The 56764-nt window shown below is 74.7% G+C and carries 49 protein-coding genes and 1 riboswitch (1 of these 50 only partly in view); of the genes, 30 read left to right on the plus strand and 19 right to left on the minus strand.

Going from position 1 to position 56764, the window contains the following annotated elements; all coding sequences use genetic code 11:
• A protein-coding gene (locus tag RVR_RS38140; protein ID WP_237405096.1) for a PucR family transcriptional regulator crosses the window boundary here: on the plus strand, nt 1–746 show its final stretch. 808 nt of this gene lie to the left of the window's left edge; only the last 746 of its 1554 coding nucleotides appear in the window; its start codon lies off the left edge, out of view; it ends in the stop codon at nt 744–746.
• Nucleotides 747–755: 9 nt separating this feature from the next.
• Here RVR_RS38140 and RVR_RS32465 read toward each other — a convergent pair whose 3' ends face one another.
• The 3 genes from RVR_RS32465 to RVR_RS32475 are packed head-to-tail and all read right to left on the minus strand — an operon-like array spanning nt 756 to nt 4035.
• Complete coding sequence (locus tag RVR_RS32465; protein ID WP_202237496.1) at nt 756–1676, minus strand: carbohydrate ABC transporter permease; 921 nt, start codon at nt 1674–1676, stop codon at nt 756–758.
• Entirely contained in the window at nt 1673–2692 is a 1020-nt protein-coding gene (locus RVR_RS32470) for a carbohydrate ABC transporter permease (protein ID WP_237405097.1), read from the minus strand. The genes RVR_RS32465 and RVR_RS32470 overlap by 4 nt, the downstream gene beginning before the upstream one ends.
• A complete protein-coding gene (locus tag RVR_RS32475) occupies nt 2692–4035 on the minus strand; it encodes an ABC transporter substrate-binding protein (RefSeq protein WP_202237497.1) in 1344 nt (447 codons plus the stop codon). The genes RVR_RS32470 and RVR_RS32475 overlap by 1 nt, the downstream gene beginning before the upstream one ends.
• A gap of 419 nt (nt 4036–4454) precedes the next feature.
• On the opposite strand from RVR_RS32475, the gene RVR_RS38145 reads away from it, so the two are divergent.
• Together RVR_RS38145 and RVR_RS32485 are read left to right on the plus strand one after the other, a co-directional pair.
• Nucleotides 4455–6611, plus strand: a complete 2157-nt coding sequence (locus tag RVR_RS38145) for an ATP-binding protein (protein ID WP_237405098.1) — start codon at nt 4455–4457, stop codon at nt 6609–6611.
• Nucleotides 6612–6773: 162 nt separating this feature from the next.
• Entirely contained in the window at nt 6774–7775 is a 1002-nt protein-coding gene (locus RVR_RS32485; protein ID WP_202237498.1) for a beta-ketoacyl-ACP synthase III, read from the plus strand.
• A 240-nt stretch (nt 7776–8015) separates the two neighbouring features.
• On the opposite strand, the gene RVR_RS32490 is transcribed toward RVR_RS32485, so the two are convergent.
• The gene (locus tag RVR_RS32490; protein ID WP_202237499.1) at nt 8016–9008 is read right to left on the minus strand and encodes a phosphotransferase family protein; all 993 of its coding nucleotides are present in this window, start codon (nt 9006–9008) and stop codon (nt 8016–8018) included.
• A 172-nt stretch (nt 9009–9180) separates the two neighbouring features.
• Between RVR_RS32490 and RVR_RS32495 the strand changes: the two genes are divergently transcribed.
• Together RVR_RS32495 and RVR_RS32500 are read left to right on the plus strand one after the other, a co-directional pair.
• Nucleotides 9181–10455, plus strand: a complete 1275-nt coding sequence (locus tag RVR_RS32495; protein ID WP_202237500.1) for a phosphodiester glycosidase family protein — start codon at nt 9181–9183, stop codon at nt 10453–10455.
• Nucleotides 10456–10578: 123 nt separating this feature from the next.
• The gene (locus RVR_RS32500; protein WP_202237501.1) at nt 10579–10974 is read left to right on the plus strand and encodes an RNA-binding S4 domain-containing protein; all 396 of its coding nucleotides are present in this window, start codon (nt 10579–10581) and stop codon (nt 10972–10974) included.
• A gap of 69 nt (nt 10975–11043) precedes the next feature.
• Here the strand turns inward: RVR_RS32500 and RVR_RS32505 are convergent, their stop codons facing one another.
• Nucleotides 11044–11451 (minus strand): VOC family protein, encoded by a 408-nt coding sequence (locus RVR_RS32505; RefSeq protein WP_202237502.1) that lies wholly within the window; start codon nt 11449–11451, stop codon nt 11044–11046.
• A 207-nt stretch (nt 11452–11658) separates the two neighbouring features.
• Between RVR_RS32505 and RVR_RS32510 the strand changes: the two genes are divergently transcribed.
• The 4 genes from RVR_RS32510 (at nt 11659) to RVR_RS32525 (ending at nt 15022) form a co-directional block, all read left to right on the plus strand.
• Complete coding sequence (locus tag RVR_RS32510) at nt 11659–12102, plus strand: MarR family winged helix-turn-helix transcriptional regulator (RefSeq protein WP_202237503.1); 444 nt, start codon at nt 11659–11661, stop codon at nt 12100–12102.
• A gap of 37 nt (nt 12103–12139) precedes the next feature.
• Nucleotides 12140–13327, plus strand: a complete 1188-nt coding sequence (locus RVR_RS32515; RefSeq protein ID WP_202237504.1) for a thiolase family protein — start codon at nt 12140–12142, stop codon at nt 13325–13327.
• Between the two features lie 109 nt (nt 13328–13436).
• Nucleotides 13437–14318 (plus strand): metallophosphoesterase family protein, encoded by an 882-nt coding sequence (locus RVR_RS32520; RefSeq protein ID WP_202237505.1) that lies wholly within the window; start codon nt 13437–13439, stop codon nt 14316–14318.
• Nucleotides 14315–15022 carry a 4'-phosphopantetheinyl transferase family protein gene (locus RVR_RS32525; protein ID WP_202237506.1) on the plus strand — a complete coding sequence of 236 codons (708 nt, stop codon included), beginning with the start codon at nt 14315–14317 and terminating at the stop codon, nt 15020–15022. The genes RVR_RS32520 and RVR_RS32525 overlap by 4 nt, the downstream gene beginning before the upstream one ends.
• 101 nt (nt 15023–15123) lie before the next feature.
• Here the strand turns inward: RVR_RS32525 and RVR_RS32530 are convergent, their stop codons facing one another.
• On the minus strand, nt 15124–16173 hold the full coding sequence (locus tag RVR_RS32530; protein WP_202237507.1) for a LacI family DNA-binding transcriptional regulator: 1050 nt from the start codon (nt 16171–16173) through the stop codon (nt 15124–15126).
• A gap of 178 nt (nt 16174–16351) precedes the next feature.
• On the opposite strand from RVR_RS32530, the gene RVR_RS32535 reads away from it, so the two are divergent.
• From RVR_RS32535 to RVR_RS32545, 3 genes are all read left to right on the plus strand, one after another.
• On the plus strand, nt 16352–17644 hold the full coding sequence (locus RVR_RS32535) for an alpha-L-fucosidase (protein ID WP_272933123.1): 1293 nt from the start codon (nt 16352–16354) through the stop codon (nt 17642–17644).
• A gap of 177 nt (nt 17645–17821) precedes the next feature.
• Nucleotides 17822–18346, plus strand: a complete 525-nt coding sequence (locus RVR_RS32540; protein WP_202237509.1) for a MarR family winged helix-turn-helix transcriptional regulator — start codon at nt 17822–17824, stop codon at nt 18344–18346.
• Nucleotides 18347–18493: 147 nt separating this feature from the next.
• The gene (locus tag RVR_RS32545; RefSeq protein WP_202237510.1) at nt 18494–19264 is read left to right on the plus strand and encodes a hypothetical protein; all 771 of its coding nucleotides are present in this window, start codon (nt 18494–18496) and stop codon (nt 19262–19264) included.
• A 29-nt stretch (nt 19265–19293) separates the two neighbouring features.
• Here RVR_RS32545 and RVR_RS32550 read toward each other — a convergent pair whose 3' ends face one another.
• The 5 genes from RVR_RS32550 to RVR_RS32570 all read right to left on the minus strand — a co-directional run bounded on the left by RVR_RS32550 (nt 19294) and on the right by RVR_RS32570 (nt 23720).
• Nucleotides 19294–20151 carry a DUF6227 family protein gene (locus RVR_RS32550; protein WP_202237511.1) on the minus strand — a complete coding sequence of 286 codons (858 nt, stop codon included), beginning with the start codon at nt 20149–20151 and terminating at the stop codon, nt 19294–19296.
• Nucleotides 20152–20295: 144 nt separating this feature from the next.
• Nucleotides 20296–20964: a ThuA domain-containing protein gene (locus tag RVR_RS32555; RefSeq protein WP_202237512.1), complete on the minus strand. Its 669-nt coding sequence runs from the start codon at nt 20962–20964 to the stop codon at nt 20296–20298.
• Entirely contained in the window at nt 20961–21224 is a 264-nt protein-coding gene (locus RVR_RS32560) for a hypothetical protein (protein WP_202237513.1), read from the minus strand. The genes RVR_RS32555 and RVR_RS32560 overlap by 4 nt, the downstream gene beginning before the upstream one ends.
• Nucleotides 21221–22597 (minus strand): AraC family transcriptional regulator, encoded by a 1377-nt coding sequence (locus tag RVR_RS32565; protein WP_202237514.1) that lies wholly within the window; start codon nt 22595–22597, stop codon nt 21221–21223. The genes RVR_RS32560 and RVR_RS32565 overlap by 4 nt, the downstream gene beginning before the upstream one ends.
• A gap of 376 nt (nt 22598–22973) precedes the next feature.
• Nucleotides 22974–23720 (minus strand): TetR family transcriptional regulator, encoded by a 747-nt coding sequence (locus RVR_RS32570; RefSeq protein ID WP_202237515.1) that lies wholly within the window; start codon nt 23718–23720, stop codon nt 22974–22976.
• Between the two features lie 103 nt (nt 23721–23823).
• On the opposite strand from RVR_RS32570, the gene RVR_RS32575 reads away from it, so the two are divergent.
• Together RVR_RS32575 and RVR_RS39235 are read left to right on the plus strand one after the other, a co-directional pair.
• Entirely contained in the window at nt 23824–23976 is a 153-nt protein-coding gene (locus RVR_RS32575; protein ID WP_202237516.1) for a hypothetical protein, read from the plus strand.
• A 197-nt stretch (nt 23977–24173) separates the two neighbouring features.
• Nucleotides 24174–24389: a DUF4190 domain-containing protein gene (locus tag RVR_RS39235; protein ID WP_202239510.1), complete on the plus strand. Its 216-nt coding sequence runs from the start codon at nt 24174–24176 to the stop codon at nt 24387–24389.
• Between the two features lie 207 nt (nt 24390–24596).
• On the opposite strand, the gene RVR_RS32585 is transcribed toward RVR_RS39235, so the two are convergent.
• Nucleotides 24597–26069, minus strand: coding sequence for a glycine hydroxymethyltransferase (locus RVR_RS32585; RefSeq protein WP_202237517.1), 1473 nt, complete (start codon nt 26067–26069; stop codon nt 24597–24599).
• 26 nt (nt 26070–26095) lie between these two features.
• Nucleotides 26096–26186: riboswitch (ZMP/ZTP riboswitch) on the minus strand.
• 123 nt (nt 26187–26309) lie between these two features.
• On the opposite strand from RVR_RS32585, the gene RVR_RS32590 reads away from it, so the two are divergent.
• The 5 genes from RVR_RS32590 to RVR_RS32610 all read left to right on the plus strand — a co-directional run bounded on the left by RVR_RS32590 (nt 26310) and on the right by RVR_RS32610 (nt 33291).
• Nucleotides 26310–27338 carry an enoyl-CoA hydratase/isomerase family protein gene (locus tag RVR_RS32590; protein WP_202237518.1) on the plus strand — a complete coding sequence of 343 codons (1029 nt, stop codon included), beginning with the start codon at nt 26310–26312 and terminating at the stop codon, nt 27336–27338.
• Nucleotides 27339–27443: 105 nt separating this feature from the next.
• A complete protein-coding gene (locus tag RVR_RS32595) occupies nt 27444–28184 on the plus strand; it encodes a class I SAM-dependent methyltransferase (protein ID WP_202237519.1) in 741 nt (246 codons plus the stop codon).
• 276 nt (nt 28185–28460) lie between these two features.
• The gene (locus RVR_RS32600; protein ID WP_202237520.1) at nt 28461–29510 is read left to right on the plus strand and encodes a LacI family DNA-binding transcriptional regulator; all 1050 of its coding nucleotides are present in this window, start codon (nt 28461–28463) and stop codon (nt 29508–29510) included.
• Nucleotides 29511–30039: 529 nt separating this feature from the next.
• Nucleotides 30040–31950 (plus strand): ricin-type beta-trefoil lectin domain protein, encoded by a 1911-nt coding sequence (locus RVR_RS32605; RefSeq protein ID WP_346731489.1) that lies wholly within the window; start codon nt 30040–30042, stop codon nt 31948–31950.
• 363 nt (nt 31951–32313) lie between these two features.
• Nucleotides 32314–33291, plus strand: coding sequence for a lysylphosphatidylglycerol synthase domain-containing protein (locus RVR_RS32610; protein WP_237405101.1), 978 nt, complete (start codon nt 32314–32316; stop codon nt 33289–33291).
• 257 nt (nt 33292–33548) lie between these two features.
• On the opposite strand, the gene RVR_RS32615 is transcribed toward RVR_RS32610, so the two are convergent.
• Nucleotides 33549–35249 (minus strand): bifunctional 3'-5' exonuclease/DNA polymerase, encoded by a 1701-nt coding sequence (locus RVR_RS32615; protein WP_202237521.1) that lies wholly within the window; start codon nt 35247–35249, stop codon nt 33549–33551.
• Nucleotides 35250–35412: 163 nt separating this feature from the next.
• On the minus strand, nt 35413–35811 hold the full coding sequence (trxA, locus tag RVR_RS32620) for a thioredoxin (protein ID WP_202237522.1): 399 nt from the start codon (nt 35809–35811) through the stop codon (nt 35413–35415).
• Nucleotides 35812–35931: 120 nt separating this feature from the next.
• On the opposite strand from trxA, the gene RVR_RS32625 reads away from it, so the two are divergent.
• Nucleotides 35932–36186: a hypothetical protein gene (locus tag RVR_RS32625; protein ID WP_202237523.1), complete on the plus strand. Its 255-nt coding sequence runs from the start codon at nt 35932–35934 to the stop codon at nt 36184–36186.
• An 87-nt stretch (nt 36187–36273) separates the two neighbouring features.
• Here RVR_RS32625 and RVR_RS32630 read toward each other — a convergent pair whose 3' ends face one another.
• Nucleotides 36274–37650 carry a citrate/2-methylcitrate synthase gene (locus RVR_RS32630; RefSeq protein WP_237405102.1) on the minus strand — a complete coding sequence of 459 codons (1377 nt, stop codon included), beginning with the start codon at nt 37648–37650 and terminating at the stop codon, nt 36274–36276.
• 180 nt (nt 37651–37830) lie between these two features.
• Here RVR_RS32630 and RVR_RS32635 point away from each other — a divergent pair, with 180 nt between their 5' ends.
• The 4 genes from RVR_RS32635 (at nt 37831) to pspAB (ending at nt 41873) form a co-directional block, all read left to right on the plus strand.
• On the plus strand, nt 37831–38991 hold the full coding sequence (locus RVR_RS32635) for a citrate synthase/methylcitrate synthase (RefSeq protein ID WP_202237525.1): 1161 nt from the start codon (nt 37831–37833) through the stop codon (nt 38989–38991).
• 261 nt (nt 38992–39252) lie between these two features.
• Nucleotides 39253–40206 (plus strand): quinone oxidoreductase family protein, encoded by a 954-nt coding sequence (locus RVR_RS32640; protein WP_202237526.1) that lies wholly within the window; start codon nt 39253–39255, stop codon nt 40204–40206.
• Nucleotides 40207–40413: 207 nt separating this feature from the next.
• Nucleotides 40414–41313 (plus strand): zinc metalloprotease HtpX, encoded by a 900-nt coding sequence (htpX, locus tag RVR_RS32645; RefSeq protein WP_202237527.1) that lies wholly within the window; start codon nt 40414–40416, stop codon nt 41311–41313.
• Entirely contained in the window at nt 41313–41873 is a 561-nt protein-coding gene (gene pspAB / locus RVR_RS32650) for a PspA-associated protein PspAB (protein WP_202237528.1), read from the plus strand. Before htpX ends, pspAB begins: the two co-directional genes overlap by 1 nt.
• Nucleotides 41874–41911: 38 nt before the next feature.
• On the opposite strand, the gene RVR_RS32655 is transcribed toward pspAB, so the two are convergent.
• The gene (locus RVR_RS32655) at nt 41912–43453 is read right to left on the minus strand and encodes an APC family permease (protein ID WP_202237529.1); all 1542 of its coding nucleotides are present in this window, start codon (nt 43451–43453) and stop codon (nt 41912–41914) included.
• Nucleotides 43454–43543: 90 nt separating this feature from the next.
• Nucleotides 43544–44500 carry a hypothetical protein gene (locus RVR_RS32660; protein ID WP_202237530.1) on the minus strand — a complete coding sequence of 319 codons (957 nt, stop codon included), beginning with the start codon at nt 44498–44500 and terminating at the stop codon, nt 43544–43546.
• 265 nt (nt 44501–44765) lie between these two features.
• On the opposite strand from RVR_RS32660, the gene RVR_RS32665 reads away from it, so the two are divergent.
• Together RVR_RS32665 and RVR_RS32670 are read left to right on the plus strand one after the other, a co-directional pair.
• Complete coding sequence (locus RVR_RS32665; RefSeq protein ID WP_202237531.1) at nt 44766–46400, plus strand: NsdA family TPR-like regulatory protein; 1635 nt, start codon at nt 44766–44768, stop codon at nt 46398–46400.
• A gap of 394 nt (nt 46401–46794) precedes the next feature.
• On the plus strand, nt 46795–48252 hold the full coding sequence (locus RVR_RS32670) for an MFS transporter (RefSeq protein WP_202237532.1): 1458 nt from the start codon (nt 46795–46797) through the stop codon (nt 48250–48252).
• A gap of 130 nt (nt 48253–48382) precedes the next feature.
• Here the strand turns inward: RVR_RS32670 and RVR_RS32675 are convergent, their stop codons facing one another.
• The gene (locus RVR_RS32675) at nt 48383–48826 is read right to left on the minus strand and encodes a nitroreductase family deazaflavin-dependent oxidoreductase (protein WP_202237533.1); all 444 of its coding nucleotides are present in this window, start codon (nt 48824–48826) and stop codon (nt 48383–48385) included.
• Between the two features lie 303 nt (nt 48827–49129).
• Between RVR_RS32675 and RVR_RS32680 the strand changes: the two genes are divergently transcribed.
• The 4 genes from RVR_RS32680 (at nt 49130) to RVR_RS32695 (ending at nt 55546) form a co-directional block, all read left to right on the plus strand.
• Nucleotides 49130–50293, plus strand: a complete 1164-nt coding sequence (locus RVR_RS32680; protein WP_202237534.1) for a CaiB/BaiF CoA transferase family protein — start codon at nt 49130–49132, stop codon at nt 50291–50293.
• A gap of 87 nt (nt 50294–50380) precedes the next feature.
• Nucleotides 50381–51595, plus strand: coding sequence for an acetyl-CoA C-acetyltransferase (locus RVR_RS32685; protein ID WP_202237535.1), 1215 nt, complete (start codon nt 50381–50383; stop codon nt 51593–51595).
• A 142-nt stretch (nt 51596–51737) separates the two neighbouring features.
• The gene (locus tag RVR_RS32690; protein ID WP_202237536.1) at nt 51738–53924 is read left to right on the plus strand and encodes a 3-hydroxyacyl-CoA dehydrogenase NAD-binding domain-containing protein; all 2187 of its coding nucleotides are present in this window, start codon (nt 51738–51740) and stop codon (nt 53922–53924) included.
• Between the two features lie 194 nt (nt 53925–54118).
• On the plus strand, nt 54119–55546 hold the full coding sequence (locus RVR_RS32695; RefSeq protein WP_237405103.1) for a M1 family metallopeptidase: 1428 nt from the start codon (nt 54119–54121) through the stop codon (nt 55544–55546).
• A gap of 59 nt (nt 55547–55605) precedes the next feature.
• Here RVR_RS32695 and RVR_RS32700 read toward each other — a convergent pair whose 3' ends face one another.
• On the minus strand, nt 55606–56721 hold the full coding sequence (locus tag RVR_RS32700; RefSeq protein ID WP_202237537.1) for a fatty acid desaturase family protein: 1116 nt from the start codon (nt 56719–56721) through the stop codon (nt 55606–55608).
• Between the last annotated feature and the right edge of the window lie 43 nt (nt 56722–56764).

Genomic DNA, 56764 nt, shown 5'->3' on the forward strand with positions numbered 1-56764 from the left:
CGCACGGCGAGGCGCTGTCGGCCCTGTCGCCCGACGGCGGCGTGGCACTGGTGCCCGCCGCGGCCGCGCTCCGGTCCGGGGGCACCCCCGCGGGAGTGGACCCGCGCACGGGAATCGACCGCCTCGCCGGGACCGACGACGCCGGTGCGGGCGCCGGCTCCCCGGTGGGCCAGGGACCCCGCGCCGGCTCCTCCAGCGGTCAGGGCCTCCGCGCCGGCTCCTCCGCCGGTCCCCAGGACCCCGGCGCCGCCGCCGGCGCCTACCCCGGCCAGGACCCCCGTGCCGACGCCGACTTCGACCGGCTGGCCGGGCTGCTGCGGGACATGGCACGGGCCTGCGGCGCCGAGCTGACCGCGGCCGCGGTCGCCGCGCCGCCGCAGGACGTCGCCGGGGCGGCCCGGCTGGCCGCCCGGGTCCGGCAGGTCGCCGAGAGCTGCGGGCGAGGCCCGGGCCTGTACCGGCTGGACGACGTGCTGCTGGAGTACCAGCTCACGCTGCCGAGCCCGGCCCGTGACCGGCTCGCCGCGCTGCTGCGCCCGCTGGAGGGCCGGGAGGACCTGCTGGAGACCCTGCGCACCTTCCTGGCCTGCGGGTTGGACCGGCGGCGCACCGCGGAACGGCTGCACGTCCATCCGAACACGGTGGACTACCGGCTGCGCCGCACCAGCGCGTTGACCGGGCTGAACGCCGCGCACGGCCCGGACCTGCCCAGGCTCCAAGCCGCGCTGGCGGCGTACGGCGCGTGACGCGCGGGCTCAGCCCTTGCTCGACCCCAGTGACAGGCCCGCGATGAACTGCCGCTGGAGGCAGAGGTAGACCACCAGCGTCGGGATCGCGGCGATCATCGCGGCCGCCGCGATGAGGTTCTGGTTGCTCACGAACTGCCCCTGGAGGTTGGCCAGCGCCGAGGTCACCGGGCGCTTGTCGCCCGAGGACATCAGCGTGATCGCCCAGAAGAAGTCGTTGTAGATCCAGGTGGTCAGCAGCGTCGCGAGCGCGGCCAGCGCGGGGCGGCACAGCGGCACGGTCAGCCGCCAGAACCGGGTCCACAGGCCGGCCCCGTCCACGAGCGCCGCCTCGTACATCTCGCCCGGGATCGACCGCATGTAGTTGCTCAGCACGAAGACGCAGAAGCCGAGCTGGAAGGAGACGTTGACGACGATCAGACCGAAGATCGAGTTGTACATCAGGCCGCTGTCCGCGAGGAAGTGCGGCAGCGGGATCTTCAGGTAGATCCGGTAGAGCGGGGTGATGATGACCTGCTGCGGCAGCAGGTTCCCGGCGGTGAACAGGATCAGCAGCGCCACGTTCACCTTGACGTTGACCCGCACCAGGACGAAGGCGACGCCCGAGGCCAGCGCGAGCACGATCACCACCGCCGGCACCGTGATCAGCACCGAGTTCCAGAAGAAGTGCGCCATGTCCGACTGCGACCAGGCGTCACGGAAGTTCTGGAAGGTCAGGTGGTGCGGCATCGACACGTAGCCGTACTTGCGGGTGTCGGAGTAGGGGCGCACCGCCACGTAGAGCGCGAAGAGGATCGGCAGGATCCACAGCACCGAGGCGATGATCAGGAACGCCTGCGAGGCGATCTGCCCGCGCAGCCTCGGCTTGGCGCCGGGGCCGCCGACCCGCGGCGCCTCGGCCCGCGGGCGGGTAAGGGTCTCGGAGCTCACGGGGTGTCCTCCCGGCGGAACGCTTGGTAGAGGAAGATGGTGATCGGAACCAGGGAGATCACCAGGAGCACCACGCCGAGCGCGGAGCCGAAGCCGACCCGCTGGGTCTCGCCCACGATGTTCGAGGTCACCAGCACCGACAGCAGTTCCAGGCCGTTGATGCCCTTGTTGGTGATGTAGACGAGGTCGAAGGCGCGCAGGCTCTCGATGACGGTGACCACCATGATGACGATGTTGATCGGCTTCATCACGGGGAAGATCACCCGCCAGAAGGTCTGCCACGGGTTCGCGCCGTCCATCATCGCGGCCTCCCGCAGCGTCGGGTCGACGGCCTTGAGCCCGGCCAGGTAGAGGATCATGACGTAGCCCGCCTGACGCCACGTCGCCTCCAGCAGCACCGCCCACAGGTTGAGGTGGGGGTTGCCGAGCCAGTCGATCGCGTTGCTGTTCCCGTTCCTGCCGATCACCGTGTTGATCAGGCCGTAGTTCTGGGAGTAGACGAACTCCCAGATGATGCCGATCAGCGCCAGCGACAGCATCACGGGCAGGAAGAGCAGGCTCTGGTAGACGCGGGTGCCGCGCAGTCCGCGGTCGAGCAGCACCGCGAAGAGCATGCCCAGCGGGGTGGCGATCACCACGAAGACCGCCAGCCACAGCAGGTTGTGGCGGACCGCGGGCCAGAACTCGGGGTAGATGGTGGCGGCCTGGTGGTAGTTCTGCACGCCGTACCAGCAGCCGTTGTTGAGGATCGACGGCATGTTGGGCTGGCAGGTCTTCTCGTGCAGGCTGCCCACGCCGTTCCACTTGGTGAACGACAGCAGGACCGTGCCGATCGCCGGGAACCAGACGAAGGCCAGGTCGAGCAGGAGGGGTATGCCGAGCAGCACCGCGACCACGATGCGGTCGCGGACGGTCATCGTGCGCAACCGCCGGCGGCGGCGCCGGGCCGGGGACGTGGAGTCCTCGGGCTTGTCCGACACCGCCGCCGGGGTACGCCCCTGGGACGTGGCGCTCATCAGGAGTAGATCGCCTTCGCCTGCTTCTCCGCGCTCTGCTGGAGCTTGGTGATGTTGGAGCTGCTCGGGTCGTCGATGAACTTCTGGCAGATCGCGATCATCGCGTTGGCCATCGCCGGGTCCGAGTCGCGGTCCATGAACTGGGCGACCGCCTTGCACTTGGCGATCTCCTGCACGGACTTCTTCTGGATCGCGTCGTAGGTCGGCACCTGGAGGCCGTTGACCAGGCCGACGTCCCACTGGTCGGTCTTGAGGTACGTGGACTCGGCGGGGCCGGTGCCGATGTACTCCAGGATCGCCTTGGCGGCGTCGGTGTTCTTCGCCTTCTTGCTGAGCATGAACCCGTCGGTGGGCGCGTCCATGTAGTCCTGGCCCCACTGCGGGTTGATCGCCGGGAAGGTGAAGAAGTCCAGGTCGGCCAGGTCGGCCTTGTCCGTCACGTACTGCGCGGCGACCTGGTTGGTGCCCTGGAACATCATGCCGGCCTGCTTGGCCTCCAGCGCCTTCGCGGCGTCCTGCCACAGCCGCCCGTTGGCACCGGTCTGCGTGTAGGGCAGGATCTCGGCCCAGTGCTGGAAGACGGTGTGCACGCCCTGGTCGGTCCACGGGATCTTGTGGGTCATCAACTTGGTGTGGTAGTCGTACCCGTTGATCCGCATGTTGAGGATGTCGAAGGTGCCGAGCGCGGGCCAGCCGTCCTTGTCGGCGAAGGCGATCGGGATGATGCCGTCCTTCTTCATCTGCTTCGCCAGCGCGACGTACTCGTCCCACGTGGTGGGGATGGTGTAGTGGCGCTTGGCGAACTCGCTCTTGTTGTAGAAGACCACCCACGGGTAGTTGTAGATCGGCACCAGGTACTGGTGCCCGTCGAGCCCGGTGGACAGCTTCTTCGCCGCGGCGCTGAAGTTGCCGCCTATCTTCTCCCACACGTCGTCGAGCGGCTCGGCCAGTCCCTGCGCCGCGAAGTACTGCATGCGGTATCCGGCGAACCAGGTGAAAAGGTCGTCCGGGGTGCCCTGCAGGTAACTGGTGATGTTCGTCTGGAAGGTGTCGTGGTCGACCGTGTTGATTTTGACCTTCACCTTGGTCGCCGCGGTGGCGGCCGCCGTGAGGGACGCGAACGCGGTCTTGACGGCCGGGTCGGAGTAGTTCGACCCGAATGTCACCGTGCTGCCCGCAACGGGCTGCTTGCTCTCCGACTTCTTCTTGTCGGAACCCCCGCACGCCGCGAGCAGGCCGCCGCCCGCGGCGGTGAGGCCCGCGGCCCCGACGCCCTTGAGCAGGTTCCTGCGGGTCGCGGACAGCGGGCTGCCCGTGCTGCCCGACGACTCGACCTCCGACATGGTGCCTCCATGTGTGTGTGGGCGTATCCGGTGGACGGCTGGCGAGAACCGGCGGGTTGTGGATGCCTCGGCGTCTCTTCCCGCCGATCCGTTTCCAACAGAAGTCACCAAGATGAAACGCCATCGCAATCGCAGGGTAGTTCTACGCCACATGGAGAAGTGCGTCAACGTCTCCCTGTCGAGGCGTTGCCGGACCGTGATCCGCACATCCTGTTTAATCGTGTTCGCTTCCGTGAACTCGATCAACTCGACAGCGCGGAAGGGTGAAATGGGCTGGTCCGCCGGTATGCGGAGGAGCGGTTGACGGTATGTCGGGGCGGGGTCGGGCGCGCCCGCGCGATCGTTTTCGGACACGGCGGCGGGAACACCGTTCCTGGAAGGCCGCGCGAAACACTTCCGCGCGATGCGAGGCTGTGACCATGAAGGGCTTCATTCCGCAGGAGACGACGGGTTTCGTGGGACGCGGACCCGAACTGGCCAGGCTGGGCGGTCTGCTGGCGTCGCGCCGGCTGCTCACACTCACCGGCGTCGGCGGGGTCGGCAAGACCCGGCTGGCGCAGCGCGCGGCCGCGCGGCTGGCCGAACTGTCGCCGGGGACCTTTCCCGACGGTGTCTGGTGGGCGGACCTGGCCACCCTCGACGGCGACGACCTCCTGCTCGCCACCGTCAGCGACGCCGTCGACCTGTCCGACCACTCCCCGCGGATGCCGGTGGACGCGCTGTGCGAGTGGCTGGCCGGAAAACGGCTGCTGCTGGTGCTCGACTCCTGCGAGCACCTGGTCGAGCCGGTCGCCCGGCTGGTCGACGAAGTCCTCGGCGCCGTACCGGGGTTGAGCATGCTCGCCACCAGCCGGCGCCCGCTGGGGTGCATGGCCGAGCAGGTCGTCGAGGTCGATCCGCTGCCCGTCGCCGAGGACGCGCGGGAACTGTTCGCCCAGCGCGTCCGCGCCCAGGACCCGGACGCCCTGTCCGCCGAAGGCGCCACCGAGGCGGCCTCGTTGATCTGCCGGAAGCTCGAAGGCATACCGCTGGCGGTCGAGTTGGCGGCCGCCCAGGTCGGCCCGGACACCTCCGTCGCCGACGTCGCCGCCCGCCTGGACTCCCGTTTCGACGTGCTGGTCCGCCGCTCCGGGTTCGTCTGGCCGCGCCGCCACCTGACGCTGCGCGCCGCCATCGGCTGGAGCCACGAGCTGTGCGCACCGCTGGACCGCCTGCTGTGGGCCCGCCTCACGGTCTTCCGCGGCTCCTTCGACCTCGCCTCCGCCCGCGCGGTCACCGCCGGCGGCCCGCTGGACCCGGACGCCGTCGCGGCCGGCGTCGAGCGCCTGGTCGCGCAGAGCGTGGTGCGCCGCGACGGCCCCCGCTACCGGATGCTCGACACCATCCGCGAGTACGGCCGCGAGTGGCTGCGCGGACTGGGCGAGGAGGAGGCACTGGCGGCCCGCCACGCCGACCACGTCCTGGCGCTGGTCCGCCGGGCCGAGCGGAACTGGAGCAGCGGCGAGCAGGGCCGCTGCTACCGGACGGTGGAGGAGGCCCACACCGACGTGTGCACCGCGCTGGAGCACCTGGCGGACGCCGACCCGGAGCGCGGCGCCGAACTCGCCGGGCTGCTGGTGTTCTTCTGGACCTGCTGCGGCCGGCTGAAGGAGGCCCGCGCCGCGCTGGAACGCGCGCTGGCCGTACCGGACCCGCGCGCCTCCGCCGCACCGCCGTCCGCCGACCGGCCGCCCGCCGCGCCGCCCTCCGACCCGCCGCCCGCCGCACCGCCCTCCGACCCGACGCCCGTGGTGCCGCGCGATCCGGTACCGCCCGCCGCGCGCCGCCCGGTGCGGCCCGGCCCGGCCCGCACCCGCGCGCTGGCCGCCCTCGGCGTGGTCCTGACCCTCCAGGGCGCCTACGACCAGGCGTTACGCGTCAGCGAGGAGGCGACGCGCGCCGCCGACGACGACGGCGACAAGGAGGGTCAGCTCGGCGCCGCCTACCTCGCCGGGCTGCTGGCGCTGCTCACCGGCCGCGCCGAGGACGCCCGCCGTGTCGTGCGCGCCGCGCTCGACGCCGCGCCCGGCCTCGCCTTCGACTCCCCGGCGCGGCTGCGCTGCCACCTGGTGGCCGTCTTCGCCAGCACCGGCCTCGGCGACCTGGACCGGGCCCGGGGCGACGCGGTCGAACTGCGGGCCCACTGCGAGCAGATCGGCGAGTGGTGGACCCGTTCCTACCTCGACTACCAGCTCTCCCTGATCGCGCTGTTCCAGGGCCGCCCGGACGAGGCGGCCACCCGCGCCCGCGCCATGCTCGACGCCAAACGGCAACTGGGTGACGCCTTCGGCACCGCGCTCGGCCTCGACCTGCTGGCCGCCGCGCTCGCCGCCGCCGGCCGGGCCGAGCACGCCGTCCGCGTCTACGGCCACGGCGAGACGTTCTGGCGCAGCGTCGGCCACCCGCAGCGCGGCACGCCCGAACTGCGCGCCGTCCGGGAGGAGTACGAGCGCACCGCGCGCACCGCCCTGGGCGACACCCGCTACGCGCGTGCCTACGCCGACGGTGCCGCCTCCCCGTCCGTGCCCGCCCGGTAGGAATGCCCGGCGCACGTCGCCCGACCGGCCAGGACTGGCCGGGTGACGGGGTGGCTGTGCGCCGGGCCGCATCAGGAGCGGGAGAATCATCGGGGCACCCCGTGGGGGGTGCCGCGGCCGGGGCGTGGACCTCCCGGCCGTTCGATGGCCTGAAAGGCTCCCATGAAAGCTGAGATCGCCGTGCCCATGGGGGCACCGCACAGCCGCATTCTCGGAGTGGGCGCGTACCGCCCCCGGCGGATCGTGGACAACGCCGAGGCGTGCCGCCACATCGACTCCTCCGACGAGTGGATCCGCGCGCGCACCGGCATCGTGACCCGCCGCTGGGCCGAGCCGGACGAGACGCTGGGCGTGATGGCCGAGGCGGCCGCCCTGAAGGCGATCGCCGCCGCGGGGATCACCCCGCACGACGTCACCTGCGTGATCGCCGCCACCTTCACCCACCTGATGCAGACCCCGGCGATCGCCACCGAGATCGCCCACCGGATCGGCGCCGAACAGGCGGCCGGCTTCGACGTCTCCGCGGGCTGCGCCGGGTTCGTGCACGGCGTGGTGCTCGCCTCCGACGCGGTGCGCGCCCGCGGCGGGCACGTGCTGGTGGTCGGGGTCGAACGGATGTCGGACATCATAGACCTGACGGACCGTTCGACCGCCTTCATCTTCGGCGACGGCGCGGGCGCGGTCGTGGTCGGGCCCTCGCAGACCCCCGGCATCGGCCCCGCCGTGTGGGGCGCCGACGGCTCGCAGGCGGACGCCATCCGGCAGAGCGTGCCGTGGAACACGCTCCGGGACGACCCCGGCCACCCCTTCCCCGCGCTGCGCCAGGACGGCCAGCGGGTCTTCCGTTGGGCGGTGTACGAGATGGCGAAGGTGGCCACGCGGGCGGTCGAGGCGGCCGGACTACGGGCGGAGGACCTCGACGCCTTCATCCCGCACCAGGCCAACGAGCGGATCATCGACAGCATGACGAAGTCGATGGGCCTGCCGTCCCGGGTCGCCGTCGCGAAGGACATCGTGACCAGCGGCAACACCTCGGGAGCGTCGATCCCGCTGGCGATGGACGCGGTACTCGCCGCCGGCGACGCCTCCTCGGGCGACACCGCGCTGCTGCTCGGCTACGGGGCCGGCCTGTCGTACGCGGCGGTGGTCGCGACCCTGCCGTAGCCGCGTCAAGAGGGCCGTACCGGCCAGCGGGCGGCCCGGCACGGCAGCACGAGGAGGCGGTGATCCGCAGATCACCGCCTCCTCGTGGGGCACCCCGCCTGGGCGAAATGCGCTGCCTACGGCCGTGTCAGGGCGGCCGCGAGCCGCAGGGGCATCCTCTCAGAGCACACCGGTCCTCCGAAAGGATTCGGCCACTTCCGTCACTGCCGACCCCGGCCCCGCGCCCGGTTCACCCCCGTTTCATCCGGTAGCCGCCGCCAGCTCGGCGGGCAGCCGGGACCCGGCGAACTCCCGTGTCCACGCCAGGTGCTCCCCGGTGTAGCCGCGCGGCACCACCTCGACGAGCATGATCAGGTGCAGGTACGCGCGGTACAGCGCGATCCGCCGCCGGGCCTCGGCGTCCCACTCCGGACGCCCGCCTCCCGCCGCGTACCCGGCGCGGAAGGCCGGGTCGTCCTCCGGCGGGCCGCCCACCAGCTCCAGCGACGCGAAGTCCGCCAGCGGGTCGCCCCAGAACATCCGCTCCCCGTCGATCAGCGCGCCGATGGTACGGGCCCCGCCCTCCCCGACCAGCAGCACGTTCCCCGGCCACAGGTCGAAGTGCACCAGCGCGGGAGTTGCCACCCGCGCCAGCAGCGGGCCCGCCGCCGCGAACGCCGCGCGCGCCTCGGCCACCGGGACCGGCAGCCACGCGCCGTACCGCTCGGCGTCGTCCAGGATCGCCCCGGCCATCGCGGTGAAGGCGGGCGCCCACCGGTCGGTGAGCGGCCCGGTGCTGCCCGACGGGTAGCCGAAGCGCCGGCCGCGCACCGCGTGCAGCCGCGCCACCAGGGCGCCCAACTCGCCGCGCAGCCGGGCGCCCTCGCCCTCGCCGACGCCCTCCTCGGCCGCCACGGTGTGCCAGGGCCGACCCGGGCGGTGCGTCATCAACAGGTAGGGCGTCCGCGCGGCGCCCTCGTCCGGCTCGGCCCGCACCACCCGGGGCGCCGGCACGTCCGCCGCCGCGGCGCCGCGGTAGAAGCACTCCTCGCCGTGCAGCAGCCCGGCCTCGTAGCGCAGCCGCGGCAGGTGCGCGGGCGGCGGGACCTTGAGGACCCACCGGGTGCCGTCGGTGAGGTCCACGGCGTGCAGCGCGTTGTACGTGCCCCCGGCCAGCGGGGTGACGGCGGCGATCCGGTCCCCGGGCACCCCGGCCCGCGCCATCGCGGCCGCCACCTCGTCGTGTCCCGCCATTGCCGCCGCCCCTCCTCGACGCCGCCCCGGCCCCCGGAGCCCGGCCACCATACGGCGCCGACGCGTGCGGCGGCCGGGTGTTTCCCGGCGCTCGGGCGGTACGGCCGCACCCACCTGGGTCATTACGTAGGAAAAGCGGATGATGTGCGCGCGAGCACGCGGGAGGAGCGGCATGACGATCGCCGAACAGCAGCCGGACGGTGACACCGTCGACCCGCCGGGCGGCGGTCGCGGGCGCGGACGAGGACCGCGCAGGCGGCTGCTGCCCTGGAAGCACCGCCGAAACCTGACCCCCGAGCAGCTACGTCGCCGCCGCATCGCCACGCGCAGTGCGCTCGGCGTCTGCCTGGTGTGCGCCGGCACCGTCGGCTGGTCGGTCGGCAAGGCGCTCACCTACCCGGGCAGCGACAGCACCGAGGCCCGCCTCGCGGAGTGGGCACGCGACCACGAACTCGGCTTCGTGGTGAACAGGTTGGAGAACGTCCAGTACCGGATGAACCCGCCGCGGGTGGGCGGCACGCTGTCCGCCGACGCGCTGGCCCGGATGAAGGCCACCTCGGGCGCCACCGCCGCGGCCGGCGCCGCGCCCGGAGACCACGCGGCCGCCCCGGGCCGGCCCCTCGTCCCGATGCGCTCCCCCCTGCGGCCGCCGGTCAGCCCGGCCCTGCCCGGCGAGGGCGTCTACCGCACCCTCAGCAGCGCCCGCGGCGAGCCCCTCGTGCAGGGCACCTACGTCCGCCCCGACGAGGACCACACCTCCTACGAGGCCGCCGTCGCCTGGATCAGCGGCAAGTACGCCCGCTTCCAGCTCCACCCCGGCTTCATGGAGCCCGGCGGCACCTTCGACGTGCCGCCCACCATCCCCAAGGGCCAGCGCACCGGCCTCGTCGCCACCTGGAACGGCGGTTTCCGCATCACCGACGGCGGCTCCCGCGGCGGCTTCTACCTCGACGGGAAGACCGACGGGGAACTGCGCGACGGCGCCGCCTCCGAGGTCTTCTCCAAGGACGGCTCCATCAAGGTCGGGGTCTGGGGCCGCGACGTGCGCATGACCCCCGACGTGGTCGGTGTCCGCCAGTGCCTGGAGCTGATGGTCGACGGCGGCAAGGTCGTCCCCGACATCGACGACGGCTCCAAGTGGGGCGTCGCCGACCAGGGCGGCATGTTCGTGCCCCGCTCCGGTGTCGGCGTCACCGCCCAGGGCGACGTCATCATGGTCGTCGGCCAGGCGCTGTCCGCGCAGAGCCTCGCCGACCTGATGCAGCGGGCCGGCGCCGTGCGCGCCATGCCGCTGGACATGAACCGCGCGTGGCCGTCCTTCATGTCGTACGACGGCAGCCACGACCCGTCCGATCCCGTGCCGACCAACATCCTCGACTTCGAGGACCCGCCGAACCGCTACTACGTCCAGGCCACCCGCGACTTCGTGGCGGTGTACGCCCGGTAGCCGGGGCGGCCTCCCCGGGGGCGCGTCCCGCCGGCCTCGGGGGCGCGTCCGCCGGGCGCGGCGCGCTCACCCGTCCGGCCGATGCGCTGAAAACCGCTGGACGCCCGCCGTAGGCTTCCTTCCATGGCGGCAGAACACGAGCACACCGGCGGCACCGTCCGCGTCGACTCCTGGATCTGGTGCGTACGGCTCACGAAGAGCAGGTCGCAGGCGGCGACCGCCTGCCGGGCCGGCCACGTCAAGGTCAACGGCGAGCGGGTCAAGCCCGCGCAGGCCGTCAAGGTCGGCGACGAGGTGCGGCTGCTGCACGCCGGGCGCGAGCGCGTGGTGGTCGTCTCCCGCCTGCTCGCCAAGCGCGTGGGCGCCCCGGTCGCCGTCGAGGCGTACGTCGACAACAGCCCGCCCCCGCCGCCGCGCACCGACGTCCTCGCCATGGGGCTGCGCGACCGCGGTACAGGCCGCCCCACCAAGCGCGACCGCCGCGAGCTGGAGCGCCTGCACGGACGCTCCCGCGGCTGACCGCGGCGCCGGCCCTCCCGGTGGGAGGCTGTGCCGGGTCCGCACCGCGGCCGGGGAGCGGCCGGGCGGTCAGTAGGACTGGAACTCCAGCAGGTTGCCCTCCGGGTCGCGCAGGTGGGCGGTGCGCATGGTCGGCCCCCACTGCGGGCGGCCGGTCGGGGGAGCGACCGCGGTGCCGCCGTGGCGCAGCGCCAGGTCGTAGGCGGCCGCCACGTCGGACACGCGGCTGACCAGCATCGACCGGTCCGGTCCGGCCGGAGGCGGGTCGGGCACGGGGGAGGCGCCGGTGACCTCGGCCATCGCCGCGCGGTCGAGGAGCATCAGCAGCCCCTCGTCGCCGACGTCCCAGCTCGCGTACGGCCCGTCCGGGCCGCCGTTGGTCAGGACGGCGCCGAGCAGGTCGGGCAGCACGCGGTCGTAGAAGCGGAAGGCGGCGCCGAAGTCGCCGACGAGCAGGCGTGGATGGAGGGCGTCCATGCGGGGCTCCGAAGTGAGAGGTGCGGCGGGTCGGGGGAGGCGGTCGGGGCTGGGCAGGGGAGACCGCCCATTGATGGGTGCGAACCCACGATGGGGGTGAGCCTAACGTAGGTACGGGGGCGTGGCCCATCATGGGGGTCGGCCTTTCATAGGAATGAACCCATCGATGGCCACGCCCCATCATGGGTGACCGCCTACACTGCCGTCATGGAACAGCGGACGCCCCCCAGCCTCACGGCGCTCACCCCCTATCTCCTGTCGAAGACCGGCAAGGAGGCCCGCTCGCGCCTCGCGGCGAGCCTCGCCGAGGAGGGGCTGCGGCTGTGGCACATGGCGGTCCTCGCCGCCCTCGCCGACTTCGGCCCCCACGCGCAGCGCGACCTCGCCGCGCGCGTGTCCGTCGACGCCAGCGACATCGTCAAGGTGGTCGACGACCTCGCCGCCGCCGGCTACGCCGGGCGCGCCCGCGACGCGGCCGACCGGCGCCGGGTGAACGTCGCCATCACCCCCGAGGGCCGCGCCGCGCTGGAACGGCTCCGGCGCAAGGCCGCCGTCGTGCAGGAAGAGGTCCTCGCCCCGCTGGACGCCGCCGAGTGTGAGCAGCTCCACGCGCTGCTCAGCAGGGTGTACGCCGCCCTGGAGACGGCATAAACTCGCACTGCTAGTTTTCCGGCACCGAGGAGCCACGATGCGCCCAGTCCACTTCGCCGCCGCCCGCCGCACCCCGATCGGACGCCTGCGCGGTGCGCTGTCCACCGTCCGGCCGGACGACCTCGCGGCCGCGGTGATCCGCGGGCTCCTCGACGGGGTCCCGGCACTCGACCCGGCCCGGATCGACGACGTCTACTGGGGCGCCGCGAACCAGTCCGGTGAGGACAACCGCAACGTCGCCAGGATGGCCGGCCTCCTCGCCGGGCTGCCCGACACCGTGCCCGGCGCGACCGTCAACCGGCTGTGCGCCTCCGGCATGGAGGCCGTCACCTCCGCCGCCCGCATGATCGCCGCCGGCGAGGCCGACGTGGTGCTGGCCGGCGGCTCGGAGTCGATGAGCCGGGCCCCGTTCGTGCTGCCCCGCCCCGACGAGGCCCTGCCGCGGACGATCCAGACCCACGACACCCGCCTCGGCTGGCGCCTGGTCAACCCGCGGATGACCGAGCTGCACGGCGTGCTGTCCATGGGAGAGACCGCGGAGGAGGTCGCGGAGCGGTACGGCGTCGAGCGCGCCGACCAGGACGCCTTCGCGCTGCGCAGCCACCGCAACGCGGCCCGGGCCCGCAAGGACGGCCTGTTCGACGCCGAGATCCTGCCCGTCACCCGCCCCGACGGGGTCGTGGTCACCGAGGACGAGAGCATCCGCGAGGACACCACGGCCGAACGCCTCGCCGCCCTGAAGCCCGTCTTCCGGTCCGGTGGCAGCGTCACCGCGGGCAACTCCTCGCCGATGAACGACGGAGCCGCCGCGATCCTGCTGGTCAGCGAGGAGGCGTTGGCGGACCTCGGACTGGAGTCCCTCGGCCGCTACGCCGCCGGGGCCAGCGCCGGCGTGCACCCCGACGTCATGGGCATCGGTCCGGTCCCCGCCACCCGGCGCGCCCTGGCCCGGCTCGGCCGCGGCATCGACTCGGTCCAGGAGGCCGAGTTCAACGAGGCGTTCGCCGCGCAGGCGCTCGCCTCCGTGCGGGAGCTCGGCATCGACCCCGAGCTGGTCAACCCCACCGGCGGCGCGATCGCACTCGGCCACCCGCTCGGCTGCTCCGGCGCCCGCATCCTGACCACCCTGCTGCACCGGATGCGCCGCACCGGCGCGGCGCGGGGGCTGGCCACCATGTGCGTCGGCGTCGGCCAGGGAGCCGCCGTCCTCGTCGACCGGGACTGACACGCCGGCACCCCGCACGGAGGGCGCCTCGGGCGGGGGTGCCGGCCGCCGCCACGGGAAAACCCCGGGTGGACACCCGAAGTCGGCCCGCGGGCGGGAACCGTCTGAGATGATCGGATGCGTGCAGACATCGACCGCCGGCGCCCCGCAACTCCTCGCGATCAGCGACCTGCACGTCGGCTACGAAGCCAACCGCGACATCGTCGAGAAGATGCGGCCCGGCGGCGACGGAGACTGGCTGATCGTGGCCGGCGACGTCGCCGAGCACGTCGCCGACATCCTCTGGGCGCTGCGCACCCTGAAGGAGAACTTCGGCACCGTCATCTGGCTGCCGGGCAATCACGAGTTGTGGACGCACCCCAAGGACCCGCTGACGCTGCGGGGCGAGGCGCGCTACCGGCACCTGGTCGAGGAGATCCGCGCCCTCGACGTCGTGACGCCCGAGGACCCGTACCCGATCTGGGAGGGCGAGAAGGGCCCGGTCGCCGTCTGCCCGATGGCCCTGCTCTACGACTACACGTGGCGCGACGGCACCCCCGGTGCCACCAGCAAGAAGGAAGCGCTGGCCCAGTCCACCGAGTTGGGCGTGGTCTGCACCGACGAGATGCTGCTGCACCCCGATCCGCTGCCCGGCATCGACGACTGGTGCCGGGCCCGCGTCGCCGAGACCGCCGAACGGCTGTCCGCCCTCGACCCCGACCTGCCCACCGTGCTCGCCAACCACTGGCCGCTGCACCGCGATCCGACCCGGGTGCTGCGCTACCCGTCCTTCGCCCTGTGGTGCGGCACCGAACTCACCGAGGACTGGCACCTGCGCTTCCACGCCACCGAAGTCGTCTACGGCCACCTGCACATCCCCCGTGTCACCTACCGTGACGGCATCCGCTTCACCGAGGCGTCGCTCGGCTACCCGCGCGAGTGGGGTGCCCGGGCCGCGGGCCCTCTCGGCCCGCGCCGCATCCTCGCCGGCCGGCCGGGGGCGGGCCGGTGATCGAGCACCTGGTCCCGGCCTCGGTCCGCACCCGCGCGGCCTACGGCGACGAGTTGGACCGCGTTCCGCTCCACCCCGAGGAGGAGCCCGGTGTCGCCCGGGCCGTCCCCAAGCGCCGGGCCGAGCACGCCGCCGGCCGCGCCTGCGCGCGGGAGGCACTCGCCGGGCTCGGCGTGCCGGCGGGCCCGATCCCGCGGGACGACGCCGACCGCGGCGCCCCGGTCTGGCCGGAGGGCGTCGTCGGCAGCATCACGCACTGCGACGGGTACCGGGCCGCGGCCGTGGCCCGCGCCACCGACGTCCTGGCGCTGGGCATCGACGCGGAGCCGGACGGACCGCTGCCCGAGGGCGTGCTGGACGTCATCCACTCCACGTCCGAAGAGCGCGCCGCGCTCGCCGAGTTGACGGGGAAGAAGCCCGAGATCCACTGGGACCGGCTGCTCTTCAGCGCCAAGGAGACGGTCTACAAGGCGTGGTACCCGTACCACCACCGCATGCTCGGCTTCGAGGAGGCCGAACTGCTGCTGGCCGAGGACCCGGTGCTGTCCGGTCCGACCCGCGGCACCTTCACCGCCCGCCTGCTGGTGCCCGGGCCGCTCCTCGCCGACGGGGTGGGCCCCGAGGTCTTCACCGGCCGCTGGATCGCCCACGCCGGCATCGTCGCCACCGTCATCGCGATCGAGGCGCCGCCGCAGGCGGGATGAGCCGGTCCGCGGCCGCGCGGGGGCGTGGCGCGGGCACGCCGGCGTGCCGGGGGCGGCCCGCGCCGGGTGCGGGCCCGGCCGGACCGTGCGCGGCGGCGGGTTCAGGCGGACTGGCGCCGGACGAGGCTGGTCCGGAAGATCACCGAGCGGATCTGCTGGGACGCGTCGTCGATCAGGGCGAGCAGCAGTCGGGCCATCTCCGCGGCCATGTCCTCCACCGGCTGCCGCACGGTGGTCAGCAGCGGGCGGGAGGCGGTCGCGGCGATGCTGTCGTCGAAGCCGACCACCGCGATGTCCTGCGGCACTCGGCGGCCGAGGTCGCTCAGGGCGAGCAGCGCGCCCTGGGCCATCAGGTCGTTGGCCGCGAACACCCCGTCGGTGCCGGGGTGGTCGGACAGCAGCGCGCGCATCGCCGCCTCGCCGCCCTCCTGGGTGAAGTCGCCCTCGACGGCGGGCGGTCGCGGGTGGCCGTGCCGGGCCGCCGCGTCGCGGAAGCCGGCGAGGCGTTCCCGGCCGACGGGCGAGTCGTGCGGCCCGGCGATGGTGGCGATACGGGTGCGTCCGAGCGACACCAGGTGGTCGACGGCGAGCGTGACGCCCGCCTGCTGGGCGATGTCCACGAAGCTGATCGGCATCCGCGTGGTCGGCCGGCCGAAGAGCACCGCGGGCAGCCCGGCCTCGGCCAGCAGGTCCGGCAGCGGGTCGTCGGGCGCTATCGACACCAGCACCACGCCGTCGATGTGCTGCTGGCGCAGGTTCCCCACGAGTTCCCGCCGCACCTCGTCGGAGTCGGCGAGCATCAGCACCGGGTGCATGCCGCGCGGCCGCAGCACCGTGAGCAGTCCGCCGAGGATCCGGCCGAAGAACGCGTCGCTGAACACCCGCGACAGGAAGGGGTCGTCGGCCGGGTGTTCCGGCACCGAGAAGACCAGCGCGACGGAGTCGGTGCGGCGGGTCACCAGCGTGCGGGCCGCGCGGTTCGGCACGTAACCGGTCCTGGCCACCGCCTGCCGGACCACCTTCTGGATCTCCGGGTCGACGTTCCGCGTGCCGTTGACCACCCGCGAGACCGTCGCCCGGGACACCCCGGCGGACCGTGCGACGTCTTCGAGCGTGGGCAGGTGCGGGCGACCCGGACGGCTGGTGGTCATAACTGCCTTTATACCACGATGGGAGAGCGCTCTCCCGACGGTGCCCGGAGGCCCGTCCCACGGTCGGCCCGGGTGCGGCGACGGCCGGGCGGTGCCGCTGCGGCCTGCCCGCTGGTGGGGATTGATCGGCGGAGCCCGCGCGCTTAGGGTCTGCTCGTCAGGTCATACCTCCGATGTATTGGAGCGGTTGCGGCTCATGCCCATGCAGCCCTGGTTCTCCGACGCCAAGCTCGGCATCTTCGTGCACTACGGCATCTACGCGGTCGACGGCGTCCCGGAGTCCTGGGCGTTCTACGACGGCCGGGTCAGCCGCGAGCAGTACATGGGCCAGCTCGCCGGGTTCACCGCCTCCCGGTACGAACCCGACGCCTGGGCGCGGCTGTTCGCCCGGGCCGGCGCGCGGTACGCGGTGCTCACCGCCCGCCACCACGACGGCGTGGCCCTGTGGGACAGCGGGCAGCCGGGCCTGTCGGCGGCCCGCGACACCCCGGCCGGCCGCGACCTGGTCGGCGGGTACGCCGACGCGCTGCGCGCGCACGGCCTGCGGGTCGGGCTCTACTACTCGCACTCGGACTGGTCGCACCCCGACTACGCGACGGTCCGCCACCCGTCCCCGCCGGCCGGCATCCCGGTCAACGACAACCGGTTCAGCGCCCCCGGGCCGGGCGCGGAGGACCCCGCCGCGTGGCGCCGCTACCTGGCCTACCGCGACGCGCAGGTGGTGGAGTTGGCCACCCGCTACCGCCCCGACCTGCTGTGGTTCGACGGCGAGTGGGAGCGGTCGGCCGAGCAGTGGGGCATCGACGCGCTCGCCGAGCAGGTCCTCGCGGTCACCCCGCAGGTGGTGCTCAACGCCCGCATGCTGCACCGCGGCGACTACGCCACGCCCGAACAGGGCGTCCCGATGCGGGCGCCGGACGGCCCCTGGGAGCTGTGCCTGACGGTCAACGACTCCTGGGGCTTCCAACCGCGAGACCACCGCCACAAGTCGGTCGGGCAGCTCGTCCGCCACCTCGCGGAGACGGTCGGCGCCGGCGGGAACCTGCTGCTGGACGTCGGACCGCGGGAGGACGGCACCATCACCCCCGAGCAGACCGCCCGCCTGGAAGGGCTGGGCGCGTGGACGGCCCGGCACGCGGAGGCGGTGTACGGAACCGTCGCGGGTATGCCGCCGGGCCACCACTACGGTCCCAGCACGCTGTCCGCCGACCGGCGCACGCTCTACCTGACCTGCTTCGACCCTCCGCGCGAGACGGTGTCGGTCCGCGGCCTGCGCAGCGCGGTGCGCAGGGTCACCGTGGTGGGCACCGGGGCCGAGCTCGCCCACCACGTCACCGGCGGACTGCACGACGTCCCCGGCGTGCTGTGGATCGACGCGCCCGCCCCGGCCGACGTGGACCCGCACGCGACGGTGCTGGCGCTGGAACTCCAGGGGGAGCTGGAGCTGTACCGGGGAGCGGGCCGCGAGTAGGGCCGGTCCGGCGGACGTGCCGACCTCGCCCTCGGGTCGGTCCGGAGCGGCAAGGCATCCGATGTCTGGCCGCCGCCCGGAGCGCCGTGGGCGTCCTCACGGGAAGGGGCGGCTTGCGACGTCTCGCCGGAGAACATCTCGCCCGCTGGATTCTCGCGGGAGGACTATCCTGGGGCGATGGTGGTGGAACCCGGACGGAGCAACACGGCGCCCGCCTGCCCCGACGCCGACGAACTCGCCCTGGTGAAGCAGTGGCTCGCCCTTCAGTCGGGCGTGCGCCGGCTCACCGACGACATGCTCGCCACCGTCGAGGCCGAGCAGGGACTGGCCCCCAGCTCCTTCCAGGCCCTGATGTTCCTGCTCACGGCGCCCGGCCGGGCCGCGCCCATGAACCAGCTCTCCGCCGCCCTCGGTTTCTCCACCGCGGGCACCACCAAGCTGGTGGACCGCCTGGAGGACGCGGGGCTGGTCGGGCGCCGCCCCTCGGCCGAGGACCGCAGGGTCGTCTACACCGAGCTGACGCCGGCCGGCGCCGACTCCGTGCACACCGCCTCGCGGGTGCTCGCCCGCGCCCTGCGGGCCCGTGTCGTCGCGCCGCTGGGCGAGGACGCCTTCCAGGCGCTGGTCGACGCGGTCGGCTCCCTAGCCCCGTTCGGCACGAGGGCGCCGGCGCCCGCCCCGGCGGTTTCGTCGAGCCCCTGAACGGAGTCGACGGGTCCGTGCCCGCGGAACCGGCGGGCCCGGGGGCCTCCTCGACCGTGCCCGGTGGGGCCGACCCCCCGGCACGACCTCGGCGGCTCGTCGGGGTCCGCAGCGCTGCCGCCCGCCGCTTCCGGCACAGTGGACGCCATGGTTCACGAGGTCCCCTCGCCGCACGACCCCCATGTGCGGCACCTGCGCTGGATGTTCCTGGCCGTCGTCACGGGCAGTTTCCTCTTCCTGATCCCGTGGATCGGCTACCTGTCGGCCAGCCTGCCCGACCACCACGAGGTGGACCAGTGGCGCTTCGCCTGGGTCGGCTTCGACGGCGCCCTGATCGTGGCGATCGGCGTCACGGCGCTGTGCGCCTGGCGGCGGCTCCAGATCTTCATCCCGTGGGCGCTGGTCACGGCCGCCCTGCTGTGCTGCGACGCCTGGTTCGACATCGTGCTGGACTGGAACAGCGACGAGCTGGCCGGCGCGATCCTCACCGCGGCGCTCGCCGAACTGCCGCTGGCCGCCCTGCTGGTGTACGTCGCCAGGAAGATGATCCGGCTGACGGTGCTCATCGCCTGGCGCCGGGCCGGCCGGACCGGGGCGGTTCCGCCGCTGTCCCGGCTGACCCTGGTCAGGCTCACCACCGACGCCGAGCCCGGCCCCGCCTGTGGGTGCGGCCCCGGGCACGCGGCGCTCCCGACGGGCGCCGAACTCCCGGTCGGCGAGGCGGGCGACGGGGGCGCCGCGGCCCATGGCGCCGATCCTGCGCACGACGCCCACCGCGCGCACGGCACCGACACCACGCACGGCCACGACGCCACGTACCGCGCCGATCCTGCGCACGACGCCGCGGCCGCGCACCGGGCGGACCGTGCCGGACCCGCCGACCGCGACGGCCGGCAGGATCCGCACGGCCGGTCCTAGGAGCCCTCCGGGTGCTCGGGGCCGCCGGCTCAGCCCGCCTCGATCCGGCGGACCGCCGTGTCCAGCGCCGCGTCGCGGGAGGCGTACACCTCGCACACCGGGTTGCCGTTCGGGGTGCGCGTGTGGTCGATCTCCCACAGGCTCAGCTCGCTGCCGTCGGGCAGGAGGAACGCGTGCTCGTAGAGCGACCAGGACACCGTGCGGCCGGCGATCCGTGTGCTGCGGCGGGTCACGATGCCGATGGTGTGGGCCACGGCCGCGTGCAGGCGGCCCCGGACGTCCTCGCCCGGCGGGTTCGTGTTCGCCGCGCGCCGCAGCAGCCGGCGGGCGTGCTCGGGGGAGCCGGCCTCGGTGTACGCCCGGCGCCGGCCCGGCCGCTCGGCGTACGGCGGCGGCGCGGACGGCAGCGGATCGTCCGGCGGTTCCGGCGGCTCCGAAAGCCCCCGCACGCCGTCCAGTGCGAGGCCCGCGAATGCGCCGGTCCCGTCGGCGCCGGGGACCGTGCGCGGGGGCAGCGGCGGCCCGAACGCCGCGTCTGCCGCCCACTCCGCCAGGGCCAGTTCGCCGCGGTCGGTGAAGACCGCGCGCACCAGCTCGCCGCCCGGTCCGGTGTCGTGCTCCAGTTCCCACACCAGCCGCACCGAGCCGTCCGGCAGCAGGAAGCTGTGCCGGTAGGTGCGCCGGTCCATCGCCCGGGGCGGCCCCTTGGCGTGCCGGCAGGACTGGAGGCCGCAGTAGTGCATCAACGCGTCCCGCGCCTCGGCGAGGTGCCGCGCGGCCTGCGCGCCGTTCCCGGCGCGGCCCAGTAAGCGGGCCAGTTGCTCGGCGGGCCGTCCCCCCGCCCGTACGACGTCCGTCTCCACCGCCCGTGCAGGCCCAGCGTCCATACGGCCCTCCCGACTCCCCGGCGCCGCCACTTACCTGCCAGCCACTCAGCGTAGTAGCGCGGTCGCCCGAGGAATACACGAAAGGCCGGAATTACGGGCGTGTACGTTCAAACGCGCGCCCCCTGCGCGCGCTGGGGACGAGCCCTACTCCGCCGCGCCGGCGCACCACCGCAGCGCGCCGCCGAGATGGCCGCGGAAGTCCGGGTCGGCGTAGGCGGATCCGAGGTGGCCGAGCGCGGTGTAGAACACCCGTCCCGCGCCTGCCCGGTGGCACCACACCAGCGGGTGGTCGGCCCCCGTCGCGCCGCCCTCGTACGACGTCCCGTCGGCCGAGGCGAGCACCCGGACGCCCCGCCCGGCCGGTCCGGCGCGGAAGTCGTACCACTCGTCGGTCCAGCGCCAGACGGCCGGAAGGTGCGCGGTCGCGGGGTGCGTACGGTCGTGCACGTGCACGTCGGCTGGCTGGACCGGGGGGTGCCCGTCGAAGCGGGCGCCCAGCAACTCGCCGTAGTAGGGCCAGTCGTACTCCGCGCAGGCCGCCGCGTGGACGCCGAGGAAGCCGCCACCGCCGGTGACGAAGCCGCGCAGTGCGGCCCGGGCCCGGTCGTGCAGGACCTCGCCGGTGGGGGAGAGGAAGACCACGACCGCGCAGCCGGCCAGCGCGTCGGGACGCAGGTCGCCCGGGTCCTCGGTGTGGCGGGCGGGCATGCCCTGCCGCTCGGCGAGTTCCGCGAGGGCCGCGGCTCCCGCGGGTATCGACGCGTGCCGGTATCCGGCTGTCGCGCTGAAGACCAGGACGGCGCCGGCGGTCACGGCTCCGCCCGCCGGCCGGGCGGTTCGTGTCCGGTCCGCGGTGGCGTGGCACTCCCGCCGCCGGGCCCGTCGTCCTCCGGTGGGAGCGGGGGCGGTCCGGCGGGCCTTCCCGGGCGGGCGCCCGGGAAGGGGGTGCCGCAGCGGGCGCAGTCGGGGGCGGACGTCTCCCGGAAGGCGCCGCACTCCTCGCACACCCGGTCCAGCCAGCACACCGGGTCGCCGCCCTCGTCGTACCGGTCCCGCCCGGTTCCGCCGGTCACGCCCCGCCCGCCTCCTGTGGTCCGCCGGACCCGTGGTCCGTCCCCGTGTCGCCGGGTGCGCCGCCGCCACGGGTCCCCCCGCCACCGGACCCGTCGTCCGGTGCGTCCGCCTCCCAGCGGCTCATCGCGCGCCGCAGCGAGCGCGACTCGGCGAAGCCCAGCCGCGCCGCGCGCTGCGCCGGCGCCGAGTCCTCCTGCCGCAGCCACTGCTCGTGCCGTACCGCGTCCAGTTCGGCCCGCCAGGTGGTGCCCGAGTCGCCGAGGCGGCGTTGCAGGGTGCGCGGGCTGATCGCGAGGTGCCGCGCCGCCTCCGTCAACGAGGGCCGTCCCTTCGGGAGCTGGGTGGCGATCACCTCGCGCAGCCCGGGAACGGGCGGCGGCGGGGCGGGCGGGGCGGCGGTCGGCGGCGTCCGGGGCGGCGGCATCGTGGCCGCCGCGCGCAGCATGATCGCGGCCAGCGCGGGATCGGCGGTGTCCAACGGCAGTTCCAGGTCCCGCCGGTGCAGGGTGAGCGCGTCGGCGTCCGCGCCGAACTCCAGCCGGGCGCGCCCGAACGCCTCCCGGTGGGACGCCTGCCGCCGCGGCGCCCGATGGGCGAACTCCACGCGGACCGGGGAGAGCTCGCGTCCGGTCGAGTGCCGCAACTGGGTGGTGAGCACCGCCATCGCGAACTCCGCCACCACCCAGCGCAGGTTGTCGTCGGCGCGGCGCGCGCCGTAGCCGATGGTCACCTCGTCGCCTGACTCCTCGATGTGCAGCACCGAGTTGCTGCTGATCAGGTGGATGTGGGCCGCCCCGCGGGCAAGGCCCTCGCCGACGGTCGGCGCCGAGGTCATCAGGTAGTCGAACACGTCGAGCAGGCCGGGCCGGTAGCCGGCCGCCGCCAGCAGACCCGCGTCCCCGCGTCCGGTGCGGGCCAGCACCGCGCCCCACAGCCGGTAGGTGTCCGCGGAGGAGGTGCGGGCCGTCTCCGGCTGGGCCAGCACGTGCGGCAACCCCGCGGACCGCGCGAGCTGTTCGGCCTCGTGCGCGCTGCTCGTCGCGGCGGTGGCGATGAGGCGGGGCACCACCACGGCGTCGGTGTGCGGCGGGACTTCCGTGACGCCGGCGGGGTGCGCGCGGCTGTCGCGGCCCGTCCCGCCGTATTCGTCGTACCCGTCGTCCGCGTCGTACCCGTCGTCCGTGTCGTGGGCGCCGTCCGTGTCGCCCGCGCCGTGCGGGCCGCTTCCGTCGCCCGCGCCGCTTCCGCCGTCCGTGCCGGGCTCGCGGGGGCCGCCGGGACCGGCGTGCCCACGGCACGGCGGCGGGTGGAGGCGCGCGGCCGGTCCCGGGTGGGGGGCCGGCGGATCGGCGAGGGGCGCTGCTGGCGGCATACCGGCACTCCGGCGGTCGGCGGTCGGCGGTCGGCGGTCGTCCTTGGCGTCCCGCGGCGGCCTGCCGGGGACGCCCCAGCAGCCTACGCGTGATCTGGCGTGTTTCGACCAGCAGGTGGCGCGTTCCGTCCTCCCTTCGGGCGGTGGGCCGTCCCATGATCGGGGGACGGCGCTCATGGGTGCCGTGGTGCACGAGGGGGGCGCGGGCCGGCGGGGGAGAGCCGGTGCGGACGGGCGACCGGTCCGTACCGACTCCAAAAGGCCCAGTTCGCGCCCCCTCGCGTCCACCCCCGGCCGGGCCCATGGCGCGCCCTCGCGCCGGTCCGGCCGTCTGCCCGGCGGGCGCCCCGCGGGCCCGGCCGCTCCTCCCGGGGCCTCAGTCCGGGTCGAGCCAGTGCAGCCGGCCCACGCTGATGATCCGCATCCGCAGCCGCGCCGCCCGCATGATCCGGTCCCGCTCCGCCGCGTCGCCGAGCGGCGCCTCCAGCAGTTCGGCCGCGGTCGCCACCATGTGGTCGACGTGGAGCCCGGCGAGCACGTGGAGTTCGGCGGCCGTCCAGCCGTCCGACGCGGGCTGTACGGCCAGTCCGGCGGCCACCTCGTCGGTGAACCGGCCGAGTTCGGCCGCGATGGCCTCCCGTACGGTGCGCACCCCGCCGTGCCGCTCGCGCGCGATGAAGCGGACGTGCGGGCGGTGCGCGTCGACGTACGCCGCGGTGATGGCGACGGTCCGGTCGATCAGGGCGTCGGGGGCGGACCCGTCGGCGCCGTCGGCCAGCACCGCGCGGACCACCTCGTGCAGGCTGCCCAGCGCCTCGCCGACCAGGGCGACGCCGAGGCCGTCCATGTCGGGGAAGTGCCGGTAGAACGCGGCTGGCGAGACGCCGACCTCCCGGGTCAGCTCGCGCAGTCCGAGGCTGCTGAGGTTCTGGTGCTCCAGCAGCCGCAGGCCCGCGTCGAGCAGGGCCCGCCGGGTCTGCTGCTTCTGGGCCTGGCGGGTGCCCGGCCGGGGCTCCCCGGCCGGCCGCCCCGCGGAGGTCGGCGGTGCGGCAACGGCCGCCCCCGGCGCGCGGGTTGTCCGGCCGGCCGGACTGTCCCGCGGGCTGTCGGAAGTGTGACTCATGTCATTCAGTAAACAACCGTTCTCCGACTTTGGCCACCGTAGACTGGAGAAGTCAGTGAACAACTGTCATCCGAAATCTCGACTCGCTGGAGGTGCAGCAGACATGAGCCTCGTCGTCCTCCTGCTGGGGATGGGCATCCTGATGGGTGCCGCCGCCCACACCTCGCTCGCGGTGTTCACCGTCCTGGCCGCCGCCATCGCGGCCTGGCTGCTCGGTTTCGCCGTCCGCGAGGGCATCGCCCGCCGCCACCGCTGAGCGGGCCGCCCGTCCGGCGCCGCCCGACCGGCGGCCCGGAAGACCCGACCGTTTCCGGGAGGAACACCGTGAACACCGCAGCGCACCCGGTCGACGCCGGCTCCCCGGCCACGCGCACCGGCGCCCCCCGCCCCACCGGACGGGGCACCGCCCGGGCGACCGGCGCCGTCCCGCGCAACGTCCGTGACGCCGACGGCATGGCCGTCGCCTCCTTCCTGCTCGGCCTGCCCGGCCTGCTCGTGCTCAACGTCGTGCTCGGCCCCGCCGCCGTGGTGCTGGCACTCGTCGCGTTCGCCCGCGGCACCCGCCGCCGCGGCCGCGCGGCCCTCGGCCTGGCGCTCGGCGTCGCCGACCTGGCGATCATGGTCGCGGTGACCGTCGCCAACCACGGCGTCATCTGGTCCTTCACCTGAGCGGCCGGGAGAGCCGGGCCGCCCGGCGCCGGAAGACCCGCGGCCCCGGGGGTACCGCCTCCCACAGGGCACAGCCCCCCGCCCCGAACAACGTCCCCGCCCCGAGCAACCGCCCCGCACAGGGCAACGGCCCGCTCCCGTACGCGCGTTGGCGTTCGGGGCGGGCCGTGTCGTGCGGCGGCTGCCGGGGACTGGCCGCCGGGTCGGTCAGCTCAGGTCGATGCCCGGGTAGAGGGGGAAGCCGGCGAGCAGGTCCGAGGAACGCGCCGCGACCTGCTCGGCGACGGCCGGGTCCAGTACGTAGTTCGCCTTCGACGTCCCGCCCTTGGCCGCGGCGGCGGGCGTGGCGGCGGTCAGCACCGTGTCGATGAGGCCGGCGATCTCGTCCATCTCCGGCGCGCCGAGCCCGCGGGTGGTGAGGGCGGGGGTGCCGATGCGGATGCCGGAGGTGTACCAGGCGCCGTTCGGGTCCTGCGGCACCGAGTTGCGGTTGGTGACGATGCCCGCGTCCAGCAGCGCCGCCTCCGCCTGACGGCCCGTCAGGCCGTAGGAGGAGACGTCGATCAGCGCGAGGTGGTTGTCGGTGCCGCCGGTGACCAGCTTGGCGCCGCGCCGCAGCAGGCCCTCGGCGAGGGACCGGGCGTTGTCCACCACGGCGTGCGCGTACGTGCCGAACTCGGGCCGGCCCGCCTCCGCGAGGGCCACTGCCTTGGCCGCCATCACGTGCGGCAGCGGGCCGCCGAGCACCATCGGGCAGCCGCGGTCCACGTGCTCGGCGAGCGAGTCGTCGCACAGCACCATGCCGCCGCGCGGGCCGCGCAGCGACTTGTGCGTGGTCGTGGTGACGATGTTGGCGTGCGGCACCGGGTCGAAGTCGCCGGTGAGCACCTTGCCCGCGACCAGGCCGGCGAAGTGCGCCATGTCCACCATGAGGGTGGCCCCGACCTCGTCGGCGATCTCCCGCATGATCCGGAAGTTGACCAGGCGCGGGTAGGCGGAGTAGCCCGCGACCAGGATGAGCGGCCGGAACTCGCGGGCCGCCGCGCGCAGGGCGTCGTAGTCCACCAGGCCGGTGGTCGGCTCCGTGCCGTAGCTGCGCTGCTCGAACATCTTGCCCGAGATGTTCGGGCGGAAGCCGTGCGTGAGGTGGCCGCCCGCGTCCAGCGACATGCCGAGCATCCGCTGGTTGCCGAAGTCGGCGCGCAGCGCGGCCCAGTCCTCCTCGGACAGGTCGTTGACCTGGCGGGCGCCGGCCTTCTCCAGCGCCGGGCGCTCCACCCGCTGCGAGAGCACCGCCCAGAACGCGACGAGGTTCGCGTCGATGCCGGAGTGCGGCTGGACGTACGCGTGCGCCGCGCCGAAGACGGTGCGGGCGTGCTCGGCGGCGAGGGACTCGACGGTGTCCACGTTGCGGCAGCCGGCGTAGAAGCGGCGGCCGACGGTGCCCTCGGCGTACTTGTCGCTGAACCAGTTGCCCATCGCCAGCAGCACGGCGGGCGACGCGTAGTTCTCGCTCGCGATCAGCTTCAGCATCTCGCGCTGGTCGGCGACCTCGGCCGCGATCGCGTCGGCGACCCGCGGCTCGACGCCCCGGATGACCTCCAGCGCGCTGCGGAACGCGGTCGATTCGACGGACCGGCGGGACGGCGGGGACTGCGGTGTGACGGACGGCTCGGCCATGGCGGGGTCCTCCGGAGGTTCGACAACGGGGCGGCCCAGGCGTACGGCACTTGCGTCCAGCTCGAGCCGCTTCCCGATGGTTGCACCCATCCCAGCACGCCAGTCACGGCTCCCGGGCAGCGTACCAAGGCGCCGACCTGCCGCGTAGGGTCGGTGCGGGACCGCCGTCCGGGCGGACCGTGGGAAGAGGGCACCCCCGCAGGTCGGGCGTGCCGCCGGCGCGAGCGGCGGGAGCGGCAGATGGGTACGGCAGGAGCCTCGGCATCGGTGCGGGGCGAGGTCACCGCCGCGGGCGTGGGCGTCGTCGAACTGGACCGACCGGGCGCGCTCAACGCGCTGGACCTGGACATGGCCCGCGGCCTCGGCGGGCTGCTGCGCGGCTGGCGGGAGGACCCGGCCGTCCGGGCGGTGGTGGTGCGCAGCACCTCGCCGAAGGCGTTCTGCGCAGGCGGCGACATCCTGGCGATGCGCGCCGCGGGGATGCGCGGCGACGACGCGGCGGTGCGCGCCTACTTCAGCACGGAGTACGCCCTGAACGCGCTGATCGCGCAGTACCCCAAGCCGTACACCGCGCTGGTCGACGGCTACGCGATGGGCGGCGGGCTGGGGATCTCGGTGCACGGCTCGGCGCTGGTGGCCACCGAGCGGGCGGTGCTGGCGATGCCGGAGACGGCGATCGGCTTCTTCCCCGACATCGGCGCGACCCACTTCCTGCCGCGGCTGCCCGGCGCGGTCGGCTGGTACATCGGGCTGACCGGGGTGCGGCTCTCGGGCGCCGCCGCGGTGGAGAGCGGGCTGGCCACGCACTACGTGCCCGCCGCCGACCTGCCCGCGCTGGAGGAGGCGCTGACCGGGGCGGGGGGCGTGCGGCCGGACGCGGTGCTGGAGCGGTTCGCGGTGGCCGCCCCGCCCTCCGAACTCGCCGGGCACCGGGCGGCGATCGAGCGCTGCTTCTCGGCGCCGGACCTGGCGCGGGTGCGCGGCCGGCTCGTGGCGGAGGCCGCCGACGTGGACGCCCCGGACCGGGCCTGGGCGGAGGACACCCTCGCGGTGCTCGACGCGGCCAGCCCGATGAGCCTGGACATCACCTTCGACCTGCTGCGCGCGGGCGCGGACGCGAGCCTGGCGGAGTGCCTCGCCAACGAGCTGGAGAGCGCCTGCCGCACGGCCCGCGAGCCCGACTTCCACGAAGGCGTGCGCGCGGCCCTGGTGGACAAGGACCGCACCCCCGTCTGGACGTCCCGACACACCCCGCGCGCCACTATGTGAGACGGTCGTATCACCATGCGGGCGGCCGGGCGTACTGTGGCGCCGAAGATCACCGGACCGCCGCCATCGGGTGTCCGGCGGTGATCGCGCGACGATTGGAGCGCCATGCCCCGGGAATGGGACGCCACGACCTACGACTCCCTGCCGCTGCCGCACCTCGGCTGGGGGCGGCGCACACTCGGACGACTGCCGCTGCGCGGCGACGAGCGCGTGCTCGACGCCGGCTGCGGCACCGGGCGTGACACCGAGGGGCTGCTCGACCGGCTGCCGGACGGGCGGGTCGTCGCCGTGGACGGTTCCGCCCACATGCTGGACCGGCTCCGGGAGCGGCTGGCCGGGCGGCTGGACCGGGTGGAGGTCGTCCTCGCCGACCTGACCGAGCCGCTGCCCTTCGACGGCCGGGTCGACGCGGTCTTCAGCGTGGCCGCCTTCCACTGGATCAAGGACCACTCCGCGCTCTTCGCCGCGCTCGCCGAGCGGATGCGGCCCGGGGCCCGCCTGGTCAGCGACTGCGGCGGCCGCGGCAACATCGCCGCGGTCAACGCGGCCGTCGCCGACGTCACCGGCACCTCCTCCGACACGTGGGAGTTCGCGGGCGAGGAGGACACCCGCGAGCGGCTCGCCGCGGCCGGGTTCACCGACATCGACGTCCGGCTGCGCCCCGACCCGGCGGTGTTCGAGCGGGGCGAGCAGTTGGAGGCGTTCCTCGCGACCCTCATCCTCGGCCCCCGGCTGGACACCATGGCCGAGGACGACCGCGAGCCGTTCGTGCGGGCGGTCGCGGAGCGGCTGGCCGAGCCCGTCGCGGACTACGTCCGGCTGGAGATCTCGGCGGTGCGCGGCTGAGGCGTTCGCCGACGCGGGCCGCGTGCGGGCCGGCGCGGCGCGGGGCCCGGCGGCCGACCCGGTCGGGGTGCGGACGCGGGGTGCGGACGCGGCGGCCGAGCCGGTCCGGGCGCGGACGAGGCGGTCGGCGCTCAACCGGTTGAGCGAGCGGCGCCGTCCCCGCGGGCCGGCCACCGCGGCGCGCACGGCGGCGTACCGGTTCAGCGTGGTTAAGCTGGGCGGGCCGCACCGCCGAACACGGCCCGCCCCCGCGGGCCCCGCCCCACCCGAGGCCGTATGTCCCCCGTGTCCCCGAAGAAGCGCCCCACGATCGCCGACATCGCCGAGGCCGCAGGCGTGTCGAAGGGCGCGGTCTCCTACGCGCTCAACGGCAAGCCGGGGGTGTCGGAGGGGACCCGCGCGCGCATCCTGGAGATCGCGGCCCGGATGGGCTGGCACCCCAGCAGCGCCGCCCGTGCGCTGTCCGACGGCCGGGCCGGCGCCATCGGTCTGGTGGTGGACCGTCCGGCGTGGGTGCTCGGCATCGAACCTTTCTTCATGCGGCTGATCTCGGGCGTCGAGGCGGGGCTCGCCGCCACCGGCACCGCGCTGCTGCTCCAGGTCTCCGAGGACGCCGGCGCGGGGGAGGAGGCGTACCGGCGCTGGTGGGGCGAGCGCCGGGTGGACGGCGTGCTCCTGGTGGACCTGCGCGAGCCCGACCCGCGCCCCGACCTGCTCGCCGAACTGGGCCTGCCCGCCGTCGCGGTGGGCCACACGGGGCGCGTGTCCGGGGTGCCGTCGGTCTGGATCGACGACGCGACGGCGGTCCGGGAGACGCTGTCCTACCTCGCCGCCCTGGGGCACCGCGAGATCGCGCGGGTGGCGGGGCCGCCGCACTTCGTGCACACCCGCGAGCGCGGCGAGGCGTTCGAGGCCGCGGCCGGCGACCTCGGGCTGGGCGGGGTCACCTGCGTCTACACCGACTACTCCGGGGAGGACGGCGCCCGGGCCACCCGGCGGCTGCTGTCGAGCGCCCAGCGGCCCACCGCCATCGTCTACGACAACGACGTGATGGCGGTGGCCGCGCTCGGCGTGACCCAGGAGATGGGCGTACGGGTGCCGGTCGACCTGTCCCTCGTCGCCTGGGACGACAGCGAGCTGTGCCGGCTGGTCCACCCCGCGCTGACCGCGGTCAGCCGGCAGGTGCCGGAGTACGGCCACCGCGCCGCCGAGATGCTGCTCGCACACATCCGGGGGGAGCGGGTGGCGGACGTTCTGCTCGAACCGCCGGTGCTGGTGCCGCGGGGGAGCACCGCCCCGGTCCCGCCCGTGGTGCGCCCGGCGTAGACGCCCGCCCGGAAGGGCCCGCCGGGGGCCGCCCGCCCGTGGTCTGTCCGACGTGGGCATCGTCCGGCACAGGCACTGCCCGACGTGGGCATCGTCCGACGTGGGCGCCGCCCGGCGGTGGCGTCGTCCGGCGTACGCGTCCGCCTGGGGGGACGCCGGCCGCGTCCGCCCCGATCGCTCCTTCCCCCTGCTCCGACCCCTTTCCGCCCTGTTCCGGCCCGCGCGCCCGTCCGGCGGACGCCTTCCCGCGTCCGGAGCCGCGTCCGCGGACCCTGCGGGCGGTGTGGCCAACGCCCTTTTGTTTCACGGTGTTTCACCGTTCCGAACCGTGCGTGACACCTTGACGGCCTTGTGGAGCGCGAGTTAAATCACGTCGCGATATAAGCCGTGAAACAAGTCCGGGAACACCGGGGCACTCCCGGGAACGAGCGTGCGGGCCCCCTCGCCGCACGGTTGCCCGGGCGCACGGCGTACGGCACGCAGGACGACATGTCAGCCCATGCCACCTTGCCGAGAAAGGCAACGAACCATGAGCGCAGCACAGCGCAGCCGCGCGGGCGGAACCCGGATGCGGCGCACCCTCGTCGGGGTGGTGACGGCTGCCGCGGCCGCCGTCACGCCCATGCTCGCCATGCCGGCCACCGCGCACGCGGCCGGTGAGAGCGTCCAGGTGTACCTCACGACCACCAGCGACTCCGGTGGCCGCAACGTCACGAAGGGCCTGGAGCAACAGGCCCCGCTCGCCTTCTCCTCCGGCACCGGCGGCTCCGGCCAGCAGGTCACGGTGGACGAGGGCACGCAGTACCAGCAGTTCACCGGTGGCGGCGCGTCGTTCACCGACACCGCCGCCTACCTGCTCAACTCCAGCGGCGCCCTGTCGGCCTCGACCCGCAACTCCGTCATGCAGAAGCTCTTCGACCCGGTGAACGGGATCGGGCTGGACTTCCTGCGCAACCCGATGGGCGCCTCCGACCTGGCCCGCAACAGCTACACGTACGACGACATGCCGGCCGGCCAGACCGACCCGACGCTCGCCCACTTCTCGCTCGCCCACGACCAGACGGACGTCCTGCCGCTGACCAAGCAGGCCGAGCAGATCAACCCGGACGTCACGGTGATGGCGACGCCCTGGACCCCGCCGCCGTGGATGAAGGACAACGACAGCTACGTGCAGGGCTGGCTCCAGTCGCAGTACTACGCCGCCTACGCGCAGTACTTCGTGAAGTACATCCAGGGGTACCAGGCCGCGGGCGTACCGATCGACTACGTCTCGGTGCAGAACGAGCCGACCGTCGGCGGCGACTACCCGGGCGCGAACTGGAACGGCTCCGGGCTGGCCTACTTCACCAAGAACGACCTGCTCCCGGCGCTGCACTCCGCGGGCCTGTCCACGAAGGTGCTCGCACTGGACTGGAACCCCGACTCGTACGACAGCTACGCCGCGCCGACCGTGGACGACGCCTCGATCCGCAACGACCCCAACTTCGGCGGGATCGCCTGGCACGGCTACGAGGGCAGCACCAGCGAGCAGACCACCATCCACGACAAGTACCCCGCCGTGCCGGACTTCGACACCGAGCACTCCGGCGGCACCTGGATCGGCAACCAGCAGAAGGAGGACATGGAGAACCTGATCGACTACACCCGCAACTGGGGCCAGAGCTGGGTCAAGTGGAGCCTGGCGGTCGATCAGAACATGGGCCCGCACAACGGCGGGTGCGGCACCTGCACCGGCCTGGTCACCGTGCACAACGGCGACAGCCGCAGCGGGCAGGTCGATTACACCATCGAGTACTACACGATGGGCCAGTTGACGAAGTTCGTGCGGCCCGGCGCGCACCGGATCAGCTCCGCCGACAACTCCACGATCCGCAACGTGGCGTGGAAGAACCCGGACGGCTCCAAGGCGCTGATCGCCTACAACGAGTCCACCTCGGCGCAGCCGGTCACCGTCAACTGGGGCAACGAGCACTTCACCTACACCATGCCCGCGGGCGCCTCGGCCACCTTCACCTGGTCCGGCACCCAGGCCGGCAGCGGCGGCACCTCGCCCGGCCACACCGGCACGATCACCGGTTACGGCGGCAAGTGCGCCGACGTCGCCGGTGCCAGCTCCGCCAACGGCACCGCCGTCCAGCTCTACGACTGCAACGGCACGTCGGCCCAGCAGTGGACCGCCTCCGGCAGCACCCTCCAGGCGCTGGGCAAGTGCCTGGACGTGACGTCGGCCGGCACCGCCGACGGCACCACGACACAGTTGTACGACTGCAACGGCACCGCGGCCCAGCAGTGGACCAGAGGGCCGAACGGCGAACTGGTCAACACCGGCTCGGGCAAGTGCCTCGACGCCACCGGGCCGAGTTCGGCCAACGGCACCCGGCTGCAGATCTGGACCTGCACCGGTGCCGCCAATCAGCAGTGGACGGCGCCCGCCGCCTGATCCGCTGCCCGGGACGGCCGGGGGCGGACCTCTCACCGCCGCCCGGTCGCGCTGAGGGAAGAGCCGCCGGTCCGCGCCTCGCCGCGGGCCGGCGGCCGCGGTTCCGGGGCGCCTGTGCGCCCGGGGCCGGGGGAGGGGCCGGGGCGTCGAGGCGTCGAGGCGGGCGCGGGCGCCCCCTGCCGCGGAGGTGGCCGCCCCGCGCCGCGGGGACCGGCGCCGTCGTCCACCGCGGGTGCCAGGACGCGAAATCCCCCTGTCGACTGATGTTCCGCAGCACTTTGACCCATGCGGCCGTGTGTGGGTAGGAGACCGGCTCCGCCAGGTCCTAGCCTGGGGGAGCCGTCCCCACGCCGAGGAGTCGCCGTGTCCGTCGCACGCACCGATGGAGCCCTGTGGCAGCGCGCTTCCGTACGGTCGACGGTGATGGCGCTGCCCCTCCTCGCCGTCGCGGCGCTGCTGGCCAGCAAGTGGACGCTCATCGACTCCGGTGCGGGGCAGCTCGGTTCCGCCGACGGCGAGTGGCTCGCGGCCGCCTGCCTGGCCGCGGTCATGACCTGGGTCTTCTCCGCCGTCGCACTCCAGGGCGCGGTGCTCCGCCCGGTCCCGCCCGGACGGCTGCTGGCCGCGCAGTTCGCCGCCTCGGCCGCCAACCACGTGCTGCCGGCCGGCGTCGGCGGCAACGCGGTGAACCTGCGCTTCCTGGTCCGGCGCGGCATGACCCCCACCGCCGCCCTGGCCGCCCTCGCGGTGCGCGCGGCGGCGGCCGTGGTCGGGCGCGTGGCGCTGCTGCTGGCGGCACTGCTGGTCTTCCCCGACGCGCTGCACATCCGGCGGGTGGTCGCCGGGCGGCCCACCCTCCCGGACCACCCGGCGCTGCTCGTGGTCGGCGCCGCCGCCGCGGTCGTCGGGATCGTGCTGCTGCTGCGGTACGCACGCCGGCTCGGCGCCCGGCTGCGCGGCTTCGTCGCCTCGGTCGCCCACGACGTGCGGGCGGTGCACCGCGACCGGTCCCGGACGGCCGCCCTGTGGGGCGGTTCGCTCGGTTTCCCGCTGATGCATGGCGCGGTGGTGGTCGCCGTGGTCCGCGCGGTGCACGCGCCGGTGCCGGTCAGCGGGGCCATCGTGGCGTACCTGTGCGCCAGCACCGCGGCGGGGTGGCTGCCGACACCGGCGGGGATCGGTTCGCTGGACGCGGCGCTGGCGCTCGCGCTGGTCACCGCGGGTGCCTCCGGGGTCGCCGCCACCTCGGCGGTCCTCGGCTACCGCCTGCTCACCACGTGGCTGCCGCTGATCCCCGGTGCCGTGGTGCTGGCGCTGCTGGTCCGCCGCGGCGAGCTCTGACACCCTCCGCGCCCGGCGCCCGCCCTTCCGCCGTGCGGGCACCCCCTGCCGAAGGAGTGTGCGGGAGCGTCCGGCCCCGACCCCTGCCCCGGCACCCTGCGCCCCGCCGCTCAGGGGACACCATACGAACGGGCGCGGCGGACTCCGGCGTGACCGGCCCGGCCCCGCCCCTCACCCCGTCCGCCGCACTCCGCGCGGGCACGCGCCGGGCAGGGCGGCAGGTGAGTGACGGGACTCGAACCCGCGACGCCGCGCCGCTACTTCGCGTCCGCGTAGCACGTCACCGCGTGGGTCTCCAGCGGGAACGGTACCGGGGTCGGGCCGAAGACGAGGCGGCGGGCCTCGTCGCCTGCCGCGGCGACCGCTGCTTCGACCGCGGCCGCCAACTCCGCGGGGGCGTGCACGATGACCTCGTCGTGCTGGAAGAAGACGAGCCGCGGTTCGGGGCCGATCGCGGCCAGCCGGCGGCGGAGCGCGGCGAGCATCGCCAGCGCCCAGTCGGAGGCGCTGGCCTGGATCACGAAGTTGCGGGTGAAGCGCCCCCAGGAGCGGGCGGCCCGCTGCCCGGCGGAGGCGGCCCCGTCGGTGTCGGCGGTCCCGGCATCGTCCGCTCCGTCGGTGTCGACGAATCGACTCGCCGACGGCGTGGGCGAGGTGCGGCCGAGCCGCGAGCGTACGACGCCGCCGGCCTCGCCGGTGCGGGCGGCCGCCTCCACCAGGGCGAGCGCGGCGGGGAAGCGGCGCCGCATGACCGCGAGCAACTGCCCGGCCTCGCCACTGGTCTGGCCGTACATCGCCGCGAGCAGCGCGATCTTCGCGCGCGGCCGGTCACCGGAGAACGCGTCGAGGGCGAGCGCCGCGTAGAGGTCCCCGGCGGACGCCGCCCGCGCCAGCCCCGCGTCGCCGGACATCGCGGCCAGCACCCGCGGTTCGAGCTGGCCGGCGTCCGCCACCACCAACCGGTGCCCGGGGTCGGCGACCACCGCGCCGCGCAGCAGCCGGGGGATCTGGAGCGCGCCGCCGCCCCGCGTCGCCCACCGCCCGGACACCACCCCGCCGACCACGTACTCCGGCCGGAACCGGCCCGAACGCACCCACGCCTCGCGCCACGCCCAGCCGTGGGCGGCGTGGATGCGGGACAGCTCCTTGTAGCGCAGCAGGAGCGCGGCGGCCGGGTGGTCCACCTCGCGCAGTTCGTGCGATCGGGTGGTGCGCAGGTGGACGCCGACGCGGGCGAAGGCGGGCAGTACCTGGGCGGGGGAGTCGGGGTTGACCGGCCGGCCCAGCGCCTGCTGGAGGCGCAGCGAGAGGTCGCCGAGCAGCGCGGGGCGGGCGCCGCCGGCCGGGCGGGGGCCGAGCAGGCCGACGAGGAGTTCGTCGTGGACGGTCGCGCTCCACGGCAGGCCGTCGCGGCCCATCTCGACCGCGGCCAGCGCGCCCGCGGACTCGGCGGCGCACAGCAGCAGTGTGCGGTCCGGGTGCTCGCTCGCGGCGATCCGGCGCCGCTGGTCGGCGTAGACGGCGATCAGGGCGGTCAACGGGTCGGCGTCCTGGGGCAGGTGCTGCCGGTCGGCGGCGAACAGCACCGGCTGGTCGTCCGCGCCGGCCTCCGGCGCGTCCGGCGGTTCGGGCAGGTCGTGCAGACGCGCCCAGGCGGCGCCGAGCGAGCGCGGCCGGCCGTGTCGCCCCGCCATCCCCAGCAGCAGCGACTCGACGAGCTTCACGTCATGGCAGCGCGCCGGCCTGACCGGCGCGCGCTCCAGCAGCCACGGGTACATCTCGTCCGTGGCCGCCCACACCCAGCGCGGCCGCTCGGCCGCCTCGCGCCGCGCCACCGCCGCGGCCAGGTCCGGCACCGACTCCACGGGGCCCGCCGCCCCCGCGTCCGCTCCGAGCGCGCACCACCGCCCTCCGGACCCCACCGGGTCCGGCACGACGGCCACCACGCTCTCCACCACACCCCGACCCTAGGTCCCCCCACCGACAATGCCGCGGCCGGCCGGGCGCGCCGCACGGAGAACCCGCGCCGGGCCCCGTCCGCAGGCGCCCTGTCAGCGGTGAACCCCGCCCGGCGTGCGAACGAAGCTTCACCGCGGAGGGGGTCCACCGGGACCGGACCGGTCAGGCGGAGGCGCTCTCCGCGCCGCCCTCGGCGCCGCCGGCCTGCGCGTCGGCGACCGCCTTGCGCACCTCGGCCATGTCCAGCGCGCGGGCCTGGGCGATGACGTCCTCCAGCGCGGGCTCGGGCAGGGCACCCGGCTGCGCGAAGACCGCGACCTTGTCGCGCACGATCATCAGCGTCGGGATCGACTGGATCTGGAAGGCGGCCGCCAGCTCCGGCTGCGCCTCCGTGTCGACCTTCGCGAAGACGAGGTCGCCGTGCTTCTCCGACGCCTTGTCGTACACAGGCGCGAACATCCGGCACGGCCCGCACCAGGCGGCCCAGAAGTCGATGAGGACGAAGTCGTTGTCGGACACGACCTCGTCGAAGTTCTCCTTGGTCAGCTCCACAGTGCTCATGCCCCTTGAACGGGCGGCGGCTGCCGGAAATTCCGGCGCGGTGCGACGGCGCTGTCACTCGTTCGTGTGCCGCGCCCGCCGGCGTAGTGGCGCACCCCACTCGTCCTCGTTGATCGGCGTATGGCAGCAACGAAGTGGATTCGCCAGGATCTGACGGTCAACGGCACCGCAGCGGCCCCTTCCGGCGGGACACCGGTGGCCTGGCGCCAGGTCAGCGCTCCGGTCCCTGGCGTAACGGTTCTGCAGACGCCCGACGCGCCCCTCTTCTCCGCCCTCGTCGCCCAGTGGCAGTCCGCGGGCCGCATGGTGCCCGGCCAGACCGACGCGGAGTGGGCCGAGCTGGTCGGGCGGGTGCCGCGGCTGACCGGCGTCTGACGCGTCCGGAAGCGCCCCCCGGCACCGCGGTCGGGCCGGCGGATTCCGGCCGCCCCCGTGGCCCCGTGGACACCCGGTGGACCCCGGTCAGTCCCGCTCGGCCTCCGGGAGGGGGCGGCCGGGGCGCGGGCCCGCGTAGGCCCCGACCAGGCGCATCCGCAGCGGCGGCTCGGCGTACTCCTCCAGCGCGTGGGCGATCCAGCCCGCGGTGCGGGAGACCGCGAAGACCGTCTCCCCCGCCTGGGGCGGCATCCCGTGGGAGACGGAGAGCACGCCGAGCGCGAGGTCGACGTTGGCGTGCAGGTCGCGGTGGCGGGTGGCCGCCGTGGCGAGCACCTCGCGGGCGTCGCCGAGCGCGGCCGCGGCGGAGGGCACCTCGTCGAGCAGCGCGAACAGGGCGCGGGCGCGCGGGTCCTCGCCCCGGTAGAGCCGGTGCCCGAGCCCGGGGACGCGCTGCCCGGCCCGCAGGTACTCGGCGACGACCGGACCGGCGCCGCCCTGTGCCGCGACCTCGGCGAGCATGCGGTGGGCGAGGGCGCTGGCCTGGCCGTGCAGCGGTCCGTCGAGCGCGCCGAGCCCGGCCGAGACGACTGCGTACGGATGCGCCCGGGCCGACGCGGCGACCCTGGCCGCGAGGGTGGACGCCGCCAGGTCGTGGTCGATCAGCAGCGAGAGCGCCGTGTCCAGGACGCGCAGCGCCGCCTCGTCGGCCGGGGCGGTGGTCAGCTTCGGCCACAGCCGCGCGGCCAGCGGGGCGTCCCCCTCGTCCCCCTCGCCGCTGCCGACGCCATGTCGGGTGCCGCCGGCCGGCGGCAGCGCGTCCACCAGCGTGGCGATCAGGCTGCGCGCGGTCCCCAGGACCGCGGCTTCGGACAGGTCGAAGCGCAGCGGGTCCGCGCTCGCCGCGGCCGCGACGGCGACCCGCAGCCGGTCCATCGGGCCGCTGCCGGCCGGCAGCGCGGCGGCCGTCGTGCGGGCCGCGGCCAGCGGCCCCGGCGCGGCCTCGAAGCGCGTGCCCGGCCGCAGCGCCCCGGTCCACAGCCACTCGGCGACCTCCTCGTAGCCGTGGGACGCGGCGAGCTCCACCGCGTCGACGCCCCGGAAGTAGTACCGGTCGGGGCCGATCAGGGTGATGCCGGTACGGAGCCGCCCCCAGCCCTCGGGTGTGCCGGCGGCGCCCGCGGCGCCCACCTCGCGTGCCGTCCCGCCCGACGCGCCGGCCGCCGGGTCGGACGGCGCCGCGGGCCGCCCCCGCCTGGCCAGCGCCGCGACCTGCCCCGGGTCGAAGGTGCTGCCCCGGCCGCCGTGCGCGCGGCGGCTGTCCAGCAGCCCGCGGCTGACGTAGGCGTACAGCGTCTCCGGCTTCACCCCCAGCCGCCGGGCCGCCTCCCGGGTGCTGATCCGCTCCTGCGGGTCCGGGGCGGCCGCCCCGGACCCCGACGCCGGCCGGCCTCCCGGTTCCACCCCGCCTCCCGGTTCCGTGCCGCCCCCCGCGTCCGTGCCCACCGGCTCCGGCCGCCCTGTCCGCTCCCTCGTCATGGGCCCACCGTATCTGTACTCGGCGCGGTCATGTATTGATCGAATCAATGTTGACACTCATGTATCAATCATGGACAGTCGCGTACATACCCAAGGAGGAAGACCATGCCGACCACCGAGCCCAGCGCCCCGATCGACGTACCCCGCGGTCTCAAGGGCGTCGTCGTCACCGAGACGTCCATCGGCGACGTGCGGGGGGCCGAAGGCTTCTACCACTACCGGGAGTACTCCGCGGTGGAGCTGGCGCGCACCCGGACGTTCGAGGACGTGTGGCACCTGATGTTCCACGGCGCCCTCCCGGACCCGGCGCAGGCGGACGCCTTCCGCGCCCGTACGGCCGAGCTGCGCCACCTGCCGGCGGACGTCGCCGACGCCCTGCCCGCGATCGCCCGCTCCACCGCGCTGTCCGGTCCGCTCGCGGGCCTGCGCACCGCGCTGTCGCTGGCGGGGGCGTCCGCCGGGTTCCGGCCGCTGTACGACATCGACCCCGACCGCCGCAGGGCCGACGCGCTGGCCGCGTGCGCCGCCGTCCCCACCCTCGTGACCGCCCTGCACCGGCTCGGGCAGGGCCTCGACCCCGTCCCGCCGCGCGACGACCTGCCGTACGCGGCGAACTACCTCTACATGCTGACCGGGCAGGAGCCGGACCCGGCCCGGGCGCGGGCGGTGGAGAGCTACCTGATCTCCACCGTCGACCACGGCTTCAACGCCTCCACCTTCACCGCCCGCGTGATCGCCTCCACCGGCGCCGACCTGGCCGCCTGCCTCGTGGGGGCGCTGGGCGCGCTGTCCGGCCCGCTGCACGGCGGGGCGCCCAGCCGCGCCCTCGACACCCTGGACGCGATCGGAGCTCCGGACCGGATCGACGGCTGGCTGCGCGAGCGGGTGCTCGCCGGCGACCGGATCATGGGCTTCGGCCACCCCGTGTACACCACCGAGGACCCGCGCTCGCGGATGCTCAAGGCCATCGCACGCGGGTTCGGCGGGGACCTGGTCGACTTCGCGCTCCAGGTGGAGGAGCGTGCCGAGGCGATACTCGCCGAGCTGAAGCCGGGCCGCGAACTCCACATCAACGTCGAGTTCTACGCCGGCGTGGTCATGGAGCTGTGCGGGCTGCCCCGGGAGATGTTCACCCCCACCTTCGCCGCGGCCCGGATGGTCGGCTGGAGCGCGAACGTCCTGGAGCAGGCCGACGACAGCAAGATCATCCGGCCGCTGGCGCGCTACGTCGGCCCGCCTCCCGCGCGCCCCGTGCCGGCCGCCTGAGAGGCCCTGGCGCCCGGGGCGCGTGCTCTTCGGGGCGGTCCGCCCCCGGCCCGCCCCCGGGTCCGCCCCACCAATCCATCCCTCGGCGGGTCCGCCCCACCAATGCGTCCCTCGGCGGGGCTGCCCGGTCCGGGCCGGCCCCCGGGGGCGGCGCACGACTGCGGCCGAGTGGAGTGCGCCGCATACTGACCAGTCGGTAGTCTCTGGGGGCGAGGTTCCCGCCAACCGGCGGGGACCGCCTCACCCGGAGGAGTGGCGACCGTGCGCGCGATCCAGATCACCGAGTTCGGCGGCCCCGAGGTACTGCGCCTCACCGAACTTCCCGAACCCGCGCCGCAGCCAGGCCGGCTGCTGATCGACGTCGACTCCGCGGGCGTCAACTACGCCGACACCCACACGGTGGAGAACAGCTACCTGGCCGCCTCCTCGCTGCCCATGGTCCCCGGCGCCGAGGTCGTCGGCCGCACCGCCGACGGGCGCCGCGTCGTCGCCCTCACCGACAACGGCGGCTACGCGGAGAAGGCGCTGGCCGCCGAACACCTGGCCCACGACGTGCCCGACGGCGTCGCCGACGGCCAGGCCCTCGCGCTGGTCATCCAGGGCGTCACGGCCTGGCACCTGCTGCGCACCTGCGCGCGCCTCGCCGAGGGCGAGAGCGTCGTGGTGCACGCCGCGGCCGGCGGAACCGGCTCGCTCGCGGTGCAGCTCGCGAAGGAGTTCGGCGCCGGGCGCGTGATCGCCACCGCCTCCACCGAGGAGAAGCGGGCGCTCGCCCTGGAGCTCGGCGCCGACGTGGCCGTCGACGCCTCGCCCGAGGACCTCACCGACCGCCTCGTCGAGGCGAACGGCGGCCGCAAGGTCGACGCGGTGCTGGAGATGACCGGCGGTCCGGTCTTCGACGCCTCGCTCGCGGCACTCGCGCCCTTCGGCCGCCTGGTGGCCTACGGGATGGCCTCGCGGGTCCCCCCGACCCCGATCGAGCCCGCCCGGCTGATGGGCCGCTCCCGCTCCGTCATCGGCTTCTGGCTCGCCCACTGCCTCGGCCGCCCCGGCATGTACCACGAGCCGCTGGACGAACTGCTCGCCATGACCGCGGACGGCCGGCTGCGCCCCCTGATCGGCGCGGTCCACCCGCTGTCCGAAGCGGCCCGCGCCCATGAGGACCTGCGGGCCCGCCGCACCACCGGCAAGCTCGTTCTCGACGTGCGCGCCTGACCCGCGGCGCCCCGGGGCCGCACCCCCCGCCCCGGGGCCCGATGTGGGCGACCCCACCCGAATGCCACGCCGGATGCGGAACCGGGCGGGACGTCCGGGACGTTGCATCGTTGGACAGGTAGCCGCCAGGCACACCCGTCCGCCAACCTAGGGAGCACGCGGGCCGCGGGTGCGCGACCCGCGCCCCCGTACGACTCGGGAGGGGCCATGCCACGTAACCGCTTCGCCCCCGACCGGGGACTGACGACCCGCATGGTCGTCACGATGTTCCTGATCGGACTGCTCTACGTCGTCTTCGTCGGCGTGCTGCTCGCACTGCTGCACGGAGCCTGGCCGATGATCCTGCTCATCGCGGGCGGGCTGTTCATCGCGCAGTTCTGGTTCAGCGACAAGATCGCCGCCTTCAGCATGGGCGCGCGCGAGGTCACCCCCGAGCAGGCTCCCGAGCTGCACGGCGTCGTCGACCGCATCTGCGCCCTCGGCGACATGCCCAAGCCCAGGGTCGCCATCGCCGACTCCGACGTGCCGAACGCGTTCGCGACGGGGCGCAACAAGAACAACACCATGGTGTGCGCCACCACCGGCCTGCTGCGCCGCCTGGAGCCCGACGAGCTGGAGGGCGTGATCGCGCACGAGATGTCGCACGTCGCCCACAAGGACGTCGCGGTCATGACGATCGCCTCCTTCCTCGGCGTGCTGGCCGGGGTGATGACCCGCATCGCGTTGTTCGGCGGTTTCCGGCGCAGCCGCGATCCGGGCGGCAACGCGCTGGTCGTGCTCATCCCGCTGGTCAGCGCCGTGGTCTACGCGATCAGCTTCCTGCTCACCCGGATGCTGTCGCGCTACCGCGAGCTGTCCGCCGACCGGAGCGCCGCCCTGCTCACCGGCCGGCCCTCGTCGCTGGCCTCCGCGCTCACCAAGGTCAGCGGGCAGATCGCCGCGATCCCCACCGAGGACCTGCGCAGGTCCCAGCCGTTCAACGCGTTCTTCTTCGCCCCCGCGCTGAGCGCGGGCGCCACCGCCTCCAAGCTGCTGTCCACCCACCCGACGCTGGAGCGGCGGCTGGAGCAGCTCGGCCGGATCACCCGCGAACTGGACCGCCGCTGATGGGACTCCTCGATGTGCTGCTCGGCCGCAGCAAGCCGGTCCGCCCCGACCTCGACCAGCTCTTCGGCCTGACCTCCGCGGCGATCACCCTCCAGGCGGCGAGCGACCTGCGGCCCACCGGCATGGGCGCGGTGTGCTTCGCGGCCGTCGAGGGCGGCGCCTTCGCCGAGACCCAGCAGGACCTGCGCGCCCTGCTGCCCTCCGTCGAGACCAGCCAGGACGGGTACGGCTACACGTGGCTGCTGTCCCGCCACGGCCCCGAGGAGACCACCGACCTGGTCACCGACCTGCACGCCGTCAACTCAGCCTTGGAACAACAGGGGTTCGGCCCCCAGTTGCTGTGCTCCCTGGTGAGCTTCAAGGACCCCGCCGACCGCACCATGGCCCTGGTGTACCTCTACAAGCGCGGCAGCTTCTACCCGTTCTGCCCGCTCCCGGGCGAGAAGCGGGACAGCGCGCGGGAACTCCAGGTCAAGGCGCTGGTCGCGAACGACCTGCGGCTGGAGGAGGACCTCTCGCGCTGGTTCCCGGTGTGGGGAGCGCCGGGGCTCGGCGACTGAGACCCGGGTGCCGCCCCGGCCTCCTCTGCTGCCCCGGGCTACTCCGCGGCCTCGGAGGCCGCGGCCGCCTTCTCCAGTTGGAACGCCTCGTTGCCCTGGCCGATCCCGGCGTGCACCTGTGGGCGCCGGGCCCGCAGCACCGCGCCGTGGGCCAGGCCGGTCACCGCGGCCAGCGCGACGGTGCCCGGCAGCGCCCAGCGCAGGCCGTGGCCGGGGTCGGCGCCGAGCAGTACCGCGAAGTCCTTCACCGAGCAGACGAGGACGGCCAGCAGGCCGACCGCGGCGAGCCCCGAGGCCGCCAGCCGCCAGCCCTGCACCGCGGCCGCGCCCCGCTTCACGAAGAAGGCGATCACCGCGACCGCGGCGGTGGCCATCAGCAGCAGCACGCCCAGCGCGCCGACGCCGCCCGCCCACGTGAACAGCCGCAGCACCGGCGCCGTCGGGTCCGGACCCCGCGGGCCGAACGCGCCGTGGTCGGTCAGCGCGAAGAGCGCCACCACGACCAGCGCCACCCCCGACTGGAGCAGCGACCCGACCGCCGGGGCGCCGCTGGACTTCGAGGTCCGGCCGATTGCCGCCGGCAGCAGGCCGTCCCGCCCCATCGCGAAGGCGTAGCGGGCCACCACGTTGTGGAAGCCCAGCATCGAGGCGAAGATCCCGGTGACGAGGAAGACGTGGAGCGTGTCGGTGAACGCGCCGCCGAGCCGTCCACGGTCCAGCGCGAAGACGAGGTTCGCCGACTGCTCCCGCGACCGCCCGACCACGTGCGCCGGCCCGGTGGCCACCGTGATCGCCCACGAGCTGAAGGCGAAGAACACCGTGGCGAAGCCGATCGCCAGGAACGTCACCCTCGACACCGCTCGCCGCGGGTCGCGGGTCTCCTCGGCGTAGACCGGCGCCTGCTCGAAGCCGACGAACCCGGCGGTCACGAAGCACAGCGCGCTGCCGAGCCCCGCGCCGCCGAGCGTGCCGGGGTCGAACGCGTGCGCCGACACCCCCTGCGGCCCCGCGTCGCCCAGGAAGCTGACGTCGAGGACCAGCGTCAGCAGGGTCTCCACGGCCAGCAGCACGCCCAGCGTCCTGGCGTTCAGCCCGATCTTCAGCGCGCCGAACACCGCGGTGACCACCACGCCGCCCAGCGCGGGTATCCACCAGGCCACCGCGAGGTGCCAGTGCTGGAAGACCTGTCCGGACATCTCGAAGCCGAAGATCCCGTAGGTGCCGATCTGCATGGCGCCGTACGCGAACAGCGCCACGTACGAGGCGCCCGCGCCCATGGTGCCGCCCAGACCGCGGGAGACACACGCGTACAGGGCGCCCGCGTTGTGCACGTGGCGGCTCATCTCCGCGTAGCCGACGCCGAACAGGGCCAGCAGGACGCCGACGATCACGAACAGCAGCGGCACCCCGACGACGCCCGCGGTGCCGAAGGCGGTCGGGATGACGCCCGCCACCACCATCAGCGGCGCGGTCGCGGCGAGCACCGACAGCAGCAGCGCCGGCGCGCCGATCCGGTCCCCCCGCGACGCGCGCTGCTCGCCCTTGAACGTGCTGATCCCGTGCGTACTGGCCGTCGGCATGGCCGCGGTTCCTTCCGGAGCATGGTGGGGGGCGGACGGAGCAGGAACCGCCGGGCGGCTGCCGGCCGGGTCAGGCGGCTCCGGGGCGCTTCACGAGGGGTCGAACCCGAGCGCGTGGTCGCGTGCGGCGCGGAACGCCTTCCTCGGGTCGCGGTCCGGGTACGACCACGGCACGCGCGTGGCGGCGGCGCCGATCCGGTGGAACAGCGCGGCCGCCTCCACGGTGTCGCCGCTGTGGAACGCGCCGTACGCCAGGTAGTTGAGGTCGATCGGCATGCGCGGGTACGGCGGCCCGTCCCAGGCGAGCCACCAGTCGAAGCCGGCCCGGACGCTGTTGTGGGCGTGCGGGCCGCTCCAGTACGGCAGCCGGTCGGGGTCGGGCGGCAGCGTGCCGGCCGCGGCCAGCGCGCGGTACCGCTCCACCAGCGCCACCAGGGGCAGCACGGTCAGCGGTGAGGAGGGCCCCGCCTCGCCGGCCGCCCACTCCGTGAACTCGTACACCTCGTGGAACGGGTCGTCCCCGTCGGTCCTCTGACGCTCGGCCAGGCACTGCGTCATCAGGTGGTGGGCGTGGTGGTGGCCGCGGTGCCGGCCGCGTACCTGGTCGAAGGCGCGCACCTGCTCGTCGTCGCTGCCGGTGCGGCGGGCCAGGACCAGCAGGAGCAGCCAGGGCGTCGGGTCGCGCGTCGCCCTCCGCGCCACGCGCAGGCACGCCTCCCGGGCGTCCTCCGGATTCTGCCGGCCGGCGATGGCGCGGAAGACCCCCGCGGCGGCGGCCAGCGCCGCGGCATCCGCGCTCTCCGGCTCGGCGAGCCGCCACTCCTCGGCCCACGCGGCGGCCGAGATCCCCGCGCCGAGCACCACCAGGCGGTGGCCGCGGGTGTCCCAGTCGTCACCGGTGGCGGCCAGCAGCGCGCGGACGTCCGTCCAGTGCCCCTGGTTGAGGGCGGCCCGGGCCGCGACGAGTTCCCGGTCGCCCAAGGCGGGGTCTAAGGAGGGGCCGGCCCTGCCGCGGGAGAAACGGAACAGTGGAGGCGGTGGGGTCATCCGCGGGCAGTCCTCCACGGCGCACGTGACGTCCGGTGATCGCGAACAGCCAATCGGTAGGCAACAGTTCAGGACAAGGGTGGACCTGTTGTCCCGCTGTAGTCCCGTATCGTTGCCGGAGTTTGGGAACCGCAACGGGGTGTTCGGGGTCCGGTCGCGCCGGTCGCCCAACAGGTGCGGAACACGGCATAGTTGACATTCGAGCACCTGATCGCCGCGCGGCCGCCGCGCTGCGTGTCGGGTGAGTCCAGTGGGGACCGGGTGAATGGACGAGAGCAACGTGGCACGAGAGGGCACGCCCGCCGCGTCCACGCACCCGCTCGCCCACGTGCGGCGCCGCCACGGCTGGAGCTACCAGGACCTGGCAAGGGTGGTCGCCGACCACGCCCGGGTGCTCGGCGTGCCGATGGCCGCGCGGCGCGAGAAGGTGTGGCGCTGGGAGCACTGGGGCGTCGTGCCCGAGGCCGACAGCCAGCGCGCCCTCGCCCGCGCCCTCGGCGTGGCTCCTCGCGAGCTGGAACTCCACCCGTGGCCGCAGTGGCTGCCGGCCCAGACCGGCCTTCCTGACGGCCTGTCATGGGATGTGGACGGCGCCCGTGCCGCGTTGGACGCGCTCCTCGACGACGCCGCTGACGACTCCTGCCGCCTTCCGGTGGCGGAGGGGGCCGAGCTGCGCCACGCGATCGCCGACTGGGACGAGGCCGTGGCCGCGGCGCCGCCGGCCGCACCGCCGGAACCCGTGGCGCCGGCGCGTCCGGTGCCGTCCGACCGCTCCGTGCCGTCCGACCGCTCCGTCGAGCCCGGACGATCCGCCCCGTCCGAGCGCCCCGTGACGCCGACCCGCGCCGGGACACCGTCAGAGTCCGTGCGCGGCACGGTGCTGCGGGACTCCGCCAGGGTGGCCGGTGCGGCCGTGCCGGCCGGTGCGCGCGCCCCCGGCCGCGCGGCCGTATGGCCGGTTGACCTGGCGCGCGGCGTCCGGCCGCCGCTGCCGCGCCCCGTGCCGGACCCCGTCCGGAGGGCCCGCGTGCCCGAGCAGGCGGGCGCGCCCGGCACCGTGGACAACGGGGTGCTGGAGTGGCTGGAGGACGGCGTGCTCGGGCTGCGGCGGTTGGACGACCGGCTCGGCGGCTCGGTGGTACGGCACCGGGTCGAGGCCGATCTGCGGCTGGTCCGCGGGCTCCTGGAACGGCGCTCGCACAGTCCCGCCGTCGAGCGGCGCCTGCTGCGTGCGGGCGCCGACCTCGCGCAGCTCGGCGGCCGGGCGGCGACCGACGCCGGTCGGCGCGCCGCCGCCCGGCGCCACCACCTGACCGGACTGCGGCTCGCCCACGCGGCGGCGGACCGCCCGCTCGCGGTCGCCCTGTGGGGCGGGCTCGTCCTCCAGGCGGTCGGTGCCGGACAGCCGCAGGACGCCGTCGCCGCCGCCGAGGCGGCGGTCCGGGCCGCGGGCGGCACCCCCTCGGCGGTGCGCGCGCTGGCCGCGGTCGCGCTGGCCCGCGCGCACGCCGCGCTCGGGGCCGAGGGCGCCTTCCGGCGGGCCGCCGCCGAGGCCGAACGCCGGCTGGCCGCGGCGGGGACCGGGTCCGCGCCGCCCTGGCTGTACTGGCTCGACGCCGCCGAACTCGCCGCGCAGCAGGGCCTCGCCCTGCTGGACCTCGGGCTGCCCCACGAGGCGCGCCCGCTGCTCGAACAGGCGCTGGCGATGCAGGACCCCTGCTTCGTCCGCAACCGCGCGCTGTACTCGGCGCGCACCGCCGAGGCCCGGTTCCTCACCGGCGACCAGGACGCCGCGCGCGCCCTCGCCCGCGAGGCCGCCCGGCTGGGCCGCCACTGCGGCACCGCGGCGCTCACCCAGGCCCTCGACACGCTCGCGCCCCTGCTCACCAGCCCGCGCTGACCCCGCGCCGCCCCGCTCCCACGCCGCCTCCCGGGGCGGCCGTTCCCCTCGCGCATCCGGCCCCCGGGGCCGTACGCCCGGGTCGGTACGCCCGGGTCCGTACCCCCGGGTCCGTATCCGCGCCGCTTTCCGCGGCGGGTCGCCCGGCGCAGCGGCGTAGGGCGCCGCCCCGCCCCCTGCGGCACCGCGCCCGGGCGCCGTGTCGGATGCCGGCCGGCCCGGATACCTAAGCGTGACGGATTCGCCCGCGCGCCCCGCCCCGTACCGTCTCGACCTGCGAGGACATCGCTCGCACGGCCCGGCTGACGACGGCCTGGGCGGGCGGACGGTCGGCGGTCGCGTGGCCGGTCGCGGAACCTTGCGGTCCCCAGAAGACGAGAACAGGAGCACCGTCATGGCCTCGGCCTCCTCCACCCTCTCCCCGCCGGCACCGCGCCGCGACGCCTCGGACGCGGGCCGGCCCGGCCTGGGACTGCTGGTCCTGCTGGCCGCCACCTTCGTGATCGCGCTGGACATCTTCATCGTCAACGTGGCGATCCCCTCCATCCAGGACGACCTGCACGCGAGCGCCGCCTCGATCCAGTGGGTGGCCGCGGGCTTCGGGCTGGCCGTCGCGACCGGCCTGATCACGTCCGGGCGGCTCGGTGACATCTTCGGCCGCCGCCGGGTGTTCGCGATCGGGCTCGCGCTGTTCACCCTCACGTCGGCGGCGTGCGGCGCGGCGCCGTCCGCCGGGACCCTGATCGCGGCCAGGGTGCTCCAGGGCCTGTCCGCCGCGCTGATGAGCCCTCAGGTCCTCGCGATCCTCCAGTCCGCGTACGCCGGAAAGGCGCAGGCCCGCGCGTTCGGTATGTACGGCATGACGATGGGCGTCGGCGCCGTCTTCGGCCAGCTCATCGGCGGCCTGCTGATCAAGGCGGACGTGCTCGGCCTGGGCTGGCGGGCCTGCTTCCTGATCAACGTGCCGGTCGGGCTGGCCGCCTTGGCGCTGGCGCCCCGGGCGCTCGCCGAGTCGCGGGCGCCGCGCCGGCCGCGGTTGGACAACGTCGGCGTGCTGCTGTCCACCGTGGCCGTGGTCGCCCTGGTCCTGCCGCTGATCCAGGGGCGCGCGCAGGGCTGGCCGCTGTGGACCTGGATCAGCCTGGCCGGGTCCGCCGCCGTCGCCGCGCTGTTCGTCGTGCACCAGGGCCGGCTGGGCCGGGCCGGCGGCGATCCGGTGCTGAACACCGCGCTCTTCCGGCAGCCCGGCTTCTCCCGGGGCCTGCTCGCGCAGCTCGTCTTCTGGACCGGGCAGGGCTCGTTCTTCCTCGTCCTCGCCCTCTACCTCCAGGGCGGCCGGGGCCTGAGCGCCCTGGGGTCCGGCACCGTCTTCCTCTCGATCGGCGGCGGCTACCTGCTGACCTCCACCACCGTCCACCGCATCGCCGCACGCATGGGCGCGGCCACGGTGCCGGTCGGCGCGCTGCTGATGGCCGCCGGACTCGGCGGGCTGTGGGCCGCGGTGCACGCCTCCGGCAGCACGGGCGGCCTGGGGGAGTTGGTGCCCGGGCTGGCCGTGGACGGGCTCGGGATGGGGATGGTGATCGCGCCGCTCACCCGCGCGGCGCTGGGCACCGCGGGGCCGCAGCTCGTCGGATCGGCGTCCGGGGCGGTGGCGACCACCCAGCAGATCGGCGGCGCCCTGGGCATCGCGGTGATCGGCATCATCTTCTACGGGGCGATCGGCGACGGGGCCCGGGACGGCTACCCGCACGCCTTCGGGCTCGGCCTGGCGTTCCTGCTGGTGCTCGAGTCGGCGCTCGCCGTGCTGACCGCGACGCTCGCCGTGGGCGGTGGCGGGCGCGACGCGTGAACCGGTCGGCCCCGAGGGACGTGTGAACCGGTCGGCCCCGAGGGACGCGTGACCGGCCGGGGGTAAGGGGCACCCTCTCTGGGAGGCGCCCCTTACCCCGGGTCCTCTACCCCCGCGTTCTACCCCGCGGTCACGCCCGGCGGCTGAGGCGCACCACCGGGATGTCCCGCTCGGTCTTCTCCTGGTAGTCGGCGTACGGCGGGTAGACCTCCAGCAGGTGCGGCCACACCCGGGCCTTGTCCTGCGCCGACAGCACCTCGGCGCGCGCCGCGAAACGCTCGGTGCCCACCCGCAAGTGCACGTCGGGGTTGTCCCGCACGCTCAGGAACCACACCGGGTGCTCGTCGGCCCCGCCCTTCGAGGCGACGATCAGGTAGTCGTCGCCGTCCCGCCCGTAGATCAGCACCGTGCGGTGCCAGACGCCGCTGCGGCGCCCGAGGTAGTCGATGAGCAGGCAGGGCGAGCCCTTCATGTCGGTGCCCTCGGTCCCGCCCGAGGACTCGTAACGCTCGGCCTGCTCGGCCACCCACTCCGACGGGCTGGTCTTCACGTTGTCCGGGTCGTACGCGGTCATCGCAGCACTCCATCGCAAAGGTCCGTGGCGGTCGTCCCCACCCTAAGGGCTGCCCCGCAATCCCCGGCGGGCGTGCGGCGTCAGATGCGGCGCCTCGCTTCGTTGTCATGTTCATCCACATACGGACCGGTATGAGGGCGACCCTCCGCCTTGCGATCCACGCATCTGACGCCGCACGCCGATCCGCCCGGGATGACGGGACAGCCCTTGGATACACCTGCCCGGTGAACGGTACGGCGACCCGCTGAGCGAGCGCTCAGTCAGCCCTTGCCAAAACTGGAACACGTTCCTACCATCGCGGAAGTGACATCAGAATCGCCGAACCCGGCCGCAGGCCCCGCGCCTGGCCCGCTGGCAGGCGTGCGCGTCGTCGAACTCGCCGGTATCGGGCCCGGACCGTTCGCCGCCATGCTCCTCGCCGACCTGGGAGCCGACGTCGTCCGCGTCGACCGGCCCGGCGGCCAGGGGCTGGGCATCGACCCGGCCCACGACGTCACCAACCGCAACAAGCGCTCCGTCCTGGTGGACCTGAAGTCCGCCGCCGGTCCATCCGCCGTGCTGGACCTCGCCGCCCGCGCGGACATCCTCGTCGAGGGTTACCGCCCCGGTGTCGCCGAGCGCCTCGGTGTCGGCCCGGAACCCTGCCTGGCCCGCAACCCCCGCCTGGTCTACGGCAGGATGACCGGCTGGGGACAGGACGGCCCGCTCGCGCACACCGCCGGCCACGACATCGCCTACGTCGCGGTGACCGGCGCCCTGCACCTGGCCGGCGACCCCGACCGTCCGCCCTCGCCGGCGGCCAACCTCCTGGGCGACTACGCCGGCGGGTCCCTCTACCTCGTCACCGGGGTGCTCGCCGCGCTCCACCACGCCCGCGTCCACGGCCGCGGCCAGGTGGTGGACGCCGCCATCGTGGACGGCACCGCGCACCTGACCGCCATGCTGCACGGCATGCGCTCCGCCGGCGCCTGGCAGGACCGCCGCGGCGCCAACCTCCTCGACGGCAGCGCCCCCTTCTACGGCGTGTACGCCACGTCCGACGGCGGCCACATGGCGGTCGGCGCGCTGGAGCAGCGCTTCTACGACGCCTTCGCGGAGTTGCTGGGCCTGCCCGCCGCCACCGCCGCGCTGCGCGAGGACCCCGCCCGCTGGCCGGAGCTGCGCGAGGCGGTGGCCGCCCGCTTCCGCACCCGCACCCGCACGGAGTGGACCGGGGTCTTCGACGGCACCGACGCCTGCGTGGCCCCCGTGCTGCCGCTCGGCGGGGCCGCGGAGCATCCCCACCTCGCCGCCCGCGGCACCCTGACCGGCTACGAGGGCGTGGTGCAGCCCGCCCCCGCGCCGCGCTTCTCCGCGACCCCGGCCGCGCTGCGCCGCCCGCCCGCGCTGCCCGGTGCCCACACCGCGGAGGTGGCCCGCGACTGGGACGCCCCCGCGCTGGCACGCGCCGGCGACCCGCCCGGCTGACCCGTACCCCGCCCCTTCCCCTGCACCGCACCCGGTGCCCCCGCACCCGCACCGCCCACCCGCGAACCCGCAACGAAAGGCACGACGTTGAGCACCGACGCCTACGTCTACGACGCCGTACGCACCCCGCGCGGGCGCGGAAAGGCCAACGGCTCCCTGCACGGCACCAAGCCGATCGACCTCGTGGTCGGCCTCATCCACGAGCTGCGCCGCCGCTTCCCCGACCTGGACCCGTCGGCGATCGACGACGTCGTGCTCGGCGTGGTCAGCCCGATCGGCGACCAGGGCTCCGACATCGCCCGTATCGCCGCCATCGCCGCCGGCCTGCCCGACACCGTCGCCGGCGTCCAGGAGAACCGCTTCTGCGCCTCCGGCCTGGAGGCGGTCAACCTCGCCGCGGCCAAGATCCGTTCCGGCTGGGAGGACCTGGTGCTGGCCGGCGGCGTGGAGTCGATGTCCCGCGTCGCCATGGGCTCCGACGGCGGCGCCTGGGCCATGGACCCGATGACGTCGATGGAGACCGGCTTCGTGCCCCAGGGCATCGGCGCCGACCTGATCGCCACCCTCGGCGGCTGGAGCCGGCACGACGTGGACGCGTACGCCTCGCTGTCGCAGGAGCGCGCCGCCCAGGCGTGGAAGGAGGGCCGCTTCGACCGCTCCGTCGTCCCGGTCGTCGACCGCGCCGGCCTGACCGTCCTGGACCGCGACGAGCACATGCGCCCGGGCACCACCCCTGAGTCGCTGGCCTCCCTCAAGCCGTCCTTCGCCACCATCGGCGACGCCGGCGGCTTCGACGCGGTCGCGCTCCAGAAGTACCACTGGGTGGAGCGGATCGACCACGTCCACCACGCCGGCAACTCCTCGGGCATCGTGGACGGCGCGGCGCTGGTGGCCATCGGCAACCGCGAGGTCGGGGAGCGCTACGGCCTCACCCCGCGCGCCCGGATCGTCTCCGCGGCCGTCTCCGGCTCCGAGCCGACCATCATGCTCACCGGGCCCGCCCCCGCCTCCCGCAAGGCGCTGGCGAAGGCCGGGTTGAGCGTCGACGACATCGACCTGATCGAGATGAACGAGGCGTTCGCGGCCGTCGTCCTGCGCTTCGCCTCCGACCTCGGCGTCAGCATCGACAAGGTCAACGTCAACGGCGGCGCCATCGCGCTCGGCCACCCGCTCGGCGCGACCGGCGCGATGATCCTGGGCACCCTCATCGACGAGTTGGAGCGCCGCGACCAGCGCTACGGCCTCGCCACGCTGTGCGTGGGAGGCGGCATGGGCGTCGCCACCGTCGTCGAACGCCTCTGACGCGGAGCCCGTCCCGCGCGGCGCCCTCCGGGGCCCGCGCGGCGTCCCCCGGGCCCCGCGCGCGGCCCGCCGCGCCGTTTCCCTCAGCCGCACCTCGCCCGCACCTCGCCGGACCAACCGGACCAACGGAGCTTCGAAGACCATGAGCGAGTCCACCACCATCCGCTGGGAGCAGGACGCCGACGGCGTCGTCACCCTCGTCCTCGACGACCCCGCGCAGTCCGCGAACACCATGAACGCGGCCTTCGCCGACTCCCTCGACGCCACCCTCGACCGCCTGGAGGCCGAACTCGACGGCATCCGCGGCGTCATCATCACCTCCGCCAAGAAGACCTTCTTCGCCGGCGGCGACCTGCGCGACCTGATCCGCGCCACCCCGGAGACCGCCGAGCAGGTCTTCGCCGGCTCGCTGCGGATCAAGCGCCGCCTGCGCCGCCTGGAGACCCTCGGCAAGCCCGTCGTCGCGGCGATCAACGGCGCCGCGCTCGGCGGCGGATTCGAGATCGCGCTCGCCTGCCACCACCGCGTGGCCCTGGACGCGCCCGGCAGCAAGATCGGCTGCCCCGAGGTCACCCTCGGGCTGCTGCCCGGCGGTGGCGGCGTGGTGCGCGCCGTCCGGCTGCTCGGCATCGCCGACGCCCTGCTCAAGGTGCTGCTCCAGGGGCGCCAGTACGCCCCGCAGCGCGCCCTGGCGGCGGGCCTGGTCCACGAGGTGGCCACCGACCGCGACGACCTGCTGGCCCGTGCCCGGGCCTTCATCGACGCCCATCCCGAGGCAAGGCAGCCCTGGGACGAGCCAGGCTACAAGATCCCCGGCGGCACCCCGCGGAACCCGTCGTTCGCCGCGAACCTGCCGGCGTTCCCCGCCAACCTCAGCAAGCAGCTCGCCGGCGCCCCCTACCCCGCGCCGCGCGCCATCCTGGCGGCCGCGGTCGAGGGCGCGCAGGTGGACATCGACACCGCGTTCACCATCGAGGCCCGCTACTTCACCGAACTGGCCTGCGGACCGGTCTCGAAGAACATGATCCAGGCGTTCTTCTTCGACATGCAGGCCGTCAACTCCGGCGCCAGCCGCCCCAAGGACGTGCCCGCCCACCAGGTCGCCAAGGTCGCGGTGCTGGGCGCCGGCATGATGGGCGCGGGCATCGCGTACTCCTGCGCCCGCGCAGGCATCGAGGTGGTCCTCAAGGACGTCACCCAGGAGGCCGCCGACCGCGGCAAGGCGTACTCCGTCGGGCTGCTGGACAAGGCGCTCGCCAAGGGCCGCACCACGCCGGAGAAGCGCGAGGCGCTGCTCGGGCGGATCACGCCGACCGCCGACCCGGCCGACCTGGCCGGCTGCGACGCCGTCATCGAGGCGGTCTTCGAGGACGCCGCCCTCAAGCACAAGGTGTTCCAGGAGATCCAGGACGTGGTCGCGCCGGACGCGCTGCTGTGCTCCAACACCTCGACACTGCCGATCACCACGCTCGCCGAAGGGGTGCGCAGGCAGGCCGACTTCGTCGGGCTGCACTTCTTCTCGCCGGTCGACAAGATGCCGCTGGTCGAGATCATCCGCGGCGAGCGGACCGGCGACGAGGCGCTGGCCCGGGCCTTCGACCTGGTCCGGCAGATCCGCAAGACGCCGATCGTCGTCAACGACTCGCGCGGCTTCTTCACCTCCCGGGTGATCGGCCAGTTCATCAACGAGGGCGTCGCCATGGTCGGCGAGGGCGTCCCGGCCGCCTCCGTCGAGCAGGCCGCCGCGCAGGCCGGCTACCCGGCGAAGGTGCTGTCCCTGGTCGACGAGCTGACCCTGACGCTGCCGCGCAAGATCCGCGCGGAGAGCCGCGCGGCCGTCGAGGCAGCCGGCGGCACCTGGCCGGAGCACCCGGCGGAGCGGGTGATCGACCGCATGGTCGACGAGTTCGGCCGCACCGGCCGCTCCGGCGGCGCGGGCTTCTACGACTACGAGGACGGGCGCAGGACGCGGCTGTGGCCGGGCCTGGCCGAGCACTTCGGCACGCAAGGGGGCGAGCCCCTGACGGTGGCCGGGTCGCCGCTGCGCGACATGCAGGAGCGGATGCTGTTCGCCGAGTCCCTGGAGACCGTGAGGCTGCTCGAAGAAGGGGTGCTCACCTCCGTCGCCGACGCCAACATCGGCTCGGTGCTGGGCATCGGGTTCCCGGCGTGGACCGGGGGAGTGCTCCAGTACGTCAACGGTTACGAAGGCGGCGTCGCCGGGTTCACCGCCCGCGCCCGGGAACTGGCCGCCGCCTACGGGGAGCGGTTCGCACCTCCGGCGCTGCTGGTGCGGAAGGCGGAGAGCGGGGAGCGCTTCACGGACTGACGCCGGCGGCACGCCGTTCTGGGTAAGGCCCGCTCGCCGGGCGGGCGGGCCTTACTCCGGGGGCCCTTGCGCCCCCGGGTCTCGGGATCCTGGTGCCTCGGTGCCTCGGTGCCTCGGTGCCTTGGCGGCTGAAGCGCGGCGCGCGGCCGGCCTTCTGGACGCGCGACGGCCGGCCACCTCGTACGCTGGCCGGCGTGCGCCTTCGCCCGCCGCCGCCGCGCGCGGTCACGCTGCCGCTGCTCGCGGGCTGCCTGCTCGCCTGCTGCCTGTCCTGCACCGGCACGGACGGCTCCGCGCCCGCCGACACCGGCGCCCCCGGGGTCGGCGACCGGCTCTTCCCCGACGCGGGCAACGGTGGCTACGACGTCGGCCGCTACACGCTCGACCTCGACTACGACCCCGCCTCCGGCCGCCTGCGCGGCACCGCGACCCTCACCGCCACGGCCGACCAGGACCTGGAACGCTTCGACCTCGACCTCGCCGGTATGGAGGTCTCCCGCGTCACCGTGGACGGCGCGACGGCCCGCGCCACCCGCGCCGGCACCGAGTTGCGGATCAGCCCCGCCCACCGGCTGCGGCGGGGTGCCCGTTTCACCACGACCGTCGCCTACCAGGGCGTGCCCCGGACGCTGACCGACCCCGACGGCTCGCACGAGGGCTGGTTCCGCACCGACGACGGCGCGCTCGCGCTGGGCGAACCGGTCGGTTCCATGGCCTGGTTCCCCGGCGACGACCACCCGTCGGACAAGGCCGCCTTCGACGTCACCGTGACCGTCCCGCGCGGCCTGACCGCCGTGTCCGGCGGCGAACCGGTCGGCACCCGGCCGGCCGCAGGGGGCCGCACCTCCTACCAGTGGCGCAGCACCGCGCCGATGGCCACCTACCTCGCGACCGTCGCCATCGGGCACTTCGATGTCACCCGTTCGACGACACCGGACGGGCTGCCGCTGTACGTCGCGGTCGACCCGCGCTCCGACGACGCCGCCACCGCCGCGGCGCTGGCCCGCATCCCGGAGATCCTGAGCTGGGAACAGGGCCTGTTCGGGCCCTACCCCTTCGCGTCGGCGGGCGCCGTCGTGGACCACCTGCCGAAGGGGCGGGTCGGCTACGCGCTGGAGACGCAGACCCGCCCGGTCTTCCCCGGCGACGGCCCGCCGCCTGCGGTCGACCAGGTCACGCTGGCGCACGAACTGGCGCACCAGTGGTTCGGGGACTCGGTCACGCCGTCCGCCTGGCAGGACATGTGGCTCAACGAGGGTTTCGCCACCTTCACGGAGTGGCTGTGGAAGGCGCGTGAGGGCGGCCCGTCCCTCGACGCGAGCGCCGCGGCCGCCCTCGCCGACCCCGCCGCCTGGGCCTTCCCGCCGGCCTCCCCGCCCGACGCGGCCGCGGTCTCCGCCGCGCCCGCCTACGGCCGCGGCGCCCTGGTGCTGTACGAACTGCGCCGCACGCTGGGCGCCGCCGTCTTCGGCCGGCTGCTGAAGCAGTGGGCGGCGGCACACCGCCACGGCAACGCGTCCACCGCCGACTTCACCGCCTTCTGTGCCCGCCTCACCTCGCGCGACCTGCGTCCGCTCTTCGCCACCTGGCTGTACGGCGCGGCCAGGCCCGCGCACCTGTGAGCGGGGCGGCCGCTGCCGTCGTACCGCCCTCGTCCGCGGGGTGTGCGGCCGCGCCCGGCTCAGCGCAGCGGTTCCCCCACCGCGTGCATGTGCCCGAGCGCCCGCCGGTAGGACTCCACCAACCCCGTCTCGGTGTACGGGATGCCGAGCCGGGCGCAGTGCGCGCGGACCAGTGGCTGGGCCAGCCGCAGGTGTGGGCGCGGCAGGCTCGGCACCAGGTGGTGCTCCACCTGGTAGTTGAGGCCGCCGAGCAGGAAGTCCGTGACCGGGTTGCCGCGCACGTTGCGCGACGTCAGCACCTGGCGGCGCAGGTGCCCCCAGCGCGAGCCCTCCTCCGGCATGGCCATCCCCTTGTGGTTGGGCGCGAAGGCGCACCCCAGGTGCACCCCGAACAGTGCGTGGTGCAGCAGCGCGAACACGATCGCCTGCGCGGGGGACAGCGCCGCCAGCAGCAGCGCCGCGTATCCCGCGACGTGCGCGACCAGCAGCCCGCCCTCGACCAGCCGCTCCCGGCGGTCCAGGCGCCGCAGGTCCTGGAAGCTGGCGACCTTCAGCGCCAGCCCTTCCAGCAGCAGCATCGGGAAGAACAGCCATGCCTGGTACTTCGTCAGGAAGCGTGCGAAGCCGCGCCGTTCCACCGCCTGCGCCCGCGTCCACACCAGGGCGCCCACCTCGACGTCGGGATCCTTGCCCACGTGGTTGGGGTTGGCATGGTGTTTGTTGTGCTTGTCGGACCACCAGGCCGCGCCCATCCCCAGCAGCAGGTTCCCGTGCAGCAGGGCGATCACGCGGTTCGCCCGCCGTCCGGCCGCGATCTGCTGGTGACCGGCGTCGTGTCCGACGAAGCCGGTGCGGGCCGACAGCACCGCCGCCGGCACCGCCAGTGCCAGCACCCACCACGAACCGGTGCCGCCGACGAGGAGGACCGCCGCCCACACCGCGGCGGACAGGAGCAGGTTCACCGTGAGCGACACCGCGTAGTGCCCGCGCCTGCGCCGCAGCAGCCCGGCGTCCTTGATCTGCCGCAGCAGCGGAGCGAACTCGCTTCCCTCGGCGCGTTCCGCGTTCGGCGGCCCGGCCCGCCGCACATCCTGCGGGGCGGCCTCGGACGCCTGCGCGGTGACGCCCCCCGGCACGGGCGGCTCGACGGTGAGAGTGCGGCTCGCAGGCGGCATCGACGCTCCTCGGGCATGCTCCTGCACCGCGCGTGCGGCGGGC

The sequence above is a fragment of the Streptomyces sp. SN-593 genome (assembly GCF_016756395.1).
GTDB lineage: Bacteria > Actinomycetota > Actinomycetes > Streptomycetales > Streptomycetaceae > Actinacidiphila > Actinacidiphila reveromycinica.

Excerpts from the sequence above, each read along its gene's own strand:
- RVR_RS32470 (WP_237405097.1), bottom strand. The coding sequence starts at position 2,692 with ATGAGCGCCACGTCCCAGGGGCGTACCCCGGCGGCGGTGTCGGACAAG.
- RVR_RS32475 (WP_202237497.1), bottom strand. The coding sequence starts at position 4,035 with ATGTCGGAGGTCGAGTCGTCGGGCAGCACGGGCAGCCCGCTGTCCGCG.
- RVR_RS38145 (WP_237405098.1), top strand. The coding sequence starts at position 4,455 with ATGAAGGGCTTCATTCCGCAGGAGACGACGGGTTTCGTGGGACGCGGA.
- RVR_RS32485 (WP_202237498.1), top strand. The coding sequence starts at position 6,774 with ATGAAAGCTGAGATCGCCGTGCCCATGGGGGCACCGCACAGCCGCATT.
- RVR_RS32490 (WP_202237499.1), bottom strand. The coding sequence starts at position 9,008 with ATGGCGGGACACGACGAGGTGGCGGCCGCGATGGCGCGGGCCGGGGTG.
- RVR_RS32495 (WP_202237500.1), top strand. The coding sequence starts at position 9,181 with ATGACGATCGCCGAACAGCAGCCGGACGGTGACACCGTCGACCCGCCG.
- RVR_RS32500 (WP_202237501.1), top strand. The coding sequence starts at position 10,579 with ATGGCGGCAGAACACGAGCACACCGGCGGCACCGTCCGCGTCGACTCC.
- RVR_RS32505 (WP_202237502.1), bottom strand. The coding sequence starts at position 11,451 with ATGGACGCCCTCCATCCACGCCTGCTCGTCGGCGACTTCGGCGCCGCC.
- RVR_RS32510 (WP_202237503.1), top strand. The coding sequence starts at position 11,659 with ATGGAACAGCGGACGCCCCCCAGCCTCACGGCGCTCACCCCCTATCTC.
- RVR_RS32515 (WP_202237504.1), top strand. The coding sequence starts at position 12,140 with ATGCGCCCAGTCCACTTCGCCGCCGCCCGCCGCACCCCGATCGGACGC.
- RVR_RS32520 (WP_202237505.1), top strand. The coding sequence starts at position 13,437 with ATGATCGGATGCGTGCAGACATCGACCGCCGGCGCCCCGCAACTCCTC.
- RVR_RS32530 (WP_202237507.1), bottom strand. The coding sequence starts at position 16,173 with ATGACCACCAGCCGTCCGGGTCGCCCGCACCTGCCCACGCTCGAAGAC.
- RVR_RS32540 (WP_202237509.1), top strand. The coding sequence starts at position 17,822 with ATGGTGGTGGAACCCGGACGGAGCAACACGGCGCCCGCCTGCCCCGAC.
- RVR_RS32545 (WP_202237510.1), top strand. The coding sequence starts at position 18,494 with ATGGTTCACGAGGTCCCCTCGCCGCACGACCCCCATGTGCGGCACCTG.
- RVR_RS32550 (WP_202237511.1), bottom strand. The coding sequence starts at position 20,151 with ATGGACGCTGGGCCTGCACGGGCGGTGGAGACGGACGTCGTACGGGCG.
- RVR_RS32565 (WP_202237514.1), bottom strand. The coding sequence starts at position 22,597 with ATGCCGCCAGCAGCGCCCCTCGCCGATCCGCCGGCCCCCCACCCGGGA.
- RVR_RS32570 (WP_202237515.1), bottom strand. The coding sequence starts at position 23,720 with ATGAGTCACACTTCCGACAGCCCGCGGGACAGTCCGGCCGGCCGGACA.
- RVR_RS32575 (WP_202237516.1), top strand. The coding sequence starts at position 23,824 with ATGAGCCTCGTCGTCCTCCTGCTGGGGATGGGCATCCTGATGGGTGCC.
- RVR_RS39235 (WP_202239510.1), top strand. The coding sequence starts at position 24,174 with ATGGCCGTCGCCTCCTTCCTGCTCGGCCTGCCCGGCCTGCTCGTGCTC.
- RVR_RS32585 (WP_202237517.1), bottom strand. The coding sequence starts at position 26,069 with ATGGCCGAGCCGTCCGTCACACCGCAGTCCCCGCCGTCCCGCCGGTCC.
- RVR_RS32590 (WP_202237518.1), top strand. The coding sequence starts at position 26,310 with ATGGGTACGGCAGGAGCCTCGGCATCGGTGCGGGGCGAGGTCACCGCC.
- RVR_RS32595 (WP_202237519.1), top strand. The coding sequence starts at position 27,444 with ATGCCCCGGGAATGGGACGCCACGACCTACGACTCCCTGCCGCTGCCG.
- RVR_RS32600 (WP_202237520.1), top strand. The coding sequence starts at position 28,461 with ATGTCCCCCGTGTCCCCGAAGAAGCGCCCCACGATCGCCGACATCGCC.
- RVR_RS32605 (WP_346731489.1), top strand. The coding sequence starts at position 30,040 with ATGAGCGCAGCACAGCGCAGCCGCGCGGGCGGAACCCGGATGCGGCGC.
- trxA (WP_202237522.1), bottom strand. The coding sequence starts at position 35,811 with ATGAGCACTGTGGAGCTGACCAAGGAGAACTTCGACGAGGTCGTGTCC.
- RVR_RS32625 (WP_202237523.1), top strand. The coding sequence starts at position 35,932 with ATGGCAGCAACGAAGTGGATTCGCCAGGATCTGACGGTCAACGGCACC.
- RVR_RS32635 (WP_202237525.1), top strand. The coding sequence starts at position 37,831 with ATGCCGACCACCGAGCCCAGCGCCCCGATCGACGTACCCCGCGGTCTC.
- htpX (WP_202237527.1), top strand. The coding sequence starts at position 40,414 with ATGCCACGTAACCGCTTCGCCCCCGACCGGGGACTGACGACCCGCATG.
- pspAB (WP_202237528.1), top strand. The coding sequence starts at position 41,313 with ATGGGACTCCTCGATGTGCTGCTCGGCCGCAGCAAGCCGGTCCGCCCC.
- RVR_RS32655 (WP_202237529.1), bottom strand. The coding sequence starts at position 43,453 with ATGCCGACGGCCAGTACGCACGGGATCAGCACGTTCAAGGGCGAGCAG.
- RVR_RS32660 (WP_202237530.1), bottom strand. The coding sequence starts at position 44,500 with ATGACCCCACCGCCTCCACTGTTCCGTTTCTCCCGCGGCAGGGCCGGC.
- RVR_RS32665 (WP_202237531.1), top strand. The coding sequence starts at position 44,766 with ATGGACGAGAGCAACGTGGCACGAGAGGGCACGCCCGCCGCGTCCACG.
- RVR_RS32670 (WP_202237532.1), top strand. The coding sequence starts at position 46,795 with ATGGCCTCGGCCTCCTCCACCCTCTCCCCGCCGGCACCGCGCCGCGAC.
- RVR_RS32675 (WP_202237533.1), bottom strand. The coding sequence starts at position 48,826 with ATGACCGCGTACGACCCGGACAACGTGAAGACCAGCCCGTCGGAGTGG.
- RVR_RS32690 (WP_202237536.1), top strand. The coding sequence starts at position 51,738 with ATGAGCGAGTCCACCACCATCCGCTGGGAGCAGGACGCCGACGGCGTC.
- RVR_RS32700 (WP_202237537.1), bottom strand. The coding sequence starts at position 56,721 with ATGCCGCCTGCGAGCCGCACTCTCACCGTCGAGCCGCCCGTGCCGGGG.